Annotated in this window: 75 protein-coding genes (1 of these 75 only partly in view); 37 read left to right on the top strand and 38 right to left on the bottom strand. The window is 72.9% G+C overall.

Annotated features, from left to right (window positions below):
- The 19 genes from ACVJO7_RS30270 to ACVJO7_RS30180 form a co-directional block, all read left to right on the top strand.
- Nucleotides 1–4,429 carry the 3' portion of a family 16 glycosylhydrolase gene (locus ACVJO7_RS30270; RefSeq protein WP_491675790.1) on the top strand. 680 nt of this gene lie to the left of the window's left edge, so the window shows 4,429 of its 5,109 coding nt (coding positions 681–5,109); its start codon lies beyond the left edge, outside the window; the stop codon is at nt 4,427–4,429.
- The gene (locus ACVJO7_RS30265) at nt 4,426–5,154 is read left to right on the top strand and encodes a hypothetical protein (protein ID WP_491675789.1); all 729 of its coding nucleotides are present in this window, start codon (nt 4,426–4,428) and stop codon (nt 5,152–5,154) included. The genes ACVJO7_RS30270 and ACVJO7_RS30265 overlap by 4 nt, the downstream gene beginning before the upstream one ends.
- Nucleotides 5,151–5,477: a hypothetical protein gene (locus tag ACVJO7_RS30260; RefSeq protein ID WP_491675788.1), complete on the top strand. Its 327-nt coding sequence runs from the start codon at nt 5,151–5,153 to the stop codon at nt 5,475–5,477. The genes ACVJO7_RS30265 and ACVJO7_RS30260 overlap by 4 nt, the downstream gene beginning before the upstream one ends.
- A gap of 10 nt (nt 5,478–5,487) precedes the next feature.
- On the top strand, nt 5,488–5,877 hold the full coding sequence (locus ACVJO7_RS30255) for a hypothetical protein (RefSeq protein WP_491675787.1): 390 nt from the start codon (nt 5,488–5,490) through the stop codon (nt 5,875–5,877).
- Entirely contained in the window at nt 5,874–6,311 is a 438-nt protein-coding gene (locus tag ACVJO7_RS30250) for a minor capsid protein (protein WP_491675786.1), read from the top strand. Before ACVJO7_RS30255 ends, ACVJO7_RS30250 begins: the two co-directional genes overlap by 4 nt.
- A gap of 89 nt (nt 6,312–6,400) precedes the next feature.
- A complete protein-coding gene (locus tag ACVJO7_RS30245) occupies nt 6,401–6,898 on the top strand; it encodes a phage tail tube protein (protein ID WP_491675785.1) in 498 nt (165 codons plus the stop codon).
- Nucleotides 6,817–7,401, top strand: a complete 585-nt coding sequence (locus ACVJO7_RS30240; RefSeq protein WP_491675784.1) for a hypothetical protein — start codon at nt 6,817–6,819, stop codon at nt 7,399–7,401. The genes ACVJO7_RS30245 and ACVJO7_RS30240 overlap by 82 nt, the downstream gene beginning before the upstream one ends.
- Nucleotides 7,402–7,560: 159 nt before the next feature.
- Nucleotides 7,561–10,059: a phage tail tape measure protein gene (locus ACVJO7_RS30235; RefSeq protein WP_491675783.1), complete on the top strand. Its 2,499-nt coding sequence runs from the start codon at nt 7,561–7,563 to the stop codon at nt 10,057–10,059.
- Between the two features lie 91 nt (nt 10,060–10,150).
- Nucleotides 10,151–10,999: a phage tail family protein gene (locus ACVJO7_RS30230; protein WP_491675782.1), complete on the top strand. Its 849-nt coding sequence runs from the start codon at nt 10,151–10,153 to the stop codon at nt 10,997–10,999.
- Nucleotides 10,996–14,079, top strand: coding sequence for a hypothetical protein (locus tag ACVJO7_RS30225; protein ID WP_491675781.1), 3,084 nt, complete (start codon nt 10,996–10,998; stop codon nt 14,077–14,079). The genes ACVJO7_RS30230 and ACVJO7_RS30225 overlap by 4 nt, the downstream gene beginning before the upstream one ends.
- 60 nt (nt 14,080–14,139) lie before the next feature.
- Nucleotides 14,140–14,418 carry a hypothetical protein gene (locus ACVJO7_RS30220; protein WP_491675780.1) on the top strand — a complete coding sequence of 93 codons (279 nt, stop codon included), beginning with the start codon at nt 14,140–14,142 and terminating at the stop codon, nt 14,416–14,418.
- Nucleotides 14,415–15,203, top strand: a complete 789-nt coding sequence (locus ACVJO7_RS30215) for a hypothetical protein (protein WP_491675779.1) — start codon at nt 14,415–14,417, stop codon at nt 15,201–15,203. Before ACVJO7_RS30220 ends, ACVJO7_RS30215 begins: the two co-directional genes overlap by 4 nt.
- A 4-nt stretch (nt 15,204–15,207) precedes the next feature.
- Nucleotides 15,208–16,146: a glycoside hydrolase family 19 protein gene (locus ACVJO7_RS30210; RefSeq protein ID WP_491675778.1), complete on the top strand. Its 939-nt coding sequence runs from the start codon at nt 15,208–15,210 to the stop codon at nt 16,144–16,146.
- 33 nt (nt 16,147–16,179) lie between these two features.
- Nucleotides 16,180–16,539, top strand: a complete 360-nt coding sequence (locus ACVJO7_RS30205; protein ID WP_491675777.1) for a hypothetical protein — start codon at nt 16,180–16,182, stop codon at nt 16,537–16,539.
- Between the two features lie 179 nt (nt 16,540–16,718).
- Nucleotides 16,719–16,997, top strand: coding sequence for a type II toxin-antitoxin system prevent-host-death family antitoxin (locus ACVJO7_RS30200; protein WP_491675776.1), 279 nt, complete (start codon nt 16,719–16,721; stop codon nt 16,995–16,997).
- Nucleotides 16,998–17,000: 3 nt separating this feature from the next.
- Nucleotides 17,001–17,276: a type II toxin-antitoxin system RelE family toxin gene (locus ACVJO7_RS30195; RefSeq protein WP_491675775.1), complete on the top strand. Its 276-nt coding sequence runs from the start codon at nt 17,001–17,003 to the stop codon at nt 17,274–17,276.
- Between the two features lie 83 nt (nt 17,277–17,359).
- Nucleotides 17,360–18,034 carry a nucleotide-binding protein gene (locus ACVJO7_RS30190; protein ID WP_491675774.1) on the top strand — a complete coding sequence of 225 codons (675 nt, stop codon included), beginning with the start codon at nt 17,360–17,362 and terminating at the stop codon, nt 18,032–18,034.
- The gene (locus ACVJO7_RS30185; RefSeq protein WP_491675773.1) at nt 18,031–18,348 is read left to right on the top strand and encodes a hypothetical protein; all 318 of its coding nucleotides are present in this window, start codon (nt 18,031–18,033) and stop codon (nt 18,346–18,348) included. The genes ACVJO7_RS30190 and ACVJO7_RS30185 overlap by 4 nt, the downstream gene beginning before the upstream one ends.
- A complete protein-coding gene (locus ACVJO7_RS30180; protein ID WP_491675772.1) occupies nt 18,345–18,497 on the top strand; it encodes a hypothetical protein in 153 nt (50 codons plus the stop codon). Before ACVJO7_RS30185 ends, ACVJO7_RS30180 begins: the two co-directional genes overlap by 4 nt.
- A gap of 24 nt (nt 18,498–18,521) precedes the next feature.
- On the opposite strand, the gene ACVJO7_RS30175 is transcribed toward ACVJO7_RS30180, so the two are convergent.
- From ACVJO7_RS30175 to ACVJO7_RS29995, 37 genes are all read right to left on the bottom strand, one after another.
- On the bottom strand, nt 18,522–20,039 hold the full coding sequence (locus ACVJO7_RS30175) for a hypothetical protein (protein WP_491675771.1): 1,518 nt from the start codon (nt 20,037–20,039) through the stop codon (nt 18,522–18,524).
- A gap of 300 nt (nt 20,040–20,339) precedes the next feature.
- Nucleotides 20,340–20,546, bottom strand: coding sequence for a hypothetical protein (locus ACVJO7_RS30170; RefSeq protein ID WP_491675770.1), 207 nt, complete (start codon nt 20,544–20,546; stop codon nt 20,340–20,342).
- Nucleotides 20,543–21,034 carry a hypothetical protein gene (locus ACVJO7_RS30165; RefSeq protein WP_491675769.1) on the bottom strand — a complete coding sequence of 164 codons (492 nt, stop codon included), beginning with the start codon at nt 21,032–21,034 and terminating at the stop codon, nt 20,543–20,545. The genes ACVJO7_RS30170 and ACVJO7_RS30165 overlap by 4 nt, the downstream gene beginning before the upstream one ends.
- Nucleotides 21,031–21,606 (bottom strand): hypothetical protein, encoded by a 576-nt coding sequence (locus ACVJO7_RS30160; protein WP_491675768.1) that lies wholly within the window; start codon nt 21,604–21,606, stop codon nt 21,031–21,033. Before ACVJO7_RS30160 ends, ACVJO7_RS30165 begins: the two co-directional genes overlap by 4 nt.
- A gap of 477 nt (nt 21,607–22,083) precedes the next feature.
- Nucleotides 22,084–22,587: a hypothetical protein gene (locus ACVJO7_RS30155; RefSeq protein WP_491675767.1), complete on the bottom strand. Its 504-nt coding sequence runs from the start codon at nt 22,585–22,587 to the stop codon at nt 22,084–22,086.
- A 59-nt stretch (nt 22,588–22,646) separates the two neighbouring features.
- Nucleotides 22,647–22,982 carry a hypothetical protein gene (locus ACVJO7_RS30150; protein ID WP_491675766.1) on the bottom strand — a complete coding sequence of 112 codons (336 nt, stop codon included), beginning with the start codon at nt 22,980–22,982 and terminating at the stop codon, nt 22,647–22,649.
- Between the two features lie 70 nt (nt 22,983–23,052).
- Nucleotides 23,053–23,286 carry a hypothetical protein gene (locus ACVJO7_RS30145; protein ID WP_491675765.1) on the bottom strand — a complete coding sequence of 78 codons (234 nt, stop codon included), beginning with the start codon at nt 23,284–23,286 and terminating at the stop codon, nt 23,053–23,055.
- Nucleotides 23,287–23,414: 128 nt separating this feature from the next.
- Nucleotides 23,415–23,951, bottom strand: coding sequence for a hypothetical protein (locus tag ACVJO7_RS30140; RefSeq protein ID WP_491675764.1), 537 nt, complete (start codon nt 23,949–23,951; stop codon nt 23,415–23,417).
- A gap of 88 nt (nt 23,952–24,039) precedes the next feature.
- Nucleotides 24,040–24,621 carry an endonuclease domain-containing protein gene (locus tag ACVJO7_RS30135; protein ID WP_491675763.1) on the bottom strand — a complete coding sequence of 194 codons (582 nt, stop codon included), beginning with the start codon at nt 24,619–24,621 and terminating at the stop codon, nt 24,040–24,042.
- A 28-nt stretch (nt 24,622–24,649) separates the two neighbouring features.
- Nucleotides 24,650–25,915: a hypothetical protein gene (locus ACVJO7_RS30130; protein ID WP_491675762.1), complete on the bottom strand. Its 1,266-nt coding sequence runs from the start codon at nt 25,913–25,915 to the stop codon at nt 24,650–24,652.
- Nucleotides 25,912–26,103, bottom strand: a complete 192-nt coding sequence (locus ACVJO7_RS30125; RefSeq protein WP_491675761.1) for a hypothetical protein — start codon at nt 26,101–26,103, stop codon at nt 25,912–25,914. Before ACVJO7_RS30125 ends, ACVJO7_RS30130 begins: the two co-directional genes overlap by 4 nt.
- On the bottom strand, nt 26,100–26,522 hold the full coding sequence (locus tag ACVJO7_RS30120) for a hypothetical protein (RefSeq protein ID WP_491675760.1): 423 nt from the start codon (nt 26,520–26,522) through the stop codon (nt 26,100–26,102). Before ACVJO7_RS30120 ends, ACVJO7_RS30125 begins: the two co-directional genes overlap by 4 nt.
- A complete protein-coding gene (locus ACVJO7_RS30115; RefSeq protein ID WP_491675759.1) occupies nt 26,519–27,334 on the bottom strand; it encodes a hypothetical protein in 816 nt (271 codons plus the stop codon). The genes ACVJO7_RS30120 and ACVJO7_RS30115 overlap by 4 nt, the downstream gene beginning before the upstream one ends.
- Nucleotides 27,331–27,516 (bottom strand): hypothetical protein, encoded by a 186-nt coding sequence (locus tag ACVJO7_RS30110; RefSeq protein ID WP_491675758.1) that lies wholly within the window; start codon nt 27,514–27,516, stop codon nt 27,331–27,333. Before ACVJO7_RS30110 ends, ACVJO7_RS30115 begins: the two co-directional genes overlap by 4 nt.
- The gene (locus ACVJO7_RS30105; RefSeq protein ID WP_491675757.1) at nt 27,513–27,656 is read right to left on the bottom strand and encodes a hypothetical protein; all 144 of its coding nucleotides are present in this window, start codon (nt 27,654–27,656) and stop codon (nt 27,513–27,515) included. The genes ACVJO7_RS30110 and ACVJO7_RS30105 overlap by 4 nt, the downstream gene beginning before the upstream one ends.
- Nucleotides 27,653–27,778 carry a hypothetical protein gene (locus ACVJO7_RS30100; RefSeq protein ID WP_491675756.1) on the bottom strand — a complete coding sequence of 42 codons (126 nt, stop codon included), beginning with the start codon at nt 27,776–27,778 and terminating at the stop codon, nt 27,653–27,655. Before ACVJO7_RS30100 ends, ACVJO7_RS30105 begins: the two co-directional genes overlap by 4 nt.
- Before the next feature lie 107 nt (nt 27,779–27,885).
- Nucleotides 27,886–28,113 (bottom strand): hypothetical protein, encoded by a 228-nt coding sequence (locus ACVJO7_RS30095; protein WP_491675755.1) that lies wholly within the window; start codon nt 28,111–28,113, stop codon nt 27,886–27,888.
- A gap of 28 nt (nt 28,114–28,141) precedes the next feature.
- Complete coding sequence (locus tag ACVJO7_RS30090) at nt 28,142–28,546, bottom strand: hypothetical protein (RefSeq protein ID WP_491675754.1); 405 nt, start codon at nt 28,544–28,546, stop codon at nt 28,142–28,144.
- A gap of 137 nt (nt 28,547–28,683) precedes the next feature.
- A complete protein-coding gene (locus ACVJO7_RS30085) occupies nt 28,684–28,902 on the bottom strand; it encodes a hypothetical protein (protein ID WP_491675753.1) in 219 nt (72 codons plus the stop codon).
- 135 nt (nt 28,903–29,037) lie between these two features.
- The gene (locus tag ACVJO7_RS30080; protein ID WP_491675752.1) at nt 29,038–30,819 is read right to left on the bottom strand and encodes a DEAD/DEAH box helicase; all 1,782 of its coding nucleotides are present in this window, start codon (nt 30,817–30,819) and stop codon (nt 29,038–29,040) included.
- On the bottom strand, nt 30,816–31,808 hold the full coding sequence (locus ACVJO7_RS30075) for a DNA cytosine methyltransferase (protein WP_491675751.1): 993 nt from the start codon (nt 31,806–31,808) through the stop codon (nt 30,816–30,818). Before ACVJO7_RS30075 ends, ACVJO7_RS30080 begins: the two co-directional genes overlap by 4 nt.
- Nucleotides 31,805–31,939, bottom strand: coding sequence for a hypothetical protein (locus tag ACVJO7_RS30070; RefSeq protein WP_491675750.1), 135 nt, complete (start codon nt 31,937–31,939; stop codon nt 31,805–31,807). The genes ACVJO7_RS30075 and ACVJO7_RS30070 overlap by 4 nt, the downstream gene beginning before the upstream one ends.
- A gap of 159 nt (nt 31,940–32,098) precedes the next feature.
- Nucleotides 32,099–32,383, bottom strand: a complete 285-nt coding sequence (locus ACVJO7_RS30065) for a hypothetical protein (RefSeq protein ID WP_491675749.1) — start codon at nt 32,381–32,383, stop codon at nt 32,099–32,101.
- Nucleotides 32,384–32,461: 78 nt separating this feature from the next.
- Entirely contained in the window at nt 32,462–32,656 is a 195-nt protein-coding gene (locus ACVJO7_RS30060; RefSeq protein WP_491675748.1) for a hypothetical protein, read from the bottom strand.
- Between the two features lie 29 nt (nt 32,657–32,685).
- Nucleotides 32,686–33,567, bottom strand: coding sequence for a hypothetical protein (locus ACVJO7_RS30055; RefSeq protein WP_491675747.1), 882 nt, complete (start codon nt 33,565–33,567; stop codon nt 32,686–32,688).
- Between the two features lie 103 nt (nt 33,568–33,670).
- Nucleotides 33,671–34,267, bottom strand: a complete 597-nt coding sequence (locus ACVJO7_RS30050) for a hypothetical protein (protein ID WP_491675746.1) — start codon at nt 34,265–34,267, stop codon at nt 33,671–33,673.
- A gap of 73 nt (nt 34,268–34,340) precedes the next feature.
- Complete coding sequence (locus ACVJO7_RS30045) at nt 34,341–34,502, bottom strand: hypothetical protein (protein ID WP_491675745.1); 162 nt, start codon at nt 34,500–34,502, stop codon at nt 34,341–34,343.
- Between the two features lie 11 nt (nt 34,503–34,513).
- Nucleotides 34,514–34,738 (bottom strand): hypothetical protein, encoded by a 225-nt coding sequence (locus ACVJO7_RS30040; protein WP_491675744.1) that lies wholly within the window; start codon nt 34,736–34,738, stop codon nt 34,514–34,516.
- Nucleotides 34,735–34,920, bottom strand: a complete 186-nt coding sequence (locus ACVJO7_RS30035) for a hypothetical protein (protein ID WP_491675743.1) — start codon at nt 34,918–34,920, stop codon at nt 34,735–34,737. Before ACVJO7_RS30035 ends, ACVJO7_RS30040 begins: the two co-directional genes overlap by 4 nt.
- A 34-nt stretch (nt 34,921–34,954) precedes the next feature.
- A complete protein-coding gene (locus ACVJO7_RS30030) occupies nt 34,955–35,182 on the bottom strand; it encodes a hypothetical protein (RefSeq protein WP_491675742.1) in 228 nt (75 codons plus the stop codon).
- Between the two features lie 92 nt (nt 35,183–35,274).
- Nucleotides 35,275–35,541, bottom strand: a complete 267-nt coding sequence (locus ACVJO7_RS30025; protein WP_491675741.1) for a hypothetical protein — start codon at nt 35,539–35,541, stop codon at nt 35,275–35,277.
- The gene (locus ACVJO7_RS30020; protein ID WP_491675740.1) at nt 35,538–36,047 is read right to left on the bottom strand and encodes a WhiB family transcriptional regulator; all 510 of its coding nucleotides are present in this window, start codon (nt 36,045–36,047) and stop codon (nt 35,538–35,540) included. The genes ACVJO7_RS30025 and ACVJO7_RS30020 overlap by 4 nt, the downstream gene beginning before the upstream one ends.
- The gene (locus tag ACVJO7_RS30015; RefSeq protein WP_491675739.1) at nt 36,044–36,487 is read right to left on the bottom strand and encodes a DUF3310 domain-containing protein; all 444 of its coding nucleotides are present in this window, start codon (nt 36,485–36,487) and stop codon (nt 36,044–36,046) included. The genes ACVJO7_RS30020 and ACVJO7_RS30015 overlap by 4 nt, the downstream gene beginning before the upstream one ends.
- Nucleotides 36,484–37,707, bottom strand: a complete 1,224-nt coding sequence (locus ACVJO7_RS30010) for a hypothetical protein (RefSeq protein WP_491675738.1) — start codon at nt 37,705–37,707, stop codon at nt 36,484–36,486. Before ACVJO7_RS30010 ends, ACVJO7_RS30015 begins: the two co-directional genes overlap by 4 nt.
- 1 nt (nt 37,708) lies before the next feature.
- The gene (locus tag ACVJO7_RS30005; RefSeq protein ID WP_491675737.1) at nt 37,709–38,053 is read right to left on the bottom strand and encodes a hypothetical protein; all 345 of its coding nucleotides are present in this window, start codon (nt 38,051–38,053) and stop codon (nt 37,709–37,711) included.
- 200 nt (nt 38,054–38,253) lie between these two features.
- Nucleotides 38,254–38,430 (bottom strand): hypothetical protein, encoded by a 177-nt coding sequence (locus ACVJO7_RS30000; protein ID WP_491675736.1) that lies wholly within the window; start codon nt 38,428–38,430, stop codon nt 38,254–38,256.
- Nucleotides 38,427–38,909 carry a hypothetical protein gene (locus ACVJO7_RS29995; protein WP_491675735.1) on the bottom strand — a complete coding sequence of 161 codons (483 nt, stop codon included), beginning with the start codon at nt 38,907–38,909 and terminating at the stop codon, nt 38,427–38,429. Before ACVJO7_RS29995 ends, ACVJO7_RS30000 begins: the two co-directional genes overlap by 4 nt.
- Nucleotides 38,910–39,161: 252 nt before the next feature.
- Between ACVJO7_RS29995 and ACVJO7_RS29990 the strand changes: the two genes are divergently transcribed.
- The 18 genes from ACVJO7_RS29990 (at nt 39,162) to ACVJO7_RS29905 (ending at nt 53,530) form a co-directional block, all read left to right on the top strand.
- Nucleotides 39,162–39,374: a helix-turn-helix domain-containing protein gene (locus ACVJO7_RS29990; protein WP_491675734.1), complete on the top strand. Its 213-nt coding sequence runs from the start codon at nt 39,162–39,164 to the stop codon at nt 39,372–39,374.
- A 115-nt stretch (nt 39,375–39,489) separates the two neighbouring features.
- Nucleotides 39,490–40,062: a hypothetical protein gene (locus ACVJO7_RS29985; protein ID WP_491675733.1), complete on the top strand. Its 573-nt coding sequence runs from the start codon at nt 39,490–39,492 to the stop codon at nt 40,060–40,062.
- The gene (locus tag ACVJO7_RS29980; protein WP_491675732.1) at nt 40,059–40,466 is read left to right on the top strand and encodes a hypothetical protein; all 408 of its coding nucleotides are present in this window, start codon (nt 40,059–40,061) and stop codon (nt 40,464–40,466) included. The genes ACVJO7_RS29985 and ACVJO7_RS29980 overlap by 4 nt, the downstream gene beginning before the upstream one ends.
- 127 nt (nt 40,467–40,593) lie before the next feature.
- The gene (locus ACVJO7_RS29975; RefSeq protein WP_491675731.1) at nt 40,594–41,220 is read left to right on the top strand and encodes a PDDEXK family nuclease; all 627 of its coding nucleotides are present in this window, start codon (nt 40,594–40,596) and stop codon (nt 41,218–41,220) included.
- Complete coding sequence (locus ACVJO7_RS29970; protein ID WP_491675730.1) at nt 41,217–43,595, top strand: AAA family ATPase; 2,379 nt, start codon at nt 41,217–41,219, stop codon at nt 43,593–43,595. Before ACVJO7_RS29975 ends, ACVJO7_RS29970 begins: the two co-directional genes overlap by 4 nt.
- 542 nt (nt 43,596–44,137) lie before the next feature.
- Entirely contained in the window at nt 44,138–44,404 is a 267-nt protein-coding gene (locus ACVJO7_RS29965; protein WP_491675729.1) for a hypothetical protein, read from the top strand.
- 285 nt (nt 44,405–44,689) lie between these two features.
- Nucleotides 44,690–45,760: a hypothetical protein gene (locus tag ACVJO7_RS29960; protein WP_491675728.1), complete on the top strand. Its 1,071-nt coding sequence runs from the start codon at nt 44,690–44,692 to the stop codon at nt 45,758–45,760.
- Between the two features lie 141 nt (nt 45,761–45,901).
- A complete protein-coding gene (locus ACVJO7_RS29955; protein ID WP_491675727.1) occupies nt 45,902–46,132 on the top strand; it encodes a hypothetical protein in 231 nt (76 codons plus the stop codon).
- Between the two features lie 108 nt (nt 46,133–46,240).
- The gene (locus ACVJO7_RS29950; protein ID WP_491675726.1) at nt 46,241–46,753 is read left to right on the top strand and encodes a helix-turn-helix transcriptional regulator; all 513 of its coding nucleotides are present in this window, start codon (nt 46,241–46,243) and stop codon (nt 46,751–46,753) included.
- Between the two features lie 38 nt (nt 46,754–46,791).
- Nucleotides 46,792–46,920, top strand: a complete 129-nt coding sequence (locus ACVJO7_RS29945; RefSeq protein WP_491675725.1) for a hypothetical protein — start codon at nt 46,792–46,794, stop codon at nt 46,918–46,920.
- 385 nt (nt 46,921–47,305) lie between these two features.
- Complete coding sequence (locus ACVJO7_RS29940) at nt 47,306–47,893, top strand: hypothetical protein (protein WP_491675724.1); 588 nt, start codon at nt 47,306–47,308, stop codon at nt 47,891–47,893.
- Nucleotides 47,890–48,288 (top strand): hypothetical protein, encoded by a 399-nt coding sequence (locus ACVJO7_RS29935; protein WP_491675723.1) that lies wholly within the window; start codon nt 47,890–47,892, stop codon nt 48,286–48,288. Before ACVJO7_RS29940 ends, ACVJO7_RS29935 begins: the two co-directional genes overlap by 4 nt.
- Nucleotides 48,272–49,597 (top strand): PBSX family phage terminase large subunit, encoded by a 1,326-nt coding sequence (locus tag ACVJO7_RS29930; RefSeq protein WP_491675722.1) that lies wholly within the window; start codon nt 48,272–48,274, stop codon nt 49,595–49,597. Before ACVJO7_RS29935 ends, ACVJO7_RS29930 begins: the two co-directional genes overlap by 17 nt.
- A gap of 13 nt (nt 49,598–49,610) precedes the next feature.
- Nucleotides 49,611–49,841, top strand: a complete 231-nt coding sequence (locus tag ACVJO7_RS29925; protein ID WP_491675721.1) for a hypothetical protein — start codon at nt 49,611–49,613, stop codon at nt 49,839–49,841.
- Nucleotides 49,842–50,009: 168 nt separating this feature from the next.
- Nucleotides 50,010–50,234, top strand: coding sequence for a hypothetical protein (locus ACVJO7_RS29920; RefSeq protein ID WP_491675720.1), 225 nt, complete (start codon nt 50,010–50,012; stop codon nt 50,232–50,234).
- Between the two features lie 268 nt (nt 50,235–50,502).
- The gene (locus ACVJO7_RS29915; RefSeq protein ID WP_491675719.1) at nt 50,503–50,787 is read left to right on the top strand and encodes a hypothetical protein; all 285 of its coding nucleotides are present in this window, start codon (nt 50,503–50,505) and stop codon (nt 50,785–50,787) included.
- Nucleotides 50,771–52,366 carry a hypothetical protein gene (locus ACVJO7_RS29910; RefSeq protein WP_491675718.1) on the top strand — a complete coding sequence of 532 codons (1,596 nt, stop codon included), beginning with the start codon at nt 50,771–50,773 and terminating at the stop codon, nt 52,364–52,366. The genes ACVJO7_RS29915 and ACVJO7_RS29910 overlap by 17 nt, the downstream gene beginning before the upstream one ends.
- Nucleotides 52,367–52,372: 6 nt before the next feature.
- Nucleotides 52,373–53,530: a phage minor capsid protein gene (locus tag ACVJO7_RS29905; protein WP_491675717.1), complete on the top strand. Its 1,158-nt coding sequence runs from the start codon at nt 52,373–52,375 to the stop codon at nt 53,528–53,530.
- Here ACVJO7_RS29905 and ACVJO7_RS29900 read toward each other — a convergent pair whose 3' ends face one another.
- Nucleotides 53,531–53,905, bottom strand: coding sequence for a DUF732 domain-containing protein (locus ACVJO7_RS29900; RefSeq protein WP_491675716.1), 375 nt, complete (start codon nt 53,903–53,905; stop codon nt 53,531–53,533). It abuts the gene before it with no gap.
- Between the last annotated feature and the right edge of the window lie 65 nt (nt 53,906–53,970).

Genomic DNA, 53,970 nt, shown 5'->3' with positions numbered 1-53,970 from the left:
GCCCGCCGTGCAGGACGGCGACACACTTGTCGTGGTCGCCTCCCGGCACTACGGCGGATCGTCGAACGTCGACCAGCCCACCGCCGACGGTGCGGGCGCCTGGTCCGAGATCGGCGTCCCGATCGGCACGCAGTCCAACGGCAACCTGTACCTGCGAGCGTGGCGATTCCTCCCGGCTGCGTCGCGGACGTACCGGTTCACGTGGAGCAACACCGACCTCGGCGCACTGTCGGTGACGCACCTGCGCAACGCAGGCGAGGACGTCACGTTCTCTGACCACTGGGCAGCCCAGCTTGAGGGCGACGCATCCGCGGCGCAAGCCGTCGGACCGGTCACCGCGCCGGAAGGCTCCGCCCTGTTCGGCGTGTGGGGACACGTCACCTTCTCCACCCCACCCGCGCCCGGCTGGACGATCCCGGCCAGCATGGATCCGGCGTCCGAGACGCTGTACGCCTCCGGTTTCGGCGTGCACACCGTCGCCACCGAGATCGTCGCGGCCACCGGCCCGACCGGGACGCGCACCGCCACCGCGGCGCCGCCACCGACACACGGATTCGCCGGAAAGCTGTTCGCGATCGCCCCCGGCGAGGGCGCCCCCGGCCCGGACCTCGACGTCAACCTGTCGACCAACCCGGCGGCCGGGGCGAACCTGGACGGCTGGAACGACGGCGCCTACGCGGCCTCGACTCTGGCCCGGGTGACCGGGCTGACCGGGTTCTCCCGCGACACCGGCGCCGAGGTCACCGCGGCCGGGTACACCGAGACGCCCACCGTCGCCGTCGAGGAGGGCGTCGAGTACACGTTCCGGTGTGAGGTGCGCCGCCCGAGCGCGGGCACGGTCACGACGTGGATCGACTGGTTCGACGTCCCGTCCGGGATGACGAACGGGGACCTCGTGCGCGCCGACCAGCGCGCCGACTCCTACTCGGCCGACACGGTCACGATCATCGAGTGGGCCGAGACCGCGCCCGCCGGGGCCGTGTCGGCGTACCTGGCGTTCAACTCCATGCCCGCCGGGACCGTCTACACCGCGGTCCGGGTGTCGCCGACCGGCGGGCCGTACCGGGACGGCGACTCGCCGGGCTGGTCCTGGGACGGCGCACAGCACAACTCGACGTCGTCCGGGGTCGACACCGAGCCGGACTCCGACGAGGCCGCCGTCCGCTACGGGTGGGGTACACCGCTGCCCGCCTCCGACGAGTTCGACACCCCGGGTCTGCCGGACCCGGACCGGTGGGCGGTCTACGGCTACGACTACAGCGCCGACGCTCACGGCACGTGGGACAACCCGCACGGCAACGGGCTGCGCAACTCGCAGAACACCGAGGTCATCACCTCCGGCGGGGAAACGTTCCTGCGGCTGCGCGGTGACGCCAACGGCGACCAGGGTGCACTGGCGTCTCGGTTCGACCAGCAGCACGGCCGGTGGGAGATCCGCGCCCGGTTCGACCGCGACGCCGGGACCGGGACGCGCCCGATGAACGCGCTCGGCATCATCTGGCCCGAGAGTGAAATCTGGCCCGAGGACGGCGAATACGACTTCCTCGAAACCCCGTCCGGGGCGTCCGCGGCGCAGGCGTGGATCCACTACCCGCACCAGGTGTTCCCGGCCAACGCGCAGGAACAGGCGATCCACCCGGGCGGCCTGGACCTGACCGACTGGCACAACTACGCGTTCGAATGGGACGCCGACGGGGTCCGCTGCTGGATCGACGGCGAGCCGTGGTTCGACTTCGCCGGGCAGGGCCCGGGGGCCGTCCCGGGCGGGGCCCCCGAGGGGTTCCGGGTCGCCGACATTCAGGCGATGCCGTCCGGGCACCTGACGTTGCAGTACGACAACTTCGCCACAGGCACCGGCGGCGACACCCCGCAGGCCGGCACCTACGACATCGCGTGGTCGCGGGTCTATCCGCCCGCGGTGCGCCAGGCCGGTCCCGGCGCCTACGCCGGCGGGGACACCTCGACCACCGTCGGGGAAACGGTCACCCTCACCGGGGCGGCCGGGCCCGGCGCGACCGGGCACGCCTGGTCGGTCGCATCCGGCCCGGAGCGCTACGGCACACAGCTCACCGCCACGCAGGCCGTGGAGTTCACCCCGGACCTGCCGGGGCTCTACGTGTTGCAGTACACCGCGACCGGCGGCGGCACCAGTACCGACCGGGTTAAGGTCGCCGTCGCCCCGGCACCGGCCGAGCCGGACACCCGGGTCAACCTCGCGCTCAACCCGCAGTTCGGGAACGTCCCCGGCGGCGGCCCCGGCATGTGGTGGGGCGGCGACCAGGTCCCCGTCACCGGCGTCGCCGGTGTCACCACGGGCCTGTACGCCGACGAGGGTGACTGTGTGTCCGGCCGGTTCCTGGTCGGTGACTCGAACTGGCACAACCTCGACGACCGGCTCGCGGTCGCGGTGACCGTCATCCCGGACGAGGCGACGACGATCACGTGCGGGGTGGACTTCTACACCGCGATCGACGGCGGCTCGTTCATCCCGGACGGCGCGCGGGTGTCCAACTCCACCACCGTGGAGTGCCCGGCCGGGGTGCCGACCCGGATCGTGATCCGCGACCAGCCGCGCAACCCCGACAGCAACACCGAGACACGCCCGATGGTCGTCCCGTCGAACGCGGTCGCCGGGCTGGTCACGGCTGCCTCGGCGGGTGATGTGCCGTTCACGATCACCGCGCTCATGGCCGAGCGCGGCACCACCGCGGGTCCGTACTTCGACGGCACCACCGCCGAGGCGGAGTGGACCGGCACCGCGCACGGCTCGACGAGCTACAGCGGCGCCGTCGCGCCCGACGAGTTCACCGGCGAGGGCATCACCGGCGCCGCGCTCGACCAGGCAGGCACCGGCACTCGGACCGCCGACGGCGCCGCCGGGCAGGTGGGCGCGCTCGACGTGGCCGCCGGGCCCGGCACTGCGACCCGCACCGGTGACGGTCTCGCCCCCGCGGCGCTGGTCACCACCGGCGCCGGGCAGGCAGTGCGCACGGGCCGCGGTGCCGCCGGTGCCGCCCTCGCCGTCACGGGTGAGGGTGAACGGGCCTCGACCGGCTCCGGTACCGCCACGGCGGCACTGGACGCCGTGGGCGAGGCCACGGCGGAGCGCATCGGCGCGGGGGCAGCAGAGCTGACCCTCGGCACCGGCGCGGCGACCGGCGCCCGGACCGCGCTCGGCGACGGCACGACGGCACTGGCCACCACCGGCACCGGTGGCGGCCCGGGCGCGCGCACCGGCACCGGCACGGCGCCGGTGCACCTGGGCGGCACCGGCCGCGGCCGCGGACTGCCCACCGGCATGGGCGGCGGCGAGATCCGGCTGCCCCTCGCCGCGACCGGCGCCGGGCCCACCGTGCGCACCGGCACCGGCACGGCCCCGGCCGCGATCGGCACCGGCGGCACCGGCACGAGCGAGGCCACCGGCACCGGCAGCGCCGGGGCCGCCCTCGACGCCGCAGGCGACGGGCGCCGCACCGGTACCGGTGCGGGCGCGGCCGGGGTCACGCTCGACCGGTCCGGCGCCGGGCAGCTCACCTACCACGGCTCGGCCGGGGCGGTGCTCGACGCCAGCTCGACGCCGGGCCCGGTGACCCGCAGCGGGCGCGGCACCACCGCCGCCCGTCTCGCCACCGGCGCCACCGGCACCGGCGCCCGCGCGGGCGCCGGTGCGGCCGGGGTTGCCCTCGACACCGCAGGCGACGGGTTCTCTGGCGTCGGCGGTCGAGGCCGCACCGGCGCCGCCCTGGGTGCCGCCGCGGTGGCTGGGCGGCGCACCGCGACCGGCACCGGCCGCGCCGGGGTCGGTGCCGGTCGCGACTCCGGCACTGACACGGTCACCCGCACCGGTGCCGGCACGGCGACAGCACGGCTCGACGCCTACGGCTACGGCACCGAACGTGACGGGGCCGCCACGCTCGACGTGGCTCTCGACGCCACCGGTGTCGGGCAGCGCGTCACCGTCGGCACCGGCCGGGCCGGGCTGCGCGTCCTGACCGACGGCACCGGACACCGGGACGCCACCGGTGCCGGCCGGGCCGGGCTCGACCTGCGCGCCGACGGCGCCGGGCGACGCACCGGCCGCGGCACCGGCACCACGGCCCACCGGCACGCCACCGGCGCCACCGGGCAGGGCGAGCGCACGAGCACCGGCCGTGCCGGGCTCGGCCTCGACCGTGCCGCCACCGGTACCGGGCGCCGCCCCGGCGCCGGGCAGGCACCGGCGCGGCTCGCCGTCACCGGCGGGCCCTCGACGACCGTCCGGCCCGGCTCCGGACGGTCCGCCCTCGCCCTGGCCACGGCCGGGCGCACCGGGCGCGTCGTGTCCGGGCGCGGCACGGCCACGCTCGGGCTGCGCGCCCGGCCACGGCGGCGCGTCTCGGGCCGATTCGGGGCGTCGGTCACCGTCTCTCGACTCAGGAGTAGCCCATGACCGACGACGTGTGCGCGGCGCTGTCCGGGCCACCTGACCGCTACGACGAGGGCGACCTCGCCACGCTGCGGCTCACGGTGTGCCCGGACGGCGCCGAGCCCGACCACACCACCGTCGCCACCGTCGAGGTCACCTCGCCGTCGGGGGTGCGCGTCACCGTCGCGGCCAACCACGACAACGGGCGCCGGGACTGGACCGGCACCGTCGTACTCGACGAGCCCGGCGAGTGGTCGGGCCGGTGGGTCGTCACCGGCACCGGTGCCGGGGTGCAGCCGTTCTCGATCGCCGTCGCCCCGGTCGGGGCCGACGATCGGCGCAGCTACGCCACCACCGCCGACCTCGCCCGCCGCCTCGGCAAGGCGCCCCTGCCCGGCTCGGCGCGGCTGCTCGCGCAGGCCACGGAGTGGGTGGACGGGCTGATCGTCACTGCGGTCTATCCGGTCGCCGGGCCCGACGACATGCCGGCCGACCCGCGGGTCGCGGCCGGGCTGCGCGACGCCGTGTGCGCATGGGTGGCCTGGTGGGACGAGACCGGCGACGACACCGGCTCCGGCGCCGCGGACCTGTGGGACGACGTCGCGATCGGCACGGTGCGCCTCGGCGGACGGGCCCGAGCGTCCGGCCCGTCCGGGTCGCCGACGTCGCCGCCGCACGGCGTGCGGCGGGCCCTGGCCCGTGCCGGGGTCGCCAACCACGGCCCACTGATCCCGGGGCGGCTCGGGTGAGGGTCCCGGGGCGGCTACTGCGGCACCGGTTCACGTTCGAGCCCTACCTGGGCGCGGGCGGCGCCGGCCCGGTGCACGGCCCGCCGCTGACTGTGGCGGCGCTGGTCGATCACCAGCGGGTGACCCGCCAGACCCAGGGTTCGGCCGGATCCAAGCGGACCGTCGACACGTCGGTGGTCTACGTCAACCACTCCCCGGTCGTCGATCAGCTCACCACGCAGGCGCGGGCGTGGCTCGACGGCCGCCCGGTCGAGGTGGTGCGGGTCCGCCGCCATGACGGCCGGGTCGGCACCCCTGACCACGTCGAGATCCAGGTGCAGTGAGGAGGTCACCGTGAGCGTCACCTACACGTTCAAGTGGGAGGGCGACAAGGCGGTCCGGGCTTCCGAGTCCGGTGCCCGCACCGGGCTACAGATGGCTGGAGAGCATCTGCTCGGTAAGGCTCGCGCCATCGTCCCTATCGACACCGGCGCCTTGTCCCGCTCGGGGCGCGTCGAGGTCGGCGACATGGGCGGCGGGCGCGGCGCCGGCGGGCGGTTCACCGCGGCAGGGCTGGCCGCGTCGGTGTCGTTCGATACTCCGTACGCGGTGCGTCAGCACGAGAACCTGCACTATCGGCACAAGCCCGGCCGTCAGGCCAAGTACCTGGAAACGCCGTTGAACGCCGAGGCGACGGCCATTCAGAACATCATCGGGACGCAGATGCGGCGGTGGTTCCGGTGACCTCGGTCATCGACGACCTGTGCGGGCTGGTCCACGATCTCGGTCTCGGCGAGTACCGCGACGGCGTCGGCGGCGACATCTTCCTCGGCGCGCTACCGGCCGACGAGCCGCACGCCTGCCTGACCGTCGCCGTCTACGGCGGCGACGCCGCCTCGGTACTGCACGGCGACGACCCCGTGTCCTGGCAGGTCCGGATCCGCGGCGAGATCGGCGACGGCGCCGGTGCCGCGGACCGGGCACAGCACGTCTACGACACCCTGCACGGCCTCGGCGAGACGGTGTTCCGCTCCGGCGCGACGACCACGCTCACCGTCTGCCAGCAGGGCGGCCCGATCTACTCCGGGCTCGATTCCCGCGGCTGCCACGAGTGGACGGTCAACGCCGCCACCGAGATCCGCCGCCGCCCCCGCCGTCGCCCGCTCGGGCGCGGCTGACCCACTACCCCTTACCTCGACCGGCCCCGCGCTGCTCCCCGGCGCGGGGCCGGTCGTCGTGCCCTTCACCCCCGTTGGGAGATCACCACATGGGCAAGATCAACGCCCGGGACTGGCTGTTCGAGATCGCCGAGGCCGACGACGAGGGCCTGCTCTGGTCCGAGATCGACGGAATCAACACGTTCGAGCTCAACCCCGGCGAGAACACCGAGACCGTCGACACCACCACGTTCAAGAGCGGTGGCCACTACGAGGGCGAGGCCATGCAGCGCGGCGGCGCCCTGTCGATGGAGGGGTTCTTTTCCGAGCTGGGCCCCGACGATCCCGACGGCGACGAGGGCGACCGCGACCCCGGGCAGGCGCTCGTCGATGCCGTCGGTGACGAGGTCGCCGGCGCCTCGCACGCCCGGATCCGGTTCCGGCACAAGGACAAGGCCGAGTGGATCAACTGGACGGTGTACAACACGCCCGGTTCCCGCGGCGGCGGCAACAACGACAAGACGTCGTGGTCGGCGGCGCTGACCCGTTCCGGGCGGCCGACCACCACCGAGGTCGAGCCGGGCGACAACGGGAACGGCGAGGGCTGATCGTGTCGCGTGGACGAGGACGCCGCCCCGAGCCGGGGGCGGAGCAGAACGAGCACCAGAGCTGGGACGAGTTCTGGGGTGAGGTCGCCCGCGACGAGGGCGACCTCACCGAGTACGAGATGATCCGCGGCGTCCGGACCCCGGTCCCGCGCGATCTGCCGATGCATCTGGTGCACCGCGCCGAGGGGTTGTCCAGCGACAACGCCGAGGACGTCGGCGCGATCCGGGACGTCGTCGCCGAGATCTTCGGCCCGGAGCTGTTCGACCAGTGGGTCGATGCCGGGATGACGATGACCGAGTTCCAGGTCGTCCTCGCCTGGGGCATGGCCTCGGGCACCGGCACTCCGATCACGTTCCGCCGAGCCTACGAAGTGGTGCGTGACCAGGGAAAAGCGACGGGCCCGAATCGGAGTTCCAGGCGAGCGTCCGCGCGCTCTGGTGGGCGGTCGAGGCCGACTTCGCACGCGAATACCACCTCGACCGGCGCGGGATCGGGCAGCTGACCTACCGGGCGTTCCACGTCCGGCTGGCCGGGCTGTCCGAGGAGTCGGTGTTCCGGCGCGAGTACCGCAACCGCGGTCAGACCGCGACCGGGCACCAGGTCGACGACCTGACCGCGCAGGCCATGCGCTAACCCCTCCCCCACGAATCGAGGTGCGCCGGTGAGGATCGGCGAACTGGTCGCGCTGCTGCGCGTCGACAAGTCACAGTTCGACTCCGCGATGGGCGACGCGCGCAATCAGTTCCAGCGCACCGGCGACTCGGTGTCGCAGGTCGGGTCCACGATGACCCGCAACGTCACGGTGCCCCTGGTCGGGCTCGGCACCCTCGCCGTCAAGACCGGCATGGACTTTCAGACCTCGATGCTGCGGGTCAAGGCCGTGTCGGGGGCGACGGGTGCCGAGTTCGAGCAGCTCTCCGCGCTGGCCAAGGAGATGGGTAGCACCACTCGGTTCTCGGCGACCGAGTCCGCGGACGCGATGAACTTCCTGGCGATGGCCGGGTTCGACACCAACCAGATCATGGGCGCCCTGCCCGGGGTGCTGGACCTGGCCGCGGCGTCGGGCATGGACCTGGCCACCACCGCCGACATCGCCTCCAACGTGCTGTCCGGCCTCGGTTTCGAGACCGACCAGCTCACCCGGGTGAACGACGTCATGGCCCGCACCATGACCAACTCCAACACGAGCATGGAGCAGATGGGGCAGGCGATGAAGTACGCCGCCCCGCTGGTCAACGCCGCCGGCATGGAGTTCGAAGAAGCTGCGGCAATGATCGGTCTGATGGGCAACGCCGGTATCCAGGCCGACATGGCCGGTACCTCGCTGCGGGGCGCGATCTCCCGGCTGATCAACCCGACCGCGCAGGTCAGTGACCGGTTGCAGCAGTTGGGCGTCAACATCTTCGACGCCAACGGGCAGATGCTCCCGATGGTCGACATCATGCGCCAGCTAGAAGCCGGCGGCGCCGACGCCGCCGACATGATGGAGATCTTCGGGCAGCGGGCCGGGCCCGCGATGATGGCCGTGCTCGAACAGGGCACCGACACCCTGGCGGAGTTCACGCAGGGCAACCGGGATGCGGCCGGCACCACGCAAGAGCTGGTCGACGTCATGGAGTCCGGCGCCGAGGGCGCCATGACCCGGATGAAGTCGGCGGCCGAGGGGCTGTTGATCGCGATCGCCGAGGCGGGCCTGCTCGATGCGGTCGCGACCCTGTCGAACTTCCTGGCCGGACTGTTCGCCAAGGCCGCGGAGGCCGACCAGGGGTTGTTGCGGTTCGCGATCGGGCTGGGCACGGTGCTGGCCGCGATCGGCCCGGTCCTGTTCGTCACCGGCAAGTTGATCTCGATGTACGGGACCGTGTTCGTGACGGCGATGAAGATCGCCCGATCGCAGATGGTGCTCACCATGATCCGGCTGACCCTGATGGCCGCGTTGTGGGTCCTCAAGCTGACCGTCATGGCCGCGGTCGCCATGGCCAAGGCGTTGATCATGGCCGCGGCGTGGCTCATCGCCCTCGGGCCGATCGGGCTGCTGATCGCGGCGGTCGCTATCGCGGCCGCGCTGATCATCTACTACTGGGACGAGATCGTTGCCGGGATCGGCGTCGTGATCGACTGGTTCAAGGAGCTACCCGAGCACGCCGAGACGGCGATGAACTGGCTCCACGAGACCGTGAGCAATGCTATCGACGCCGTGATCGAGTGGTTCCAGAACCTCCCGTTCATGATCGCCGAGGCGCTCGGCTACCTCGCCGGCGTCGTCGCCCTCGGTGCGCTGGCCGCCTGGGAATGGCTGACCACCGACCTGCCCCGCATCCTCGGCGAGGCGGTCGACTGGGTCGCCGGGCTCCCCGCCCGGATCGCGGCATGGCTGATCGAGCTGGGCGTCCGGATCGCCGTACTGGCCTCGGACGCCTACCAGTGGTTGTGGGACAAGGCCGTCGAGTGGACGGGCAAGACCCTCGATTTCATCTCGGAGCTGCCCGGCCGGGTCGGCTCGTTCCTGGCCAGCCTGCCCGGCATCGTCATGACCGCCGCGACCAACGCCTGGCAGTCCTTCCGGGACCGCACCGTCGAGCGCGCCAACGCCACGCTCGACTTCATCCGCGACCTGCCCGGCCGCATCACGCGGTTCTTCGCCAACGCCGGGCAGTGGCTCTACACCGCCGGTCGCAACATCGTGCAGGGCCTCATCGACGGCATCGCCGGGATGGCGCAGTCCGCCCTCGACTACGTCTCCCGCCTCGGTGGGTCGCTGGTCGGCGGGTTCAAGCGCGCCATGGGCATCGCCTCGCCATCCAAGGTGTTCGCCGGGCTCGGCATCGACGTCGGCCGCGGCCTGCTCGTCGGCATGGACCGGATCGCACCGCAGGTCATCGCCAACACCGTCGGCATGGCCGAGGACGCCACCCGCGCCGCCGCCCGCGAGGCCGCCACCGCAGCCGGACGCCTGGCCGCCGACGCCGCCCGCAACGGGATGCGCCCGGTCCTCGACGCCGCACCGTCCGGGCTGCCCGGCAACGGATGGCTCTCCCGGGACCGCGACCGCGACGACCGCCCCAGCGTCAGCGTCACGGTCAACAACCCGCTGCCCGAGCGCGCCTCCGACGTGCTCAACCGCAAGGCCCGGACCCTCGCCGCCCTGGGCCCGTTCTAGGCGCCACAGCGACCACACAGGGCCCCGCTCCGGCGGGACCCTGTGTTGCGCGCGTGCGCCCCCTCCGCTGCCTGACCCGAGAGGCTCGCCCGTGACCGCACCCGTCATCGACGTCGAGGGCCTGCACTGGGGCGGTATCGACGTCGCCACGTTCACCCTCCACGCCGTGGACCTGTCCGGGCTGCTCTCCCTGCCCGCCAAGATCGGCGACAACGTCACCGTCCCCGGCCGAGACGGCGCGATCCACGTCGCCCGCAAGACCTTCGGGCCCCGCGAGTTCCCCGTCGAGTTCCTGATCCGCGGCGTCGACCACGACGGCCGAGTGCCGCCCGGCGACGCGGGGCAGCAGTTCTACGCCAACCTGTCGACCCTGGTCGCGCTGTGCGGGCAGGGCGGGCTCGTCGACCTGACCCACACCCTGCCCGACGGCACCGAGCGCGTCCTGCCCGTCGAGGTCGTCGCCGGCGTCGACCCGACCCGCTACCTCGCCGGGACCTCCGGCCGGGTCACCGTCGCGTTCGCCTCGCCGTCGGCGTTCTGGCGCGGCACCACCGAGCGCGTCGTCGAGCTGTCGCTGGCCGACGGCGAGGAGGTCGAACTGACCGCGTTCGCCGACTGTGACGCCCGGATCACCGACGGCCGGGTCCGGTTCAACGCCGGAACCAACCCGGTCCTGACCGACCCGCGCACCGGCACGTTCACCGCCTACGACGAGTCGATCGGCGCCTCGCAGTCGATCACCATCGGCGACTACCGCGCGCCCACCACCGGCGGGCTCGTGTTCGACCGCCGCAAGCTGCGCCGCGACCACCGCCAGGGCGCGTGGTTCGTCATCGACCCCGCCCCCGGCGCCGACGGGCCCACGGTGCGCCTCGATCACAACGGATCCGGAGCCATGGACATCACCATCGCTGCTCGGCCCGCCTGGGGCATCGGATGAGCGCCCCAGGCGTCGCCGCAGACACCCCCGGGCGGCTCTCGGTCGACTTCTGGGCGCTGCCGCAGGACGGCGAGCCGCTGCCGCTGCCCGACGTGCGCACCTGGGCGATCTCCCCCACTGAGGGCGACTGGGGCTCGATCGACCTCACCTACCCGCCCGGCGGCCACAACGCCGACGTCCTCGACATCGTCACCGAGGACGACCGGGACCTCGAAATCGAGGTCGTCGTCACCGACGGCGAACGGACCAAGCTGCTGTCGGGGTTCCTGTTCACCTACGAACAGGACGACATCGAGACCGCCGGAATGCTGCGCCTGACCGGGCACTTTCATGAGGTGCTGCTCGGCGAGGCGATCATCCCGTACCGGCCCGCGCCCTCCGACGCCCCGCCCGACGACAGCTACAACGGCGAGACGCACGTCTCGGGCACCGGCGGCCTGATCGCCCGCCAGTTCATGGAGGAAGCCCAGGGCCGCGGCGCCCTGACCGGGGTCCGCTACCAGGCCGGCGACGTCACCCCCGGAACCGCGTTCTCCGACTCGCACGACTCGACCGGCGCGCCGTGGATCAACACCGGCGCGATGTCTTTCTCCCCGGGCCAGACCTACCGGGCGATGCTCGGCACCCTCGACGGCTATCAGCTCTGCGAGTGGGAGCTGGCCTACGTCGACGCCGGGCACCGCGAGCTGCGCCTGTACAACCTCGACGGCAAGGGCGTCGACCGGAGCCTGATCGAAAACGGGCAGATCACCCTCGAATACGGCCGCGACCTTGAGGATGCCCCGCGCAAGCACACCGTTCGTGACGCCCTCACCGCGCTCTACACCTCCGGCAAGGACGGCGTGTACTCCCTCGCCGAGTCCGCGACCGCGCTGGCCCGCCGTGGCCGTCGCATCGAGGGCTACTTCTCGTTCGGCAACGCGAGCGGGCAGGGCACCCTCGATGCGCTCACGCAGGCCCGGCTCGGCACCTTCACCGACGGCACCCTCGAACTGTCGCACAAGCTGCCGCTCGGGCCGGGGTCCCCGCTGCCGCTGCTCGATTTCGAGGTCTCGGACTGGGTGCTCTCGGCGACCCGGCGCGGTGTGCATCGTCGCCGGGTCAAGCAGATCCGCATCGCCCGCGACGACTCCGGAGACCTCTCGGCCGCGGTCACGCTGAACGCGCTGATCGACGAGCTGGCCGTGCGCGAGCGCAACCGGCTCGACGCGCTCGAATCCGGTGCCGCGGTGGTGGGGACCTCGACGCCGCCGCCGGAGACCGACGACGGCTCGACGCCGGCCGTGCCGACCGGGCTGGTCGCCACGTCGCTGTGGTACTCGAACAACGAAGGCGCCGGGGCCTCGGCGGTTACCGCAGCATGGACGGCCGTCCCCGATTCGCGGGTGATCAACTACCCATTCCAGTGGCGCTACCCCGGCACGATGGACTGGTCCGACCTCGGCCCGTTCGAGGAGAACGTGGCCCGCTGGTCCGGAGTGCGCCCCGGGGCGACCGTCGAGGTTCGGGTAGCGGCGGCGAACCGGTGGCGCCGCTCGGACTGGTCGGCTCCCTACTCGTTCGTCACCGAGTCCGACGGCACCCCGCCGCCGGTCGCCTCGGCGCCCGAGCCGTACCCGGCACTGGGAATGATCTTCGTGCCGTGGGACGGGCGCGGCTCGGCCGGCGAACCGATGCCCGGGGACTTCCTGGTCGGCGAGGTGCACCGCTCGCCGGTGAACAACTTCACCCCTGACCGACCGCTGCTCGCCTCCGGGCACATCGACGCCGCCGCCTCGACGACCTACGTCGGCGAGCTGCGCGCTCGTGGCGAGTTCCCCGATGACGTCGGTCCGTCCAACTACGGCACGACGTTCTACTACCGGATCGTCACCCGCGACCGGACCGGCAACGCCGCGGATCCGTCGGCGGTCGGCTCGACCACGGCACAGCCGGTGCAGGACGACGAGATCTACGAGCTCAACGTCGGGAAGCTGCGTACCGGAGTTCTGACTGCGCTGGTCGGGATCGCCGGGCGGCTCTACGCCGGCACCGAGGACGCCGAAGGCTGGGAAGCCGACGGAGCCGGCATGCGGTTCTACGGCATGGTCGGCGGAGTCCGCCGGACCCTGCTCGAATTCATCGCCTCCACCGCCACCCTGATCATCCGGGGACGCCTGCTCGCCGAGGGGTCCGGGCAGGCAGCGATCGATATCCAGCCGGGCTCGCAGCCCACGATGTACCTGTCGTCGTCCGCTGGCGCGCACGGTCCGGCCTTCCTTAACGCGATCAACTACGGCCCCCCGGGCGGCACCGCGCTCGGTATCAACTCCGGGCGCTCGGCGTCCGGGACCGCCAACACCGTCCGCTACAGCCGCGTCCTGCTCGGCCCCGAGGACGCGCTCACTCAGCTCGTCAACCCCGACCAGAGCCCCCGAGGCGGGAGCCTCGAACTGCGACGGAGCAGGGTCGACCTGGTCCGTTACAACGACTCCCCGGCACTGATCGACCGACAGGCGATCCGCATGTGGGACAACACGCTCGAACTGAGCGTGTACGACACCAGCGCGGGAACCGGCGGGCGGCAGTCGATCATTCGGCAGGTCGGCGATCAGGTCCAACTCGTCGGCAACGTCTACGTCAACAACCAACTACTGCAATCGAATCCGAGCGGCAAGACATTCGTCATCCCGCACCCGCTCGACGACCCCGAGCAGCCCGAGCGGTGGCTGGTGCATGCCTGCACCGAGTCGCCGACCGCGCTCGTCGAGTACCACGGCGTGGCCGAGGTCGACGGGCGCGCGGTGGTGTACCTGCCCGACTACTTCGACGCGCTCACCCTCGCCGAGGGCCGCACGGCGCAGCTCACCGTCGATGCCGACGAGCACCGCCGGATCCCGGTGGCCGCGCTCGACGGGCCGATCGTCGGCAACCGGTTCGCCATCCGCACCGACGCCGACGGGCCGGTCCGCGTGCACTGGCACGTGTGGGCGACCCGCCGCGGCACCGAGTTCGAGGTCGAGCCGGACCGGGACGACTACATCCCGCACGGCGACGGGCCGTACCGCTACCTCACGCCTCGGGCGGTGAGGGCGGCGTGACCACCGACCATCCGGGCCCGGCGGAGAGGGGCACCATGCACGACCCCGAGGAGTACCCCGGTGGATCCCGACCTGCTCTCCCTGATCGGCCGGGCATTCCCGGAGGCGGCCGCCACCGCGGGACTGCTGGTGATGGCGACGATGCTGATCGGCTGGCAGGTGAAGTCATCGGCGCGGCACCGCGCGGAGATGGCGGCGCAGCGGGCGGAGAACGATCGGATACGAGCACAGCGCGACGCCGCCGAGGAGAGGCTGCGCGAGATCTACGGGCTCCCGTCCCCGCCGGGCCGGGACGACCCGGACACCGGCCCGATCCGGCGCCGGCGGCGGGCCCGGTGAGCCGTTACGGGCACTGGGTCCTCGGTGCCCTCGCCGTGGGCATGGCCGCGGTCGCACTGACCGGGAACCTGGGCACCGCGCAGTCGGCGAGCGAGGCCGAGGACACCGCGCAGCGCGTCGCGATGCCCCTGGCCACGCTGTGCACGACCGACCGGGTCCGCGCCGAGCAGGTGGGCGCGGACTGCCCCCTCGCCGAGCAGGTCGCCCGGGGCGAGCGCCGCGGGCCACGCGGCCCCGGCGGCACCGACGGCGCGTCAGGAGCGGACGGGGTGGACGGGCGCGGCATCCTGACGACGACGATCGAGGGCGAACAGCTCGTCGTGCTCTACTCCGACGGCGCCCGCGACGTGGTCGGCCGGGTCGTCGGCGAGGACGGCGACCCCGGCGCCGACGGCCGCTCGATCACCTCGACCCGCCTCGACGACCGCGGCCGGTTGGTCGTCGAGTTCTCCGACGACGTGACCCGTGTGCTCGGCACGGTCGTCGGACCCCGCGGCGTCGGCGTGGAGTCGGTCGCCTCGGTCGACGGGCGCCTGGTCGTCCGGCTCACCGACGGCGACGTGATCGACGCCGGCCCGCTGCCGCCCGGCCCGCGCGGTGAGCGCGGCCAGGACGGCGCCGACGGCCGAGACGGCATCAACGCCGCCGCCCCGGCGGTGCAGACGTTCGTGTTCCCCGACGGCTCGCAGCGGGTCTGCGAGCGCTCCGGCGGCTCGGACGCCGCCCCGGTGCTGACCTGCGGCGAGCGCACCGGCCCGGCCCCGCCGCCCGACGACGAGGAGTAGCGCCGTGGACGTCGACACGATGATGGCCGCGTTCGGCTGCACCCGGGGCCGGGCCGAGCGCTACCACGCGGCGATGAACGAGGCGATGCGCGCGGCGCAGTGCACGACGCCGCGGCGCGCCGCGGCGTGGTGCGGCGAGGTTGGGCACGAGACCAGGTCGCTGATCCACCAGGAGGAGATCGCCGACGGCCGCGCCTATGAGGGCCGCCGGGACCTGGGCAACACCGTCGCCGGGGACGGGCCGCGGTTCAAGGGCCGCGGCTGGATCCAGCTCACGGGCCGCAACAACTACGGCGCGTTCTCCCGCTGGGCCCACGGCCGCGGCCTGGTCGCGGCCGCCGACCACTTCGTGCGCAACCCGGGGCTGGTCGCGACGCCACCGTGGTCGGGCCTGGCCGCGTCCTGGTATTGGACGGTGGCCCGACCGCGGATCAACGGCTACGCCGACGCCGGGGACCTGCTCGCCGTGTCCCGGTCGGTGAACGGGTGGTTCGAGGACCGGATGCCCAACGGGTGGGCCGACCGCCAGCGCCGGTACAACGCCGCGCTGCGGCTCGGTGACCGGCTCTTGCCCAACGGCGCCCCCGCGGGCGCCCCTACCCCGGAAGGGGACTGGTTCGACATGGCCACCGAGGACGACCTGCGCCGCATCGTCCGCGAGGAGGCGCCGCGCGCGATCTGGCACCACCCGATCCCCGACTGGTACCGCGACGACCTCCCACCACAAGAGGCGTTCGCGATGCTGGCCTGGTCGACGGCGCACGGCGCGCACGCCCGGGACAACTCGGCCGCGGTGCGCGGCGAGATCGCGACGTTGCGCTCGGCGCTGGCCGCGGCCGGCTCTCGGGCCGACGGCTCGCCGATGACCGCCGACGACGTCCGCGCGCTGCTCGTCGAGGCCCTGGCCGAGGTGGGCCCGCTGTACCTGACCACCGGTCAGTAAACCGTTCCTCGCCACAACCCCCTAGGGAGACCCATGTTCAAGATCGATTCCACGGAGAACCCGCTGCGCGACATCGCGGCGAGGGTCGCCACCGGGTGGGGCGCGATCGCCGCCACCGTCGGCGCGCTCGGCACCTACGGCGTGCTGTCCTCGGCGCAGGTCGACGCGGTGACCGCGGCCGGCGAGGCGCTGGAACCGACGACCATCGCCGTCGGTACGATCGTCGGCGGCGTGCTGCCGCTGGTCTCGGCCATCGTGGCCGCATTCTCGACCTCGGAGACCGGCCGGGCGAAGGTCACCCCGGCCGCGGCGCCGCGCGACCTCGACGGCGAGCCGCTGGTGCGGTCGGACGGCGCCCCGCCCAGGGGCGCGCTGCCGGTCCGCGAGAGCTGACGCCGCGGCCCGGGGTGCGCTACGCTCCCCGGGCCGCCCCGGTCGGGCGCGTTCCCCCACCTTGAACCCTGCGGGGTCCCCGCGTGACCTGTCATAACAGATATTATCGGCCCGTATCTACGGGGTCACGGACTCACTGACTCTTGGCGTACAGAGCGCGCAGAATGTACACTCTGCGCATGAGCATCACCTCGGACGGCATCGCGGAGTACAGCGCCACCGACGCGCGCCGCGACATCTCCCGGATCCTCGGCCAGGCCGAGCACGCCCACGCCGTCACCGCGATCACCCGCAACGGCCGCCGGGTCGCCGCCGTGGTCCCGGCCGAGTACCTCGAACTGCTCGACGAGCTGGAGGACCGGGCGCTGTCGCGCATGGCCACCGACGCCCTCGCCGAGGACGACGGCACGCGCTACAGCCTCGACCAGGTCCGCACCGAGATCCTCGGCGACGACTGACCCGTGCCGAACGCTCCCCGCTGGCACGTCGAGCTGACCCCCACCGCCCGCCGGCAACTGCGCAAGCTCGATCGCCCGATGGCGAAACGACTCCTCGACGCGCTCGACGTCCTCGCAGCAGGACCATCGAGCAGCGGCGGCGTACCGATGCGCCACCAGCCCGGACGCTGGAAACTGCGAGTCGGTGACTACCGCATCGTCTACACCCTCGACGGCGGCATTCTGACCGTCTCCGTAGTGGCGCTCGGGCACCGGCGCGAGATCTACGACCGACTCTGAGGTCAGTATCCCCGTGGATCCGTGAACACGGAGGTACGCGCACACGGGCTCACTGCGATACGGACCGCGCTACGCTGCCCGCCATGACGACGAACCCCCGAGGCCCAACGGTGCTCGCCGTGGCCAACGTCAAGGGCGGCACCGGCAAGACCACCACCGCGGCGCACGCCCTGCACGCCCTGCACGAGCGCGGCCTGGCCGTGCTCGGTGTCGACGCCGACCCCCAGGGCGGGCTCCTGCGCTGGCACGACGTCGCCGCGTTCCCGTTCCCCGTGGTCGGCCAGCCCTCGGGCAAGCTGCACCGCGAGGTCCCCGGCATCGCCGGGGACCGGTTCGACACCGTCGTGATCGACACCCCGCCCACCGAGAAGGGCCCCTCGATCGTGCTCTCGGCGATGCGGGCGTGCACCCACCTGCTCGTCCCGATCGCCCCGACCGGGCACGAGTACGACCGGCTGCCCGACCTCAACGCCGTACTGCAAGAGGCGACCGAGCTGCGGCCCGACGAGCGCCCGCCCCGGATCGGTGTGCAGCTCGGGCGCACCGTGCCGCAGGCCGCGAGCACCGAGGCGTACCGCGCCGCCATCGCCGCCGACGGCTGGCCCGTCCTGCGCGCCGTCGTCGCCCGCCGGGAGCGCTACGCGCAGAGCTTCGGCCAGCCCATCACCGGGGCCGCACAGACCGGCTACGGTGACGCCGTCGCCGAGCTGCTCGCCCTCGACCACTCCACCGCCGACCTGACCGGGAGCACCTCGTGAGCACCGCCGCCGAACGCGCCGCCGAGCAGGCCGCCCGACTCAAGGCCAGCCGCGACCGTGCCGCCGCGCCGGTACACGGCGAGGACGACGAGGGTGCCGCCCCACCCAAGGCGCTGGCCCGGCCGGTGCGGATCACCTACGACATGTCCCCGGCCCGCTACCGCGCGTTCGACGAGTGGCGCCGAGACGCCGCGTTCAACCTCGGCCAGGCCCGGGTCACGCAACAGGAGGCGCTCGATGCCCTGGTGGCGCGCCTGGTCACCGATGAGACCCTCGCGCGCAAGATCCTCGGTGACCTGCGGGTCCCGAAGTGAGCACCGGCCGCGACCTCGACGACCTGCGCGCGACGCTCGCCGAGGTCGCGGCCGCCTTGTCGCCCGAGCACGAGGTGCTGCGCCGCCGGGCATGGGCGCTGATCGAGCGCACCGACCCCGGCCACGACGAGGGCCCCGTACCTCAGTAGGTACAGGGCCCCGTAGTCACTGATCTACTGGCCGCGCCCGAGCAGGTGCCGCACCCCGTTGCCGACCGCATCGAGCAGGTCGTCCTTGGTCGCGGCCGGCGTCCACGCCAACGCCTGATCCTCTAGGGCCTGCATCGGCTCCCGGTGCTCGACCGCGCGGCGTTGGTAGTGCCCGAGCAGCTCCTCACCGATCCGGGCCGCCTTGTGCCGCCCGGACACGCCCTTGGCGTGCACGAACCGCACCCCGGGCGGGCGCGGCGCGAGGATGTCGGTCTCCCACCGGTCCCCGCCGTGCTGCGTCTCGATCACCCACTCGCGCAGCGTCTCCGGGTACGCCTCGGTCCACGAGCACAACAGATTCAGCAGCTCGACGCCGTGATACTGCCCGGCCAGCACCCGCTCGACGACCACAACCCGCCCGGTCACGTCGAGGCCGAGCAACGCCAGCGCGGTCCGGTCGTTGCCCTTGCCGTTCGACATCGCCGGATCCACCGACAGCACGCGGCGCACGATCTCGCGGCGCGGGTTGTACCGGATCAACTCCGGGCGCCAGTACCCGCGCGCCCCCGCCGAGGCGGGCCGATTCGCGTAGTTGAGCGCGTAGTCCTGCGGCGAGGTCTCCCGGCGGTGGCGCAGCTCGTCGAGCGTCCAGCGCTGCGGCCATAGGCTGCGCTCGTGCTCGGTGCCCTCGTCGAGGATCGCCGGCCAGTGCCTCGGCACGAACCCGTGTGCCGCGATCCACGACGCCACCCGGTGGTCGCGGTCGTCCTCGGGCAGGGCGGCGCGCACGACGTCGTCCATGAGCGAGCCGGCCATCGTGGTCGTCCCGGCGAGATGGACGACCGTGGTTGAGCCGCCCATCGGCAGGATGGAGCTGGTCAGCCGGGCCTCAAGGTCGGCCTTGCGCTCCGGGGTGTGCCTGTCCGAGTCCGGCTCGATGTCGTCGCCGATGATCAGGTCCGGGCGGGTCTGCCGGTTCCGCACGCCAAGGGCGGTGCCGGTCATGCCGCGAGCGCGCATCGCACCGCCGCCGACGAGCCGGACGTGGCCGCGCCGGTTCTGTCCGCGCACCGGCGCCATCTCGGGGAAGTCGGCGAGCAGCAGCTCGTTGCGGTCCGGGCCGTCGATCTCGGCACGTAGGTTGTCGAGGTGCGCCTCTGCCTGGCCCGCAGTCAGGGCGAACGAGAGCAGGAACTTGCGGTGCCCGTGGGCGAGCGCCCATGCCGGGCCGATCCCGAACAGCCATGTTGTTTTCGCCCCGCCGCGCGGGATGGCCCAGCCGACGTTTTGCGCGCGCTGGTCGGCCCACTGCGAGATCGCCCCGACCAGGTCGAGATGTGCCTCCGAGAACGAGACCCGACCGGTGACCGGGTGCCGGAGCAGGTGCGGCATGTACGTCAACCCGAACCGCAGCGGCGAGTCGCGGGTGACGTGACGCCGGTAGGCCGCGGACACGGCGACGCCCGAGTGCGCGAGTCCGCGCAGGAAAGGACGGCCGTCGACCCCTGCGGGGAACTCGATGGTGCTCTCCGCCGTGGTCAACGCGCCGCCCTCCGTGTAGCCCTTGCCCTGCCGGGCCTTGCCGTGCCCCGCACGGCCTAGCCTGGCCCCGCGTGGACGTCGAGGGCTCGAACCTCGATGCCTGCCGGTCGTCCGGGTATTGCCCTTGCCTTGCCCCGCCGAGCCCGGCCCTGCCCCGCTGTGCTGTGCCCGGCCTTGCGCGCACGGATCAGGAGTCGAACCTGATCTACGACCATCCGTGCTGGTGTTGCCCTTGCCCTGCCGCGCCCTGCCGAGCGCTGCCATGCCTGGCTCAGCCGGGCCAAGCCGCGCCATGCAGGTCTATCCGCCGAGTCGCTCCTCGACTTCGGCGAGCGTCATGCCCTCCCCCGGCCGGAACGCGCCCGAGGGGCGTCCGTGATCCGCAGGTAGTAGCGCGTACAGCCCGTAGTCCAGCGCCCGCGGGTCCCGGCGGCGGGACCGGACCAGCGCCAACCCCTGTCGCTCGGCCACCCGGCGGAGCCGGTTCTCGTGCACTTTGTCCGTCATGCGCCGATCTCCGCCGCGCCCTCCGGCGACCCTCCCACCGGCCGGAACTTCCGGATGCGGCGCAGCCGAGTGACCTCCTCCGCCTGTCGCATCCGGATCAGGTGGTCCCGGGTGTCGCGCTCGTCCCAGGTCAGCCGCTCCGAGTCGGTCGCCTCGGCGATGTGCACCGTCCGGACGACCTGGCGCCGGGCCTTCTCGGCGTGCCGTCGGGCCTGCCGGATGCCGCCCGGGTCGTCCAGTCGCTCCCATCCGCCGGAGTGCGCGACGACGCCGAGCAGGCCGCGGGCGGCGAGGTTCTCCGACGCAAGCCGCATCGACTGCTGCACGTACTCGCGGGTGTGCCGGTGCTCGCAGATGGTCTCGACGTCGTCCACGGCCTGCGCGACCGTGATGCCGTCCTTCGGCTCGATGCGCAGGATGATCTCTTCGCAGGCCGCGACCGCCGACACCACGCCGTGCGGCGTGTACGGCTCCCGCTCGGTGCTCACTCCGTGACCTCGACCGCGTAGGCGCCGAAGAACCGGCGGTAGTCTCCGATGTGGATCATCCGGCCGGCCTTCTCCGCGATGAACTCGAAATCGTCCATGCTCATCACGTCCTCGTCGAGGGTGAACCGGAACGTCGCCGACCACTGGTCGAACCGCGGCCGGACCGCCACCACGGGGGCCCGGTTGACCCGCGCCATCCGCCGGTCGACGTACCGAGACTTGCCCTCGCCCCACATCGAATCCGGGTCCCGCGGGCCGTCGTAGTCGAGGGCGGCGTGCTCGTCGAGGATGACCAGCCCGCGCTCGATGTCCTTGCCGTTGCGGGTCAGCGACGCCGCCTGTTGGAGCGACCGGAACACGTTCGCCGCGGGGAGCACGGGGCCGAGGTCGTCGTCGTAGTAGAACCCGCCGCGCCACTTGAGGTAGTCGCGCTCGGCACGCTGGTCGTCGGTGATCTTGCCCTTGAGCGCGTTGAGCCGTCCGATCTCGCGAACGTAGTGGTTCTCCGGGTCGCCGAGCTGCACGTTGTGCATGAGCATCGGCTGCGTCGCCGTGAGGGTCATGGTTGCCATCGGGGAGCGTTCTCCTGTCCGAGCGTCTCGCGGGATGCCGTGTCGCGACCTGGTGTCGCTGTGGCGTGATGCGTTGCTCGTGGTGGGCGTCGAGGACTCGAACCTCGATGTGTGCCGCTCGCCCTGGTGTAGCCCTTGCCTTGCCTGGCCTGGCCCAGCCGCGCCGAGCACGGCGCTGCCCAGCCCGGCCTCGCGGCCTTGCGTGCTCGCCGGTGGAGTCGAACCACCGGTGCGACCATCCGAGCTACCGTCCTCGCCATGCCCGGCCTCGCCATGCCGCGCCTCGCCGCGCCTAGCCTGGCCACGCCGCGCCTTGCGTGCTCGCCGGTGGAGTCGAACCACCGGTGCGACCATCCGAGCTACCGTCCTCGCCATGCCGGGCCCAGCCGAGCCGAGCACTGCCGCGCCATGCCGCGCTTCGCTATGCCCAGCCGCGCAAGGCCAACTGTAGCGTGCCCGCACCACGCTACGCAAGTCCTACCCCTCGTCCCCGTCCATCGGGTCGCCCCCGGCGTCGAACGTCCGGATCGCCCCCGCGATCCACGGCGCCGGAGCTGCCGGGGGGCCGTTCGTGTCGTTGTGGTTGCGGATGGCGACCTGCCGCGGCGGGTCCGACCCGGTCGCCGCGGCACGGCGTTCCAGGGCCTTGAGCACGACCGTGGCGGCCTTGTCCTCGTCGCCGCCGCGCTCGACGAACGACCCCATCCACGAAATGATCATGTCGGTGGTGGCGAGCTGCCGCGCCTGCTCGGCGGCGAGGTCGATGCGCCGGATCGGGTCGGCGACCTTCTCCTCGTACTCGACGACCTCGGCCAGCTCCCGGCCGCGCTTGATCCACCGCTTGATCGTCGAGACCGACACCGAGTGGTACTCGGCGATGAACGCCGGACTACGGCCCTGCACACGCAGCTCCCAAGCCTTGAGGCAGGTCTCGTCCTCGGGCCCGTCGGGGCCCGGCTTGACGCCATCGGACACGCCCACGTCAGACCCCCTTTCGTTACGCTACGTGACAGAAACCCGGCCCATTTCGATCCGCAACGTCAGCGCGTCCAGCCCGCCCGCGGTGCCCCACCCGACGGCGGGTCCTCGCGCGCCACCGGCGACACCTCCGGCAGAGCGCCCGACTCCCGCGCCCGCCGAGCCCTCTCCTCGGCCGCGGCCCGCCGGTCCCGCTCGTCGAACCACCGACGCATCAGCCACGCCGCAGCCGAGGCGGCGACCAGGAACAGGAACCCCCACCCCCACAACGGGTGCAGCTCCGCGCCGAGCGCCAGGGCGAAACCGCCCGTGGCCACCGCGGCGACGAACAGCGTCACCCACCGGGCGACGATCTCCGGATCGGCCAGGGCGGCGCCGAGGTCGCGCCATGTCGTCATGCCGGCCACACCCCCGACAGGATCAGGACGACGAGCAGCGGCGCGACGAGCGCGAACTCGCGCAGCCCGATCACTGCTCGTCCCCGTGCTCGGTGCTCGCGCCGAGGCGAGCGAACTGCCCGGCGTGCCGGCGCAGCGCCTTGACCCGGGCCTCGGTGATGCGGCTCTTGCCCTGCTCGGCGGCGTCCTGCGCGACGCGGTCGGCGTGCTCCTCGATCTCGGCGGCGAGCAGCTCTGCCGCGATCGGGGAGGCGAACACGTCGAGCCCGGCCGCAGTGGCGGAGGCGGGGGTGCGGGGTGCCATGTCGGGGGGCCCTCTCGTTGGCGGGGTGCGGGCCTGTCCCGTACTCCCGTGAATACTGATCTACGGATATCCGTGAATACTGATCTCCGACCCGAACCTGACCCCGGGCGATCCGGGGCCGGGGCGAGCTACTCGCCGTCGAGCAGGGCCGGGCCGGTGCCGCGGTTGCGCTCGGACCACCGGTACCGGTTCACGACGCCCTGCAACGTCCTGGGCGACAGGTCGAGCACGTCTGCCTGCTCGGTGGGGCCGACCTGCTCGCGGGTGGCGAGCCGGACCACGGTCTGGTCGCGCTCCTGTACGGCCGCGGACAACCGGGCCGCGGCCCGGTCGACGATGACCTGTGCGGCGGCGAGGTCGCGGCGAGCCTTGCGCAGGTCATCGGGCAGGCTGGGTGCGTCCTCGCCGAATGCCCGTCCGAGGCGCCGGTCGAGCGCCTCCTCGCCGAGTCCGGCTTCCCAGAACATGCGGGCGACGGTCACTCGATTTACACCATGTGCACGACCCTCGGACAGTACGCGCACCAGAGGGGTGGCGCCGATGCCGCGACGGCGCAGGGCGAGCAGCAGTTCGTTACGGGCCGTGAGCGCCTCGTCATAGGCGCGGGTTGCCTGGTCAACGGCTTGTCGATGCCGAATGAGTGCGTCCCGCTGGGCGTCGTCCACGGCCGAACCGTAGCAGCCTGTGGTCATGCCACAGCCCTTGTCCGGGTGAAAGTGTGACCAGACGGGGGGCGATATCGTGCGGCGCCGGTCATGCTGCGATCCGTTCGTGTTCGGCTCGCTCGGCGAGCAGGGCGGGCAGTGGGGGTCGAGCGAGGAACTCGGCGAGACGGGCGACGGACTCGGCCACGGCGGCGCGGCTCTTGCGCTGTCCGGTGAGCCGGCCGATCAGGTCGCGGTTGCACGAGGCGCACAGAAATCCGAGCACGCAGTCGGGGCAGCCCTTGTCGGCGGCGTGGTCGCAGTGCTCCCGGGCGTAGTCGTGGTCATGGTCGGTGTGTACGCCGGAGGGGATCTCGCCGGGGGAGTGCTTCGCCCCGCACGGGCACGCCGAGCCCTGGAACGTCCACAGGGCGAGTTGCAGTTCGGCGTCGAGGCCGAACCCGCGGGCCTTGTTCGTGGTGCGCTGCACGAGTCGGCGTTCGTCGCGCTGTTCGCGGACGTGCTCGCCGCAGAGCTGCGAGCGCGGCCCGCCGGTGGTCGGGCGCGGCTTGGGCGGCCGGAACCCGGCGCGCACGTAGCTCTTGGGTTTCGGCGCGCCAGGCGGCAGCTCGGGCAGGACGGCGCACCGCCGGCAGGGGTGCGCGGCAGCAGCCGGGGCGGGTGCGGTCATACATTGACTGTAGCACGACCGCACCTCGCTACGGGCTGTGTTCACCGCCGTCCGTGCTCGCGTCCCGGGATTCCGCCGGTGCGGCGGTGTCGTCGGCCGGGGCCGCGAACGGGAGCGCGTCGAGGCGGCGTAGCACCTCCCGGGGCGGCAAGTGGTCGGCAGCGGTGCCATCGCGGGCGATGTCGGCGACCAGCTCGCGCCGCAACGGGCCGACGTCACGCAGGTGCACGACCGGACCGGTGCGGTCGGGCGCGGTCCGAACTTGCTCGGCGAGCGAGCGTGCCTCCTCCAGCTTGACGCGCAGCTCGTCCCGCTCGGCCCGCGCGACTCGTGTCTCCTCCTCGGCCTGATCGATCGCTCGCCCCAGTGCCTCAGCGTTGCGCTGTGCGTAATCCGACAGGACCGGCGCGGACGGCTCGTCGGCCGGGGGCTTCCCGTCCGCCGCGCGGGCGGTGTCGTCGGCCGGGCGAGGGCCAGTCCCCGCTCGCTCAACCACGATCTTGCCCAGCTCCACGGCCGCCCGATTCCGCAGCAGCGCCAGGTCCCCGACGTCCCGGATGACCTTCGAGATCAGGTCGTCGAGGACACCAGTGAACAGCTCCCCCCACTCGATCGGTGCGGGTCCGAGGCGGGCGGTGTCGTCGGCCGGGGCCGCGGACTCGTCCCGACGCAGTGCCGCAACCCCGAACCACTCGGCCGACTCGTGCACGTCGTCGGTGAACCGCACCTTGTGCGTTGCCGCGTAGACGCTGCTGTCGTCCTCGTCGACCTGCTCCACCACACCGGGCACGAGCACGCGGTCGCCGACGGCCGGGGGCTGCCCGTCCGTGCGTGCGACAGCCGGGGCCGCGCGTACGAACTGGCGGGCCTCCCACAGCGCGCCCAGCGCCTCGGTGCCCGGATCGGTCTCGGCGCTGACCCGCTCGGCGAGGTTGCCGATCAGGCGCCGGATGATCGCGTGCCCGCGCTCGCCGGCCTCGGCCAGCTCGGCGCGCAGACGGTCCACCCATCGCAGCAGGGCGACGATGCGCGGCCCCGAGTCGGCGGCATCGTCCATCGGGTCGGCGCGGAAGATGTCGACGGGCCAGTGCTCGTCGAGCAGGGACATCAGTCCCTCCCACGAGTGCAGGCGGTCAACCTCGGCGCGCAGACGCCGGATCGTCGCCTGCGACTCGTCGAGCGCGGCCCGCACATCGCGCGGGTCGTCGATCCGATCCTCGTTGACCATCCGGTCGAGCTTCGCCAGGAAGTGGTCCAGGCGGGTCTCGGCGGCCCGCTGGTCGTCGGCGGTCATCGCTCGGCCCCCTCGGTGACGACCGCCCAGGCGACAGCGCCGTCCGGCTTCGCGATCTGCACCCCGGTCAGCCACATCCGGTCGCTGTGCTTGTCCACGGTGCCGTCGACCGGGACGTTCATGCGCCACTTCGCGCCGAGGTGCGTGAACAGCGCTGCGTAATAGCGAGCGCGCTCGGTGGGGCTCACGGGGTCTCTGCCTTCCAGTCGGTGGTGCGGGTAGTCGTCGACACCGTGCGGTGCTCCACGCGATCCCACGCCGCGACCGCGACCCCGTCCCGACCTCCGCACACGTTGCACGGGTCGGACTGGGACATGCCCCGCCGGAACCGAACTTCGCCGGTGCACGGGCTCTCGATGTCCTCGCGGAAGTTCTCGCAGCGGGCGACCAGCTCGGTCACCGCGGGGGTCTCGGTGGCGGTGTGTGCGTCGTCCGGGGACCCGGCGGCTTCCAGCTCCGCCACCCGAGCACGCAGCGCGTCGACCTCGTCGTGATCGGCGAGCATCTGTTGCACGTCCACGAACTGCGGTGTCGGCAGGGACTCCGCCCACTCCGCGACCCGGGTACGACGTCGCCGACGCCCTTCATCCCGTCCGATGAAACTCATGACCCGTCCTCCACCCGCTCGGCACCGGCAGCGGCGAGAGCGGCAGGCGTCGCGTCGACCTGACCCCAGGTGTGCGACAGGTGAACCTCTCCGTCGCGGACACGCTTGACGAACACCAGCGACCGGGCGCAGACGATGTTTCCGTCCACTACCAGGTCCCGGGCGAGCCGGTAGAACCCGCGCGAGAACGTGGGCGGCTCGGCAGCCTGCGGCTCCGGGGCGGGAAGCGGTGACCACATGGCGTCCCCGAACCACGCGTCGCCGCGGTGGTCCCCGCTGTGCCCCGTCGGGAGCACGGTCGACTTCACCCGCACCCGGTCGCCGACCGCGAACACCGGCGCGTCACCCTGCGGAGCAGCGTCCTCCTCGCACCCGCAGGACATGTCTCGCACCCGGGTCCCCACGAACCCGTCACCCTGCGGGGCGGCGTCCAGCGTCAGCACCCACCGCACGATCGTCGCCGCGTGCCCCAGCGTCTCGTCACTCGCGTGCCCCAGGCGCAGGATGTACCTCAGTCCGGGGTAGCGGTCGAAGTAGCCCAGCGCCTCGGTCACCTCCGGGGGAGGGACAGGCAGCGACCACGAACGCGGGGACCGGTCGGCAGGCGCGAACCGATCCACCATGTCCTGAGCGAACTTCACCGCGTCGTCGTAGCTCTCCGCGAACTCGATGTCGGCCAGCACGCTGTCCGGGTCGAACGTCTGGTGCGCTGCCTGCCAGATCAGTTCGTAGCGCTCGTCCTGCTCGCCGGTACCTGACACCGGCGCGGCGTCACCCTCTGTGTCCCGGTCGCCGATCTTGTAGCCGGTCATCGCCTCGCCTTTCTCTTGTCCGATCGAGTCTTGCGCGGAGTACCCGGCACCGGCCGCCCGGCCGCCCGCAGCGCCTCGTGCAGCGCCACATCGAGCGCCTCGACCTCGGTTGCGCCGGCGGTCCGCTCGTGGGCGTACGCGGCCTCACCAGCGACGAGCGGGGCCGGGCGGGCGGTGCTCACCGGAACACCACCCGGTCCACGGCGGCCATGGCGAGCACGACGACCGCCACCACGGCGATGAACTGGTACTCGGTCCAGCCGAGCGCCAGGCCGGCCACCCACAGGGCGACGGCGAGCAGAGCGAACAGGGCGGCGATCATCGGCCGTACACCGCCTCGGCGTAGCGGGACTCGGCGCGGCCGCCGTCGTCGCCGTGGTCGCGGACGTCCTCGGCGTGGTCGATCCGCGGGTCGTCCTCGTCGTCGTGCCAGTGCCGGGACATGGTCAGTACCTCCGTGAATCAGTGAATCAGTGAGTCGGTAGGTCAGTAAGTCGGTAGGTCGGTGCTCCGCCGGGCCCCGGGTCGCGGTCACGGGGCCCGGCGGGCGGTCAGTCGGCCCGGCAGGCGGCGCCGGACGGCTCGTGCGTGACGACTCGGCCCCGGACCCGAGTGACCTCGGCGGCGAACACACCCGCCGAGGGCCGATCGGCGTACCGGTTGTCGGTCAGGAACAGGGCCGCCAGGCCGCGGGCGCGAGCCGGAGTCAGACCCGGTACTGGCACACCTTCGCGGCCGTCGGGGTGGATTCGAGTGAGCGTGAACCGCTTCGTCGTCATGCCCTAACTGTAGCACGCCCCCGTCGAGCTACACAATAGGCGGCCAGTAGTCGACCCGGATCCCGTGCTCGTCGGCCAGCCGCGCCCGCACCTCGCCGTCGTACTCGACCGCGTTGAGTCGGTTCTGCTCCTCGGCCAGCTCGTCCGCCTCGGCCCGCGGCAGGCCGGCGTCCAGCACCCCGTCGGTCCACTCGTCGAGCACCACGCCGCGGCCGCGGAGGTCCTGGCCGACGTGGTAGCGCTGCGCGGCCAGCGCGAACAGCACGCCCCGCTGCGCGTAGAGCGCGACGTCGAGATCGGAGATCAGCCGCACCGACTCGGCGAGGAGGCGCCGGCGTGCCGTCTCGGTGATGGCGGCCTCGACGATCGCGAGGTGCGCGGGCCGGACGACGATCTCGTCGAGCACCTGGTCGACGGTCAGGCGGGCGCTCATCGGCCCGGCTCCGTTGGTGTCCATGATCAGGTCTTTCCCTTCGGAGGGGGGCCCGGCCGGGGCGGACCGTGATGGCGAGGAGAGGCGCCCCGGCCGGAGATCAGGGCCCGGCCCCCGCGAGGGCCGGGCGGGGCGGATCAGAGCCCGTACGCCTTGCGGCACTTGGTGCAGGTGACCTCGGCGTCGATCTTGCGGTACCGCGCGATGCGGGCGCCGCGGACGCGGACCGCGCCACACTCGACGGCGTAGGTGTTGCCCTCGGCCAGTGCGGCCGAGTCGGCGGCGTGAACCTGGGTGCCGTCGTTGACCAGAACGGCGGTGAAGGTGGCGGGGGCGGTGTTCGTGTTCGTCGTCATGGGATGACTGTAGCATGCCCCCGCCGAGCTACACAACAGGGGACTGTCAGAACGGCCAGCGCTGCGCCCGCGACCCCCGCACCCACCGGACCAGCCGCGCCCACCACGACCCCCGGCGCCGGTGCCGCCCCGCGCTCACGACTCGGCCCGATCGAGCTGGCGCGACGCCCGCACCACGTCCATCGCGTCCGAGATCCCGCCCTTGGTGTAGCCCTCCGGATCCTCCACGCCGAGCTTGCGCGCCATCTCGACCTGCGCGTCCGAGGCGCGCTGCCGCGCGACCCGCCACGACGCCGAGCGCCGGAACGCGCCGTTGGACTCCGCCCACCGCTCGACCACTGCCACCGCCTCGGCGCGCGGCGCGAACTGCACGAGCAGCTTGGGCACCCGCGCCCCGCGGGCCCGCACTGTCGCCGCCGTCCAGGTCCCGTCCTGCTCCTGGTGCAGGCAGGCGAACCGGGGATCCTTGCGGCCCTGCTCGTCGACCTCGGTCGCCGCCAGGAACGGGTGCCCGTCGCCGGTGGTGAGCCAGTTCCAGTCCGAGCCCTCCTCGCCGCGCCCGAGTCCGAGCAGGTCCAGCGACTCGTACGACGCCGGGCCCTGCAACCGGCGCCGGCCGCCGTCCGGATCCCGGCCCGCCCCCTCCGGCGGGCAGTGGCAGCGGCCCGCACCGTCGAACTCCTCGCCGCACACCGAGCACGGGCACAAGCACGGATGCATGCCCAGGCCCTCGGCCGCCTCGATCACCGCGGGCTTGCGCCCGACGTAGCCGAGGCACTCCGGGCACGGGATCAGGTCGACCTCCGTCGTGTCGACCTTGGCGTCCGGGATCAGGTCCACCAGGCTCGCCAGGGTCTGCGTGCGCGACGCCCCGACCACGTCGAGGACCAGGCAGTCCGTCTTGCCGGTCTCCGGCGACAGGCGCAGCCCGCGCCCGACGATCTGCTGGTACAGCCCCTTGAGCTTCGTCGGCCGAGCCATCAGCACGCACGAGACCGGCGGGCAGTCCCAGCCCTCGGTCATCACCATGACCCCGACGAGGACCCGTATCCGGCCCGCCGCGAGGTCGCGATAGATCCGCTGCCGGTCGGTGCGGTTCGTCGAGCCGTACACCTCACCGACCGGGATGCCCTGCGCCCGGAACGCCGCGGCCAGCGCCGCCGCGGAGTCGACGTTCGGGGTGAACGCCACGGTCGTCCGGTCGTCCGCGTGGTTGCACCACGCCTTGACGATCTCCTCGACGTCCTGGGCGACCATCTCGCCCAGCTCGCCGTCCTGGTAGTCGCCGCGCGACACCTTCGCCTGGTCCAGGTTCATGTGCGAGGTGGTGACCACCTTGCCGTGCGGGCGCACCAGGTAGCCCTCGTCGATGCCGAACACGATGTCGCGCGTGAACGGCACGCTCGTGAAGACCGACCCGAGCCCGTACTTGTCGTCGCGGGTGAAGGTCGCCGTCACCCCGAGCAGCGGCGTGCGCCGGACCGGATCGAAGCACCCCGCCCACTCAAGGATGGACCGGTAGGACGGGGCGGCGGCGTGGTGGCACTCGTCGACGATCACGACGTCCGGGACGATGCAGCGGGCCCGGCGCTTGGCGGTGCGCATCGTCGGCGCCATCGCCACCGTGATCGGGCGGCGCGGCTCGTGCCGGGCCGCCTGCACCCGGCCCACCGACACCGTCGGGTCGTGCATCCGGCAGCGCTCGGTGATCTGGTCGAGCAGCTCCTCACGGTGGGCGAGGATCAGCACCCGCTTGCCGGCCGCGACGCAGCGCTGCGCGGTCGCCGCAATGACGTCGGTCTTGCCGAGCCCGGTGGCCATGACGACCGCCGGGCGGGTGTCGTCGGGGTCGGACCAGGACTCGGACACCGTCTCGACGGCCTGCGCCTGGTAGTCGCGCAGGACCCGGCCGGTCATGCCGCCGCCGTCGTCGCGGCCCGCCCGTGCAGAGCGGCGGCGACGCGCGCGCCGAACCACCGGGCGATGCCGACCGGGACGGCGTTGCCGATCTGGCGCTTGACCTCGGCGGGCTTGCCGGCGAACTCGAACCGGTCGGGGAAGCCCTGCGCGCGGGCGCACTCGCGGTTGGTGAGCATCCGGTGGTGCGGCACGCCGTCGACAAGGGTGGCGAGAGCGTGGTGGTTGCCGCCCGCGGTGACGGTGGCCAGGGCGTGCGAGTCCGCGCGGCGGGCGTGGCCGTGGTTGCGGTAGATCACCAGATGCGGCACGCCGTCGAGCCCGGCGGGGATCTCTTCGATCTGTGGGGTGACGTAGCGACGCTTGGTCATCGGCTCGCCGATCCCGAGGGCGGGATCGAGGATCGCGGCGGCGTGCACCGGGGCGATCGCGGGCGGGGTGAGGTCCAGCTCGACGCCCGGCTGCGTCGCGACGACGAACAGGCGCTTGCGTCGCTGCGCGTGGCCGTAGTCGGCGGCGTCGAGGATCAGCTCTCGGGTCCGGTAGCCGAGGGCGTGCAGCCCGTCGAGCCACCACCGGTACAGCGACCACGACCGGAACTCGGGGACGTTCTCGACGATGACGACCTGCTGCCGGTGCAGCTCGGCGCACGCGATGACGGCGAACGCGGTAGCCCGGTCGATCGCGGCGGCGTCGGCGCGCAGCCGCTCCACCTCCGCCGGTGGGCGCTTGCGACCACCGGCCGGTGCGTGCCCGACGCACGACGGCGACCACCAGGCGGCCGGAGTGGTGGGGAAGGTGCGGTAGTCGGTTTCGGACAGGTTCGCCAGACGGTGCACGACGTCAGGGTGGTTCGCCTGGTGAGTGGCGAGGGCGACCGGCCAGTGGTTCGCGGCGAGCAGGACGCGCCCACCGGCCTGGGTGATGCCCTCAGTGGCGCCGCCGCCCCCGGCGAACCCGTCGATCCACTCGACGGCCGGGGCGCTCACTGGGCACCGCCGGAGTGGTGACGCTCGTCGGCGGCGGCGGAGCGGGCGGACCAGGCGCCGAGCAGGGCGACCGCGCCGAGGGCGACCAGGACACCGAGCAGGGCTGCGAACAAGCGGGGGATCTCGGTCATGGCGAGGAGGTCTCCGTGAATCAGTATGTACAGGAATCAGTGGATACGGGGATCAAGTGCAGGCCGCGCAGCCCGAGCAGGCGGACAGCTCGCGCTCGCCGCCGACCTGGACGACGACCAGGCCGGTGCCGTCGCACAGCCGCAGCGCCGAGGCCGGCATCACGCGCCCCGCAGGTCGCGGAACCGACTGGTGTCGAGCACGGCGTCGTCGTCGATCCGGAACCCGCCCGCCTCGGTGGACTGCTCGGCGACGACGACCGAGGTGCCCGGGGCGGTGTCGGTGACGAACACCGCGGGCCGGTCGAGGGCGGGCAGTACGACCTCGAACACGATCGCGGCGACGAGCAGGACCAGGGCGCCGCCGAGGACGACGAGCAGCAGGTCGTCGAGGGCGGTGCGGTTCCAGTGGCGCGGCAGGGGCAGGGCGGGGGCGGCGGTGTGCACGGTGGTCCTTCCGGGGTCATGGCGAGGAGAGAGGGGAACGAGCGGGGCCCGGTGGCTGGCCGGGCCCCGCGGGGGCGATCAGAGGTCGAGGGCGAGCCGGTGCGCCGCGATGAGGCCGGACCACGCCCCTCGCTCTCCGGGTCCGCGGGACAGCATGTCGTCCAGCTCGGCGCGGATGTCCTCGCTGTAGAACCTGGCGAGGAGGTACTCCGCGTGGACGCGCACGTCCTCGTCGGACCAGATGCGGGCGGCGGGGGTGGTGTTCGTCGTCATGTCCATGACTGTAGCACGACTGATCTGAGCTACGCAACACCGGTCGAGAGAGCCATCCGGATCCCGCGCTTACCGTTGCCCCGCTCGATCGCCCGACGCGCCCGCTCCACTTCGACCGGGTCACGCACCTCGCCGTGGCGCAGCGCCGGATCCCGCCACGCACCCGGGCGCCACGGCTGCGCCGGCGCCCGGTCGCCGAACACCGAGAGCCCCTCCCGGGCCTGCACCTCGGCAAGGCGCTTCGCCTCGCGCTCCGCCGCTCGCTTGCGAGCCCGAGCCGCGTTCCCGGCCCGGGACAGCGCCGCCGGGTCCGCCGCCCGGGCCCCGTGCACGCAGTCCCTAGAGCAGTACTTGCGGACCAGGAACCGGGCCCGGGTCTCGTTGCTCCGACGCGCCAGGACGACCTCGCAGCCCTCGGCCTCGCAGGTGCGCTCCGGGCCGTCCGGGAGCCGGTTGCGGGCCGCCGCCTCGCGGGCCCGGCACGCCGGGTCGCAGTAGGACCGGCGCCCGAACCGCGACAGCAACTCCTGCTCGCCCTGCACCAGCACCGCGCCGCAGTCGCGGTACCCGCACCGGCGCTCGGTGCTCACCGCGGTACGGGTCGCCTCGCCGAGGCGGAAGTCCCGCCGCGCGGCGTACACGTGCTCATCGGAGCAGTACCGGCGCTTGCGGAAGTTCGCGAGCTGCTCGCCGTCGCGACGGACCAGGGTCACGTCGCAGTCGGGGCGCTGGCAGGTTCGGGCCGCGGCCAGGGCGGCGCGGTTGGCCTCGTCGCGGCGCAGGCCGAACCGACAGCGGTCCGAGCAGGTGCGGCGGTGCGCCCACCGGGCGGGCGACTCGGTCGTGCGGCGGAACACCTCGCCGCAGTGCTCGCAGGCCTTGTCGGGAGTCGGGATCCTAGAAGGGGGCATGGCGAGGAGAACTCCGTGAGTCAGTGGATACAGGGATCAGTGGATACGGGGACACGGGGGCACGGGGCCCGGTGGCGGCCGGGCCCCGTGCTGGCCGGGGAGATCAGCCGGTCCAGACCAGCTCGTGGACGATGCCGAACCCGGGGGAGTAAACGACCGCCGAGGCGCCCGGGGAGCGCTCGTCGGCACAGACCTGGCCAGAGACGGTGCCGCCGGGGGCGAGGTCACCGGAGCCGAGGGCCTTGCCGTGGTCCCAGGCGATGCCGGGGCCCGACTGCACCCCGGCCGGGGTGCGGAACTCCCAGTCGAACATGTTGAACGTCGCCGAGGCCGAACCGACGTTGCGGTAGGTCACCACGGAGCAGAGCTGTGTGCCCATGTACTGGGTGGAGACCTGCTCCGGCGCCTCGACGACCAGCGCCAGTGAGCCGGCGGTCAGCTCCTCGCCGTAGCCGCCGGTGGCACCGCGCTCGGCGAACTGCGGGCCGTCCGGCTCCGGCTCGACGACCGGCTCGACCGAGGCGGGGGCGGGGACGGGCGCCGACGAGGCGGACTGCCCACTGGTCGAGGTCTGCGCCTCCGGCGCCGCGGTGTCGGCGCCGGAGTTGAGGCACGAGCCGAGCAGCGCCACGGCCAGGACGCCGGTCGCAGCGATCCAGGGCCAGCGCCGGGGGGAGCGGGCGGGGGCGGGAATGGTCACGATGGTCCTTCCGATTGATCTTGCAAGGGTCTGGCGAGGAGAGACTCGGACCGGGCGGCCCGAGCGTGAGGGGTCAGAGCAGGTGCGCCGGGAGGTCGGCCCACTCGATCGCGTGCACCTCGATCCGGTCCTCGTACGGGCCGAGGACCTCGGCGGCCTCGGCGTAGGTGGTGAACGGGCCGGCGACCGGCACCCCCTCGCCGTAGTCGTTGACGTGGACGTAGACCTTGGGCATGGAGGCTCCGATCAGTCGAGGTGCTCGCCGCGGGCGCGGACGATCGAAGAGAGGCGGTGGCGCAGCTCGGCGTGCACCCGCACGTGGCGGCGCATCGCCTCGCGACGCTCCCGGCTGTGCGGCACGGCCGCGGCGCGCTCGGCGCCGGCCCGGCGGAACTCGCGGCCCAGCTCGGTCACGGTGAGCCGGTGCAGCGGGAGGTGCTGGACGTACCAGTCGTTGACCGGCGCGCTCATCGGGTCGCCCTCCGGACCCGCAGGACGTGCGCGACGACCGCGGCGAGGGTGCACAGGACCGCGATCGCCGCGAGGACGGTCGACAGAACCGGCTCGTCGACCACGAGCGCCAGCACCACGCGCACAGTTCCGGCGAGGGTCAGCGAGGTCGCGATGATGAGGTACGCGGTGTTCGTCGTCATGTCCATGACTGTAGCATGACGGGGGCACGCTACGTCAAGCGGCGTGCTGCACGAGCCACTCCCGGAACGTCACCGGCCGGGTGTCCTCGTCGCGCCCGGCCACCTCGATCCGGCGCACGTCGGCATCCCGGGCCAGCCGGTAGCCCTCGACCAGATCCCGGTGCGCGTTGTCCGGCCGCCGAGCCCGGTGCCCGGCCCGCCGCGCGCACGCCGTCGAGCACGTCCGGGCCCGCGACCACGGGGCGGCCTGCCGGTCGAGCACGAACGCCGCACCGCACCGGCAGAGCCCGGCGGCGAACCGAACCCCGCGGGCCGGACGGTGACCCGGAGCCGGGGCGGTCGGTCGCCACCGGGTCACGGCCGGCACCGGCCCTCGTGCACGCCCCGCCCGCAGCCCAGCCCCCTCGGGTTCCAGCCCGGCCGGAACGGCTGCTCGACGAGCAGCGCCCACACCGTGCCCGCGCACGGCGGCTCGTCGGTCGACCACGGCGTGAACGCCAGACCGCGCCCCATCACCGCCCACGACGGCCGGAACTCCCGCGGCCCCGACGGCGAGGTCGACAGGACCGACCCCGGCACGAGGCCGCCCGAGAGCACCGGCTCGGCCACCGGGGCGCTCACGACGCGCTCCGCGCGGCCTCGTGCCGGGCGGCCTCGGTCTGGCCGTGCTCCCGCTCGCAACCCGCGCAGCGCCACGCGCCGCGCCCGGACCGGTACCGCTCCCGCGGCGAGTGCCCGCACCGCACCCGCGCACCGTGCGGCAGGTGCCGGGTCCGGTCGGTGCGCACCCCGAGCAGCTCCCGCATGCGGTGGATCTCGCGGGCCGAGTAGCCGCCCCACCGCCCGAACTCCGGGCCCCACGACAGGGCGTCGGCCAGGCAGCGGCGCCGGAACGGGCACGCCTGGCACGTCGCCTGCGCAGCTACCGGCACCCCCGGCCCGTCCGAGAACCACGCATCCGGGTCGGCCGAGCGGCACGGCGCGTACTGCGCCCACTCCGCGACCGGGCCGGCCAGGTGCCACGCCGGCATCACCGTCTCGCCCTCGACGCGCGGCGGGGCCTGCCGGATGTCCACCTCGCCGATGCCGGGCGCCGAGATCGTGGCGACCGCCTCGCCCGCGCTCACGGCTGCCACTCCTCGGCCGCCTTGCCCGACGGCGCAAGGAACGCATCCCCCTCGGCCTCGCGGCGGGCGATCTCCCGCTCCACGTACCACGCGGCCTTGCGGAGATCCTCGACTACCGAGCCCTTGAGGTCGGCCCGCCAGATGTACTTGAGCGCGTTGCCGAGGTTGAATCCCATATGCTCGGTGATCGTGATGCACTCGACGCCGGACGGGTGCGAGGTGTAGTGCGGCGGGTGCGCGACCATGTCCGCTCCGTCGGCCGCCACCTTCTCGTATCCGCGCAGGACGATGGTCGACACCTTGCCGTTGTCGTCCCAACGGACGGAGGCGTCCGCGATCGCCGGGTCGTGCGCGTCGTGAATCTCGCCCACGATCACGCCGAACCGGCCGCTGAACAGACTGCGGATCCTGTCGCCCTTGGCGAACTCCGCGGCGCTCATGCCGCCGCACCCGTCAGCTCGCCGATGCGCGTCTTCACCGCGGCGGTCAGCTCCGGCGTCCACACGTCCGCGTTCTGGTCGTAGAGCGGACCGAACGCGGACGTGTCCTCGGCGTTCTCGATCAGGTCGAGCAGGGTGCCGCGCAGCTCCTCGGCCGCCGGCGGGGACAGCGGCGTCGCCGCCACCTGTTCGGCGTGCGCGACCTCCTCGTCGAGCGAGGTGGCCGGCAACGTGCACTCCGCGAACAGGTCCTTGTACCCCTGCGCGGCCTTCACCGCGGCCGTCAGCTCCAACAGCTCCCGGCCGCGGGTCAGGTTCACCCACATCAGGCCGGCGTCCTGCGGGGACTCGATCGGAATGTGCGGGATCAGCGCCCATCCCTGGTGAGGCCGAATCCCGTCCGACCACCCCCGGCGCCCGTCGTCACCCGCGGCGGCAGCCTCGTCCGAGACGTGCACGTAGGGCGTGCCGCCCGCGTAGACGGCCTGCTGCACGCAGTACCCGGCACCGAAGTACTTGCTGGTCGCAGAGGTCTTCAAGTCGATGATCACCCGGTCGTCCGGGCCGATCTCGGTGCCGTCCGGCGCGACCAGCACGGTCCGCGGCGAGGCGAGGCGGTCGTAGGTCCCGGCCACCGCGTACTCATCGTCCACGACGAACTGCTCGGTGCCGTGGATCGTGAACAGGCCCATGATGCGCCGCCACGCGTCGAGCACCGCGGCCGTGTGGTCGTCGAGGTAGGACAGGTCGTCGCCGCGATCCTTGCGCTCGGACAGGGTGTGCAGCGCCGTGCCGCGGATCGCCCGGTCCTTGGTGCGGGCGACGTCGAGGGCGTCCTCGACGATCGCATCCCACTCCTCGCGCAGCCGCTTGTGCCGCTCCTCGTGGCCCTCGGTCTTGTCCTCGAACGCGTCGAGGGCCTGGCCGCGGTTGAGCAGCGTCTTGTCGTGGGTCATCGCGAACGCGACCGCGCGGCGCTTCCACGCGTCGAGCCCGTAGGTGTCCTCGATCGCCTTGCCGAACGAGGAGGCGCGCCGGTAGTAGCGGAACTTCGCCGACGACCCGATCCGGATCTTGGGGGTGCCGTGGCGGCCGTGGCGCGGGATGTCGTCGGGCACCTCGGGGATCTCGTTGACCTCGACCACCTGCCCGCCGGGCAGCGTCTCGGTCGCCGGACCGGGCGCGGCCTTGGCGGGGGCGCCGCCCATCTTGAGCGCCATGTCAGAACCCCAGGTTGGCGCGGACGGTGCGCCTCGTGAACCGTTCGGCGGCCTTGCGCGCCTCACGCTCGGCGGCGTGCGCGGCGAACAGGTCCCGCAGGTCCCCGGTGATCTTGTCGACCAGGTCGCGGGACTCGTCGATCGTGCGGGCCTGCTCGGCGACCGTGCGCCGCAGCCGCAGCACCTCGGCGGCGAGGGCGCGCTCGTCGGGGGTGCGGAACTCGACGGTGTCGCGGACGTAGGCCAGGGCCTCGTCGACGCTGCGCCGAGCCGAGGGCGGCGGGGAGTGGGCGGGCCGGTCACCGCGGCGCGGCTCCGGCAGGTCAAGGCGAGGAGAGTCGTTCATGTCGGTCCTGTTCGTCGTCGTCTACCGACCGCAGCGCCCGGATCCCCTGCGCCCCACCCGGCCCGGGGCCGTCCCGGACGTTGACGACGAACCGGTAGGGGGTGGCCCAGGGAACGGGCCGGGTGGAGCGCGGGAGGCCCGGGCGCCCCGGTCGGCGCCCGGCCCCGCGGGGAGCGCGGGGCCGGGCGGAACGGATCAGGTCACGCCCAGGTAGGGCGGCCCATCGGGGACGGCGGGCGGTGCGGCTTGCGCTTGCCTCGCCCGAAGTGGTGCGACGGGGTGTCCTGCGCTACAACGTCGCGGGACTGGTCCCGGCCGCCGTAGCTCTTGGTCGTCGCCTTGCGCAGGGCGTCGCGGACCTTGCCCACGACGATCACTGCTCCCAGGGGCGGCCGCCGCCCGCGCCGCCGGCCGGGGCGCCCGCGCCGACCGGCTCCTTGGCGTCGAACCCGGCACCGTCGCGGTAGTACATGTCCGCGGCCTCGGCGTCGGCGTCCGACGGCTCGTTGCCGACCGCACCGGCGTTGGGCTTGCCCGGGTTGAGCACCTTGATCCGGACGAGGATGTCGTCGCCGACCTCGAACGTCGGGGCCGGAATCGGCTCGCCCTTCTTCGGGTTCTTCGCGCCGCGAAGGGCGGAGGTGATGCCGCCGATGAACTTCTCGTCGCGGGCGACAACCTGACCGGCACGGGGGCCGGAGCACACGAGGACGTCGGCGCGGACCGGCAGGATCGGGCCGAAGTCGCCGGGCTCGGCGTCCTCGAACGACAGGATCCGGAAGACGAGCGTCTCGCCGTCGAACTCCTTGAGGTCGAGGAAGTCGCCGCCGGTCTTGATGGTGCGCTTGAGGGCCACGGGGGGTCTCACATTCTGTCTGGCGCTGCGCTGCTCGGCTGGTCTGCTCTGCGGTGCGATGCGCTGCTCTGGCGAGGAGATGTCCAGCGCCGGAAGTCCCGGCGCTGACTGTTGCTTGCACTAGCCACGCTACACAATCGGTCGGAGGGCGTCAACGGCGGGGTCCGGGTTTCTCCCGGGTCGGGCGGCGACACGCCGTCCGGGCAGGCAATGTCGGTGCCTGTCTGCTCTTGTCTGCTAGCGTCACGCCCCGTGAGCGCACCGACCATGAACCGACCAGACCTGACCAGCGGTAACACCCTGACCCGCCGCGAGGCCGCCGAGCTGCTCGGCGTCAGCGAGCGCACCGTCGACCGCTACGGCGAGCGAGGACACCTCACCCCCCGGAGCAACCCGATCACCGGCCGGACTACGTTCGACCGGACCGAAGTAGAGCGGGTCCATGCTACGCGCAACGATCGTTGAACGAGCAACCGTAAGCCGATCGCAAGCCCGTCGCGCCAACCGGACGCACTAGCCACGCGTCCCCCGAACAGGCGAACACACCGCTCTCCTCGCCAGCCACCGGAAGGACCACCCCGTGCCCATCACCCGCGACTTCACACCCGTCACCCCCGGCACCGTCGACGACATTCCCGCCGCCGCCCGGTCCCTCGTGAAGGCCCTCGCCCCCGGCTGGACCGCCAGCACCCGGCTCGCGCTCGGCCCGATGGAACGCGGACGCCTCTCCGAGGAGACCGACGGCGAGGGCAGGCGGCACCGCATCGTCGAAACCATCGACGTGCACTCCGTACTCCTGCGCGCCGTCCACGACGACGGCCGCGGCCTCGTCGTCCTGTGGATCCAGCCCCCCGGCCAGACCCCGACCGGCAAGCCGAAGGGCTACTCGTTCGACCTCGCCTACCGCGGCCGGCACGACGACGAGCCCGTGCCGCACCCGCTCAACGCCACCGAGGCCAAGGCGTACGTCGCCGCTCTCGACCCCGCCACCGCCCTCGCCGCCATCGAGACCGTCCGCGACGAGCAGGCCGCCGCCACCGAGTCCCGCCGCAGCGCGCGCAGGGCCGCACAGAACGCCGAGCCGTCCGACGCCGCCGCCATCGACCTGCCCGCACAGCGCGGCGCCCGCGAGGGATCCGAGGTCGCGGCATGACCGCCCTCGACGACCGCCCCACCGACCTCTGGGACGGCCCCGGCGACGAGCACCAGGCCGCCTACGACGACGGCTACACCCGCGGCCGGAACGCCGGACTCGCCGAGCGCCCCCCGGCCGACTGCTACGCCCTCCACCTGATCCGGTGGCGCCACGCCACGCCCGGCGACACGTTCCTCGGCAAGGGCGGCACCCTCTGGCACCTCACCAGCGCCACCCACCGCGGCGGCGCCGTGCACGTCGTCGCCCGCCACGCCGACCGCGAATTCCCCGCCACCGTCGACCCCGACGAACAGATCCACGTCCTGGCCTCGGTGTCCGAGGTCGACGCGATCACCCTCACCGCCGAGATCCTCGGCGCCCGGCTCGTCGAGCGGAGGGCCGAGGCACATGGGCCCGGATAGGATCAGCGCTCCGCCCGCGCTCCCCCGCCGAACAGGGCCGAACAGCAAGAGAGGCACCCGGCCCGGGTTGCCGTCCCGGAAGGGTGCCTCTCTCGAAAGTCCTCTCCTCGCCAAAGGAAAGACCGCCATGAGCATAACGCATCCCCACGTCGGCACACAGCACCTCGCCGCGATCGAGACCCGATACGCCGGATGCCACTTCCGGTCCCGCCTCGAAGCGCGCTGGGCAGTGCTCTTCGACCACCTCGGCATCGGATGGGAGTACGAGCCCGAAGGATTCGAGACCTCGGCCGGGCGCTACCTGCCCGACTTCCGGCTCCGCCTCCCACAGGCCAAGGACGCCCCCGACCACTACCAGTGGTTCGAGGTGAAGCCGCCCGGCGCCCGCATCGACCGCAGGCACGCCGCACTCGCCATCGGCATCGGCGCCCCCGTCATCATCGCCCGCGGCCTGCCCCGCAGCTACTCCGACCAGATGCGCGGCGCCCGCTCCGCGCTCACCATGATCCTGCCCGGCGGGGAGGACGTCCCCGTCGGGCTCCACGGCGGCGACCACCACGGCTCCGACGCCGCCCGCTACTACTGCGGACTCGGCGACAACCGGCACTGGTGCCAGGAGGTGTACGCGCACTCCCTGCCCGGCGAGGCGCACCTCGCCGTCTACGACCCGCCGCACTACGCCCCGTTCGTCAGCCCGCGCGTCGACGCCGCCTACGCCGCTGCCCGCTCCGCCCGATTCGAGACCTGCCGGTGAGCGCCGCCATCGACGACGACCAGGCCCTCAACCTCACCGAGGCCCGCGTCACCCTCGACCTGTACCGAGGCGTCCCCGGGCGGATCAGCGTCATGTACCTGCAAGAGCAGGGCGCCACCCCGACCTACACCACCTACGCCACCACCGACGAGGAGATCGAGCGCGCCCTGCGCGACATCGTCAAGGCCGACCTGGTCGACGAACCGCTCGGCGTCTACGTCCGCGGCACCACCATCACCGACGAAGCCACCGGCCGCGGCAAGGCCACCGACTCCGTCGTCTGGACCGCCCTACGCTGCGACCTCGACCTCGGCAAGCCCGGCGGCCCCGCCACCCACGAAGACATGTTCGAGCTGTTCTCCCAGTCCGGGCTGCCCGACCCCACCTACTGGCAGCACTCCGGCGGCGGGTTCTACCCGACCTGGGTCCTCGCCGAGCCCGTCCCGCACGACGACGCCGTCGTCGCCCTCGCCGAGGACATCGAGCACCAGCTCCGCCGCACCTGGAACGACTCCGGCTACACCGCCGGCGTCGACTCCTGCGCCGACGCTGCCCGCGTCTGGCGCCTCGCCGGATCCGTGCACCGCAAGAACCGGGACAACCCCATCACCTCTCGGACCGGCAAGCGCACCGGCGCCGTCTACACCCTCACCGACCTGCGCGCCGCCGTCGCCCCCCGCCCCCCAGCCCAGACCTGGGACGGCGACCGCTGTGCCCCCCGACTCGCCACCGCCGCCGAGTTCGAGCTGACCTATCGGCGCAGCCTTGAGGCTGTCCTGGCGCGCGGCCGCGACGACTTCCGACACACCTACTTTCTCGCCGCCCGCAACGGGCACCGCATGGTCGCCCTTGGCCTGCGCACCGCCGACGAGTTCGAGCGCGAGATGGCAGCCCTAGTGAACAAGTTCTGGCCCGAGATGGGACTCAACACCGACGACCGGCGCCACCTGCACGACGCCCTGCACAACCCGCTGTCCCGCGGCGACAACGCCGGCGCACTGGCCTCCCCGTGGGAGATCGCCGACCGCCCTACGGGGGCCGACTCCTCGCCCGGAACGGACGAGCAGTCGGCCAAGACTGCCGATGACCGCGACGACGAGCGCACCGCGTCCGAGCACGCCGAGGAAGCCGAACGGCTCATGCGCGAGGCCCTCGGCGACCAGGTCTACGAGGACATCCAGGCGCGCCTCGGTGCCGAGGCCGACGCCGAGGCCGTCCGCAAGTTCGAGAACGACGTCGTCGAGCAGATCCGCCGGGCCGACGTCGCCGAAGCCGCCCGGCAGCGCCGCACCGCCCGCGACCAGCCCCCGCTCACCGTCCTGTCCTGGGCAGACTTCCTCGACGCCCCACAGCCCGACTACCTCGTGCCCAACGTGCTGTACCGAAACTCCACGGCGAAGGTGTACGGCGCCCCCGGCTCGACCAAGTCCTATCTGCTGCTCGACCTCGCCCTCGCGCTCTCGCACGGCGTCGAGTGGTTCGGGATGGCCCTGCCCCGCACGCGGGTGCACTACGTCGCCGCCGAGGGTCAGGCCGTCAATGTCGCCCGCGCCCTCGGGTGGCTCCACGCGCACGGCGTCGACCCGGCCGAGGGCACGGGATGGTTCGACATGATCCCGCAGGGGATCCTGCTCACCGACGCCGGCGTCGCCGCCTACCTCGAACGAGTCCTCGCCGATGAACCGGGCCTGGTCATCCTCGACACGAAGAACGCCATGATGGACGGCGACGAGAACCACGCGTCCGACGTCGCGGTCATGGTGCGCGCCATGCGAGCGATCCGAGACTCCGCCTCGGGTGCCTGCGTGGTACTCGTCGATCACACCGGCCTGGCCGACAGCGGGCGCGGGCGCGGCTCGAACGCCGTCACCGCGGCGATGGACACTGAGATCCTCGTCGAGTCCGACCGCGAGACCGGATTCGTCACCGCCGAGGTCACCCGCGACAAGGCCGACGAGCCCGGGTTCCGGCTCGACTACCGACTGCGCCGGTGCGAGGGCGCGGTTCGGGGACTGCGCCCGGGGGCGAAGGCGCCGGCCTACGTCGCACCGGTGCAGGACGCGGACCGCAGCGCCGGGCCGCTCTCGACCACGCCGCAGTGGTGGGACGCCGACCAGCCCGCACTGCCCGAACCGATCGCCGCGCTCGCCGGGCGGGGCGCCGCCGCCGCCCGGGACGTGTACCGGGTGGTCCGGTTCGTCAACGACGCCGACGGGATGACGCCGGCTCAGGTCAAGACCGCACTCGGCGAGGGGGCACGGAAACACGGCGGGTCCACGGTGCTGGCCGCCCTCGCTCGCCTGGTCGACGAGGGGCACCTCAACAAGCCCTCACCGTCCCGCTACGCACTCCCGGCCGGGGAGGGCACCGACTGACCCGTCCGCGCCCGGAACGGGCCCTGTGCGACCTCTCAGGGGGTCGGGCGGGGCCCGTTCGGCGTTCGAGGGCCCTACGCGCGGGCGCGCGCGTCGCGAGGAAGCACGCCGAAAACTCGAAGTTAGGCAAGCTTGCCTAAGCTCTACGTGCGTGGTGAAATCCTATACGCCAGGGGGTGTCTCAAACTAAAACCGCAGGTCAGGGGCACCTCTACGGTAGAGCCCTAAATGATCTCCGTAGAGCCTCAAATTGTGCACAACCGTATAGCCCCGTAGAGCTTCGTAGAGGGTGTCTGACCTGCGGGTATAGCTTGGTAGAAGGTCGGTAGAGGACGCCTCGGGCACCCCGCGTAGAGGGTGCGCCCCCCCTTACGGAGTAGGGGGGGGCGCCCTCTCGGAGCCCCGCCAGCTCTACGGGAGAGAAGAACTGTTGAGTCGAGCAACGATCAGGATGCGACACGGCCAGTGCCTAGTCGTGTTGCATGACTGCTCTGCGCTACAGTTAGCCCGGAACGAAACCCCGACCCCGAGGAGAACCCGAGATGGCTCACGAACCGCACTACGCCCCGCAGTCGCCCCCGCTGCTCGCCGAGGACCCCGACGGCGAACAGGTGCTCGTGATCGGGTGGGCCGTCCGAACCGACCCCCTCGCCGAGGCCGCCACCGAGGCAGGGCGGTGCCGGGTCGGCATGGCACCGGTCGTCGTCGGACTCGACGGGCCCGCGCTGCCCCGAGCTGAGACTCGCCCGCTGCGCTACTCGGTGCCCGCCGCGACCGACCCGGGCACGATCCGGCACCGGCCCGCGTAGCGGCGCTGAGCCACTACCCCGCCCGAACCTGTGATCACAACGTGACGACCGGTGCACTCGCCGTCGACCATGCGGGGTAACGCGACCGCCCCCACCGGACGATGCACCGGGCGTGAACCGCACGAACCCGCCCGGATCGGATGCCGAGGACGAACCGGACTCGCCGAGCCTCTCAGGGGTCCGCCGGTAGCGACGATGATCTCCGCTACAGTGCCCGCACCCTGACCCCGCCGGAACTTCGCCCGCCTCCCCACGGGCTCCGGCACCCCGGCTGATCGGACCCCCGTGCCGCACCTCCTCGCCGAATACCCCGCCCCCGCCGCCGACCCCGACCTCGGGCCGGCCCGCTGCACCGCCTGCAACCACGACCGCACCGTGCCGGGTGCCCTGGTCTGCGCCCGGTGCCGCCGCCAAGCCGCCGAGGACCTCGCCACGATCGCCGACGGCTACGGCCGGCTCGACCACGGGCCCGGCCAGCAGCGCGGCGACGACGGGCGCTCCGGCGGATTCGGCTCCCGCCCGCCGCTGCGGGTGCCGGTGCTCTCGCTCGACGTCGCCCCGCAGGCCGTGCGCCGCGGCGCGCACATCGCCGTCCGGGACGTCGCCTCGGCGCTCCCCGCCGTCTCCTCGCCTGCCCGGCGCGGCGCCCCGGACAGCCGCCCCTACGCGCACCCGAGCTGTACCCCGAGGTCGGGAGATGCGCTGGTCATGACGGTCGGGCGGGTCGCCGATCAGCTCCGAGCCGAGGGCCTGGCACCACCTCGCCGTCGGCATGCTCGGCGGCACCTGCTCGATGAGGTCGTGGTGGTTGCGGACCGGCTCGATGTGCTCGTGGGCCGCTGGTGGGCGTCGGAGGCGCTGCGTGGTCTGGCGCTGGCCGCGCAGGACGTGCGCCGGGCGCTGGGCGAGCAGGTGCCCACGGTGGTGCTGGGCGGGTGCCCGCGGCCGCGGTGCGCCGAGGTGGTGCGGGCGCGCCGGGACCGGTCCGAGGCGTCGTGCCGCGGCGGGCACGCCTGGTCGGGGCCGGAGGCGCTGCGCGGGCTGGGGGTGGCGCTGGCCGCGGATGCGGTGCTTGACGACGCCGCGCTCGCCGAGCACCTGTCGGCGTTCCGGCCGGGGGCGGGTCCGGTGCGGCCGGCGACGGTGCGCAAGTGGGCCGAGCGGGACGGCTGGTCGCGGCGCCGGGCCGGGGGCCGGACGCTGTACCGGGTCGCGGATGCGATCGAGGGCGCGTATCGCCGCTGGGATCGTGCGCACCCGATCGCGGGGCCCGTCGTGCCGCCTGTGTGGCTCGCTGAGACGGTCGTAATGGCTCCCGTGGGTTCGGAGCTGGCCCCCGCCTCTCGCGCGGCTTAGAGGCGATCTGAGGGCGTTTCCGAGATCGTCCGGAACGGCCCTAGCTGTAGTTGGTGAAAGTTTCTCGCCTCTGCTCTTGCATGAACTACTCTTAGCCGCTAGAGTAGTCCATGTAAGGAACAACTACAGAGAGGGGACACCATGCAGTCCGGTCCGGAAGTGCTCGGAGCCCTGCAACGGCAGGGATTCGGGGTCTACCCCCGAGGGCGGATCACCGAGATCATCTCGCCGGACGGGAGGCGGACCTACCCGCTCCCGAGCAGCGCGTTCGACGGTCACGACGAGGCCAGCAAGGCAGCGTTGAGACGCCTGGTCGCCGGGCTGGAGGTCATCGAGGGGTTCACCGCTCCTCGCGACTTCTGGCAGGAGTGACGGACCGGGCCCGGGGTGCCAACATCACCCCGGGTCCGGCCCCGCTCACCCTACCCGGACCCTCGTCCCCTCTTGTATCCATGAAAGGATCAGAGCACAATGGGCGCCATGGTGACCTACATCGTGTCCCTCGCCGTCGGGCTCGCCCGCCCGGTCGCCGACGGCCAGGCCCGCGACATTGCCGCCCGCTGGGCCGCCGCCCTGGCCGCCGACCTCGGCATGACCGGCATCGCCCGTGACGAGCCATGGCTGCGCGTCTCCGCCACCGCCACCCGCTCGGCCGAGGACGGGCCCGGCATCCTGGCCGACGCCACCACCGTCCTGCGCGCCGAGACGGCCCGCGCCGGCCACCGGATCACCGCCTGGCACGCCGTCGAGCTGACCACCGAGGACGAGGAGGCCCGCCGAGGCGCCCACCGCGGCATCCCGCCCCTGCTCGACCCCCAAGAGATCGCCGACCTGTGCGGCGTCACCCGCCAGCGCGTCTACCAGTGGGAGTCCGACCGCGCCGCCGGCAAGCGCTCCGACTTCCCCGCGCCCATCCTCGCCGGATACTGGCTCAAGTCCGAGATCGAGCACTTCAACGCGACCCGGCCGAAGCGGGCATCCGCCAGCACGTGAGCCCTACCCTCCTCGCCACCGACCGAAGGGCCACGACCATGAGCACCGCCATCGAGATCCTGCCCTCGACCGACCCCGACGACTACTGCCTGGTCGCCCTGTTCGGTGTCGTCGTCGCGGTCGCCGCGCTCCGCCTGGTCCGCGACACGCCCAACGAACAGCAGTAACGTCCTGACCGTAGCGTGACTGCGCCACTGTCACGTAGCTTCGCCCATGATCGGCCCGCAGTGTCCCCGGACCTGCGGGCCGTTTTACGTTCCGGGCCGGATCGGCGCGCACCCACACACGCAGACGCCTCGACGGCGACGGGTCCGCAGCGACCGACCGAGCACCGGAACCCCGCCCTTCGGCCACAGGCCGACCGGGCACCGCCCGCGCCCCGGCTGCGAACCCCGGCGCGGCGCCATGCACGACGCCCCGGGACGACTCGTCCACCGACCCGGGGCGTCGTGCACCCACCAGCTCCCGTCCGGGACCGCGGCGCGGCGCGACCGCCCGCAGCCCCCGCGACCCGGACGGGGCCCACCCGCCACCCCGAGAGGAGGCCCGCCGATGGGCGCGAAGAACACCGTCCCCGACGCCGTGCGGGCCGCCATCGAGCACGAGCTGCTCAACCCCGCCGACCCGCCCCGCTCCCGCGCCGCGATCGCCGCCGAGCACAACGTCAGCCCGCGCACCGTGTCCCGCTGGGCCACCGCGCTCGGCGTCGAGGGCGACGTCTGGAAAACCGACACGATCCGGGCCGCCACCGAGGCCGCCACCGACCGACGGCAACGCCTGCGGTCCGAGCTGGCCGACCGCATCCTCAAGCACGAGGTCGACCGCATGCTGGCCCGGCTCGACGAGGCCCACGGCGGGCAGTGGCGCCAGGCCGTGATCGTGCCCGGCGAGTTCGGGCGCATCGAGCGGGTCGCCGCCGACGATTTCGACGTGTCCCGCGGCATCAACCAGCTCTGGACGGCGATCAAGAGCGCCGTCGCGGTCACCGTCGACATCGACAAGGCCCGCGCCGACACCGGCGACGACAAGGCCCGCGCCGCCCTCGACAACCTGTTCGGCGCGCTGCGCGACGCCGCCGAACGCGGCATCGACCCCGACGAGCCCGACGCCGAACCCGAGCAGCCCGAGGCGGGCCCGTGATCCGGTTCGGCGCCCTGTTCATCGGCATCGCCCTGTTCCTGCGCACCATCGACGCGCAGAGCTACCCGCTGCTACTCGCCTCCATCGCCTGCCTGGTCGTCGGCGTCGCCCTGCTCGCCGTCGCCCGCGAGCCGTTCCCGCGCTGCTGCCCGCACTGCCCGACCTACTCCCGGCGCCGCCAGCGCGCCGCCGAGCACCCCGGCATCGAGGCCACCGAGATCGTGCGCGCCGCCCGCGAGCGGGCCCCGGTCGACCACGCCGTCACCGACCTCCACGCCGCCGCGATCGAGCGCGCCGAACGCCGGACCCGGCACGAGGCCGCCCACGACGCCCGCCTGCGCGCCGCCGGGCCCGAGTCCACGGAGCTACTCACCCACGATGGCTACCGCACGTGACCTGACCGGAGGCCAGCTCTCCCGCCAGCAGATCGTGTCCCTCGCCGAGGCCAACGCCGGGATCAACGTCTGGGAGGGGGCTATCCGCAGCGGCAAGACCATCGCCTCGATCATCCGCTGGGGCCAGCACATCAACGAGATGTTCCACGCCCCCGGCGAGGTGTTCGCCATCGGCCGCACCCGCGACGCCGTCGCCCGCAACGTGTTCGCCCCGATGCGATCCGTGCCGCTGCTGCGGGCCCTGTTCCCCGGCACCACCTACACCTCCGGAGCACCCACCGCCCGCGTTCTCGGTCACGAGGTGCACGTGCTCGGCGCCAACGACCGCCAGGCCGAGGAGAAACTTCGTGGCCTGACCGGCAAGAGCGCCTACGCCGACGAGATCACCGTCCTGCCCGCGCCGATGTTCCGGCAGGCCACCGGCCGGCTCTCCGTGGACGGCGCCAAGCTGTTCGGGACCACGAACCCCGACAACCCCGGGCACTGGTTGCGCACCGACTACCTCGACCGGCCCATGACCCAAGGCCGCTACACCCCGGCCGACGACGACGACTCCGTACTCGACCTCGCCACCTGGCACTTCGAGCTGGACGACAACCCGTTCGTCAGCGCCAAGTACAAGCGCGACCGCAAGGCCGAGTACACCGGCCTGTGGTACGACCGCATGATCCGCGGCCTGTGGGTGCAGGCCGAAGGCGCCATCTACTCCGCATTCGACCCCGCCGTGCACGTCGTCGACACCCTGCCGCGCATCGAGCGCACCCTGGCAGTCGGCGTCGACCACGGCGTAACCAACCCGTTCGCCGCCGTTCTCCTCGCCATCACAGCGGACGGGCGCCTCGCGGTGACCCGCGAGTACCGGCACGACTCCAAGGCCGCCCGCAGGCAGCTCACGGACGCCGAGTACTCGCGGGCACTGCGAGACTGGATCAACGTCGACCCCGAACCCGAACGGCCCCGATGGGTGCTCGTCGACCCCGCGGCCGCGCACTTCTCCCAGCAGCTCCACCGCGACGGACTGCGCGGCGTGCAGGGCGCGAACAACGCGGTGAACGACGGGATCCAGCTCGTCGCGTCGCTGCTCGCCGCCGGCCGGCTGATCGTGCACAAGAGCTGCGCCGGGCTGGTCAAGGAGTTCCCCGGCTACGTGTGGGACGACAAGGCCGCCGCCAAGGGCGAGGACAAGCCCGTCAAGGCCGGGGATCATAGCCTCGACGCGCTCCGCTACGCCGTGATCTCCACCCGGGCCCAGTGGCGCCGCCACGTGCCCATCACCCGATTCGACCCGGCCCGCACCATCGCGGCCTGACCACGGAGGCACCATGTCCGACACTGCCACTCTGCTCGCCTCCCGGCACTCGTCGGTGTCCTCGGTCGCCCGGTACCTCGTCGAGGTCAACCCGAACCTGCCCCCGGCGCTGCACGAGATCGCCTGCCAGTTCCGCGACCTCACCGTGCGCCTGCTCGGCGACCTCGACGACTCCCCCGAGCTGACCGTCGCCCTGCGCAAGCTGCTCGAATCCAAGGACGCCGCGGTCCGCGCCGCCCTGTAGACCACCCGCCCCGTGCGGGGCCCGGCCAGGGCGTCAACGCCACCCCGCGCGTCACCTTCTGCGCGCGACCAGGGACCGACAGGACGGTCACGACCGGCGTTCCTTTCCGCCGATGAGCCGCACCTGCGCCCGGCCGGGCGATCCACCACCACACCCGGGAGGGCTGCCGTGCGCGCCAACCTGACCGTCTCCGGCGCCGACGCCGCCGCCCTACAGGCCGCCGCCGAACGCGCCGCCGCCGAGTTCGCCAACGGCGCCGGACACACCGTCACTGTCGACCACGTCTACCCCGAGTACGACCCCGCCGATTTCGACGAGGGCCCCATCGACCTCGCCTCCCGGCGGATCACCGGCTACACCGGCACCGCGATCGTGCACGTCAGGAACCCGTGATGGACGGAACCCTCATCACCGTCATCCTCGTCCTGGCCGTCGTGCTGCTCGCCCTCGCGATCGTCCGACGGCTATGACCTGCCGCTGCGGCCACGCCCGCGAGCACCACGAGCACTACCGGCGCGGCACCGACTGCGCCCTGTGCGACTGCCCCCGTCACCGGCGCCCGCCCCTGGCCCGCCTACGCAACGGCCCCTGGACCGTGCGGTTCCTCGCCGGCCTCGCCCGCGACATCGGACGCCGCCCCCGACTCTGACCGGAGAACCCCGTGGACGACATCGCCCCGCTGCTCGACGACCAGACCATGACGCTGCCGGTCGGGCTCGTCGTCGGCGGCGGCGAGGTCGAGCACATCGGCGTCATCGCCGTCGGAGACCTCGCCCTCGACGTGCAGTTCGACGCCGACGACGACGACCCCGACCTGATCCACGTGCGCAGCGACTCGCCGATTGCTGAACGACTGGCCGCGCTGCTCGACGCGACCGCCGCGCAGATCCGGGCCAGCGTCGCCGCCGACCAGAGCGAGGAGACGGCCGGTGCCGCTACCGACTGAGAACATCCCGTGGCCGCCCCCGGCGCTGCGCCCCGCCCTCGACAAGATGAGCGAGTGGCGCGCCTGGTGGGCCGGCGACGGCGACGAGCTACAGCGCATCTACCAGGCCGCACCGACCGGGCCCGTGGTCAAGCCGCAGCAGTACAACGGCGGTGTTCGTGGCGCCCTGGCCCGCATGTGGTGGGGGCGGCCGCCGTCGGCGCACGAGCCCCCGGCGAAACTGCACGTCCCGGTCGCCGCGGACCTGTGCGCTGCACAGGCCAACCTCCTGTTCTCCGAGCAGATCACCGCGACCCTGCCCGAGGGTGCCAGTGCCGCGGCCGTCAAGCGGCTACAGCACATCCTCGACGACGGCATGCACCCGCGGCTGTCCGCGTCGGCCGAACGGCTCGGCGCGCTCGGCGGCGGCTACCTGCGCCCCGTGTGGGATGACCAGATCGCTGACCACGCGTGGCTCGATCCGGTCGCCGCCGACCGGGCCGTCCCGGAGTGGTCCTGGGGTGTGCTGCGCGCCGTCACGTTCTGGCGCGTCGTGCACGTCGACAAGGACTGGACCTGGCGGCACCTCGAACGCCACGAACCCGGGTGGGTGCAGCACGGCCTCTACCGCGGTACCGCCTCGCACCTGGGCAAGCCGATGCCGTTCGAGGGCGCCCCCGCCACCGAGTACCTCGTGCCGCTGGTCAACGCCGACGGCGCGATCGAGACCGGCTACCGGATCAAGGGCCGCGAGCGGCTCGCCGCCTGGTACCTGCCGCGGCTGCGGCCGACCCCGCGCTGGGACGGCGACTCGTTCCTCGCGCCGTTCGGCCGGTCCATCCTCGACGGCGTCGAACCGCTCATGGACGCCCTCGACGAAACCTACAGCTCACTCATGCGCGACGTCCGGCTGGCCAAGGGCCGGATCTCCGTGCCCGCCGACATGCTCGACGACCACGGCCCCGGCCGCGGCGCCACGTTCGACCCGGACCGCGAGGTGTACTCGCCGCTGTCGGTGCTCGACACCGGGCAGGGCTCCGGGCCGGGGCTGACCGTGTCACAGTTCGCGATCCGCACCGACGAGCACATTGCCACCGCCGGGCACATCCTGCGCCAGATCTTGCGCCGGTCCGGGCTGGCCGCCTCCTCGCTCGGTGAGGACGACCAGGGGCAGCCGATCACCGCCCGCGAGGTCACCGCCCGCGGGCAGCGGTCCTACGTCACCCAAGGCCAGATGATCCAGTACCAGCGCCCCGAGCTTGAGGGGGCGCTGCACGGACTGCTCATGGTCGACGCGTTCCGGTTCGGGACCGGCATCGGCGAGATCGAGCGGCCCGGCGTCGAGTTCTCCGACAACATCGCCGACGACATGGAAACGATCTCCGAGACGCTCGAACGTCTCGAACGGTCCCGGTCCATGGCGCTGGAAACCCGGGTGCGGATGCTGCACAAGGACTGGGACGACCCGCAGGTCGCGGCCGAGGTCGCACTGATCCAGGCCGAGCAGGGCCCGATCCTGCCCGCCCCGTTCGACCACGACGCCGAACGCGACGAGTACGACCGCGAGCAGGGCGACCAGGACGACGACGGCGAGGAGTAGGGCCCCGTGGCGGACGACCTCACGCCCGCCGAGCGGGCCGTCCTGCGCGTCTACCGCGACGCCGAGCGCGCCCTGCTCGGTGAGGTCGTCGCCGGCACCCGCCGCGTCGTGGACGCCGACGGTGACGCCGGCGTGCGCGCCGCCGCGCTGCGGCAGGTCGAGCAGGCGTCCGCCGAGGTGGCCGCCGACCTCGACCGCGGCAACGACTCCCGGATCCGGGCCGTCCTCGACGACGGCGCGTCCCGCGGCGCCGAGGTCGCGGTGCGGGAGCTGCGCCAGCACGGCGCCGCCGGTGTCGACCAGTACGACGACCGCTACAACCGGGGTGCGCTGGACCGGCTCGCCGCCGCGACCGCCGACCGCACGTCGGCGGCGCACGCGAGCATCTTGCGCACCACCCCGGATGCGTTCCGGACCGTGGTCGCGCACAGCCTGCCCGGTGCGATCGTCGGCGCCGAGACGCGCCGCCAGGCCGCGCAGCGGGCCCTGTGGCGGCTCACTGACCGCGGCATCACCGGGTTCACCGACCGGGCCGGGCGGAACTGGCGTCTGTCGTCGTATGTGGAGATGGCGACCCGCACCGCGCACGCCCGCGCGATGACCGAAGGCCAGCTCGACCGGCTGTCCGGCGCCGGGCATGACCTGGTGTTCGTGCAGGGCATGAACGGGTGCCCGCGGTGCGCGCCCTACATCGGCGGCGTGCTGACGATCACCCACCAGGGCTCCATGCCGCTGGCAGGGCTACGCACCGGGCCGCAGCGCAGCCGTCTGTCGGTGCAGTCCATGACCGACGACTCGATGGTCAACGTCGACATCCTCGGGTCGGTCGAGTCCGCCCGCGCCGACGGGTGGGGGCACCCGCACTGCCGCTGCACCCTGTCGATGTTCGTGCCCGGCGCCACCGACCTGGCCGCGGACTCCGGGCAGGCCCACGACCCCGACACCGCCGCGCAGGCGTACCAGGACGAGCAGCGCCAGCGCGCCCTCGAACGCCGCATCCGCGGCTGGAAAGACCGACAGGCCGCCGCGCTCGACGGTGGCGCCCGCGACTACGCCCGCGCCGGGCTCGGCCGGGCACAGGACGACATGGGCGCCTTCCTTGACGCGCACCCCGACCACCTGCGTTACCCGCACCGCGAACGCGCCAACGCCGCGGCCCGGTAGCTACTCGCCCGAGCCGCGCTCGAACCCGCCGCGGAACGCGTCCCCGAGGCTCTCACCGTCGGGGCACAGGTGGATCTCGGCGGCGCCCACGATGCCGCCCGCGATCGGGGACACGCCGCGCATGTCCTGGCCCTGCCAGTCGCGGGCGACCTCGGCCGGCGCGGCGCCGTCGGCGATCCGGGCGCACGCCTCGTGGCCGAGTCGCAGTACCGCGTCGTCGCCGTACCCGGCCAGTCCCTCGCCCTCGTCGCGGGCGATCGCGTAGGCGCGGTCGAGGAACGCCTGCTCGTCGTCGGGCCCGCTGCTCCCGCCGCACCCGGCGGCGAGCGCGACCGCCACGACGAGCACGCCGATACGCCCGGTTCGTCTGATCACGAACCGTTCATCGGGCCCCGAGCGCGGCCCGTTACCGATCTCCCTCGCCCCGTGGGCGGGGTTGT

This window comes from Pseudonocardia sp. DxW, assembly GCF_058448985.1.
The sequence above is the reverse complement of the archived record's forward strand: the minus strand, read 5'-3'. Positions and strand labels throughout refer to the sequence as shown.

What these genes read in the sequence shown, in the direction of transcription:
- ACVJO7_RS30265 (WP_491675789.1), top strand. Translation starts at nt 4,426, where the DNA reads ATGACCGACGACGTGTGCGCGGCGCTGTCCGGGCCACCTGACCGCTAC.
- ACVJO7_RS30245 (WP_491675785.1), top strand. Translation starts at nt 6,401, where the DNA reads ATGGGCAAGATCAACGCCCGGGACTGGCTGTTCGAGATCGCCGAGGCC.
- ACVJO7_RS30225 (WP_491675781.1), top strand. Translation starts at nt 10,996, where the DNA reads ATGAGCGCCCCAGGCGTCGCCGCAGACACCCCCGGGCGGCTCTCGGTC.
- ACVJO7_RS30205 (WP_491675777.1), top strand. Translation starts at nt 16,180, where the DNA reads ATGTTCAAGATCGATTCCACGGAGAACCCGCTGCGCGACATCGCGGCG.
- ACVJO7_RS30200 (WP_491675776.1), top strand. Translation starts at nt 16,719, where the DNA reads ATGAGCATCACCTCGGACGGCATCGCGGAGTACAGCGCCACCGACGCG.
- ACVJO7_RS30190 (WP_491675774.1), top strand. Translation starts at nt 17,360, where the DNA reads ATGACGACGAACCCCCGAGGCCCAACGGTGCTCGCCGTGGCCAACGTC.
- ACVJO7_RS30170 (WP_491675770.1), bottom strand. Translation starts at nt 20,546, where the DNA reads ATGACGGACAAAGTGCACGAGAACCGGCTCCGCCGGGTGGCCGAGCGA.
- ACVJO7_RS30160 (WP_491675768.1), bottom strand. Translation starts at nt 21,606, where the DNA reads ATGGCAACCATGACCCTCACGGCGACGCAGCCGATGCTCATGCACAAC.
- ACVJO7_RS30150 (WP_491675766.1), bottom strand. Translation starts at nt 22,982, where the DNA reads ATGACGACATGGCGCGACCTCGGCGCCGCCCTGGCCGATCCGGAGATC.
- ACVJO7_RS30145 (WP_491675765.1), bottom strand. Translation starts at nt 23,286, where the DNA reads ATGGCACCCCGCACCCCCGCCTCCGCCACTGCGGCCGGGCTCGACGTG.
- ACVJO7_RS30135 (WP_491675763.1), bottom strand. Translation starts at nt 24,621, where the DNA reads ATGACCGCACCCGCCCCGGCTGCTGCCGCGCACCCCTGCCGGCGGTGC.
- ACVJO7_RS30130 (WP_491675762.1), bottom strand. Translation starts at nt 25,915, where the DNA reads ATGACCGCCGACGACCAGCGGGCCGCCGAGACCCGCCTGGACCACTTC.
- ACVJO7_RS30120 (WP_491675760.1), bottom strand. Translation starts at nt 26,522, where the DNA reads ATGAGTTTCATCGGACGGGATGAAGGGCGTCGGCGACGTCGTACCCGG.
- ACVJO7_RS30115 (WP_491675759.1), bottom strand. Translation starts at nt 27,334, where the DNA reads ATGACCGGCTACAAGATCGGCGACCGGGACACAGAGGGTGACGCCGCG.
- ACVJO7_RS30105 (WP_491675757.1), bottom strand. Translation starts at nt 27,656, where the DNA reads ATGATCGCCGCCCTGTTCGCTCTGCTCGCCGTCGCCCTGTGGGTGGCC.
- ACVJO7_RS30100 (WP_491675756.1), bottom strand. Translation starts at nt 27,778, where the DNA reads ATGTCCCGGCACTGGCACGACGACGAGGACGACCCGCGGATCGACCAC.
- ACVJO7_RS30095 (WP_491675755.1), bottom strand. Translation starts at nt 28,113, where the DNA reads ATGACGACGAAGCGGTTCACGCTCACTCGAATCCACCCCGACGGCCGC.
- ACVJO7_RS30090 (WP_491675754.1), bottom strand. Translation starts at nt 28,546, where the DNA reads ATGAGCGCCCGCCTGACCGTCGACCAGGTGCTCGACGAGATCGTCGTC.
- ACVJO7_RS30085 (WP_491675753.1), bottom strand. Translation starts at nt 28,902, where the DNA reads ATGACGACGAACACGAACACCGCCCCCGCCACCTTCACCGCCGTTCTG.
- ACVJO7_RS30080 (WP_491675752.1), bottom strand. Translation starts at nt 30,819, where the DNA reads ATGACCGGCCGGGTCCTGCGCGACTACCAGGCGCAGGCCGTCGAGACG.
- ACVJO7_RS30070 (WP_491675750.1), bottom strand. Translation starts at nt 31,939, where the DNA reads ATGACCGAGATCCCCCGCTTGTTCGCAGCCCTGCTCGGTGTCCTGGTC.
- ACVJO7_RS30060 (WP_491675748.1), bottom strand. Translation starts at nt 32,656, where the DNA reads ATGACGACGAACACCACCCCCGCCGCCCGCATCTGGTCCGACGAGGAC.
- ACVJO7_RS30055 (WP_491675747.1), bottom strand. Translation starts at nt 33,567, where the DNA reads ATGCCCCCTTCTAGGATCCCGACTCCCGACAAGGCCTGCGAGCACTGC.
- ACVJO7_RS30045 (WP_491675745.1), bottom strand. Translation starts at nt 34,502, where the DNA reads ATGCCCAAGGTCTACGTCCACGTCAACGACTACGGCGAGGGGGTGCCG.
- ACVJO7_RS30040 (WP_491675744.1), bottom strand. Translation starts at nt 34,738, where the DNA reads ATGAGCGCGCCGGTCAACGACTGGTACGTCCAGCACCTCCCGCTGCAC.
- ACVJO7_RS30035 (WP_491675743.1), bottom strand. Translation starts at nt 34,920, where the DNA reads ATGACGACGAACACCGCGTACCTCATCATCGCGACCTCGCTGACCCTC.
- ACVJO7_RS30015 (WP_491675739.1), bottom strand. Translation starts at nt 36,487, where the DNA reads ATGAGCGCCGCGGAGTTCGCCAAGGGCGACAGGATCCGCAGTCTGTTC.
- ACVJO7_RS30010 (WP_491675738.1), bottom strand. Translation starts at nt 37,707, where the DNA reads ATGGCGCTCAAGATGGGCGGCGCCCCCGCCAAGGCCGCGCCCGGTCCG.
- ACVJO7_RS30005 (WP_491675737.1), bottom strand. Translation starts at nt 38,053, where the DNA reads ATGAACGACTCTCCTCGCCTTGACCTGCCGGAGCCGCGCCGCGGTGAC.
- ACVJO7_RS29980 (WP_491675732.1), top strand. Translation starts at nt 40,059, where the DNA reads ATGACCGCCCTCGACGACCGCCCCACCGACCTCTGGGACGGCCCCGGC.
- ACVJO7_RS29975 (WP_491675731.1), top strand. Translation starts at nt 40,594, where the DNA reads ATGAGCATAACGCATCCCCACGTCGGCACACAGCACCTCGCCGCGATC.
- ACVJO7_RS29965 (WP_491675729.1), top strand. Translation starts at nt 44,138, where the DNA reads ATGGCTCACGAACCGCACTACGCCCCGCAGTCGCCCCCGCTGCTCGCC.
- ACVJO7_RS29955 (WP_491675727.1), top strand. Translation starts at nt 45,902, where the DNA reads ATGCAGTCCGGTCCGGAAGTGCTCGGAGCCCTGCAACGGCAGGGATTC.
- ACVJO7_RS29950 (WP_491675726.1), top strand. Translation starts at nt 46,241, where the DNA reads ATGGTGACCTACATCGTGTCCCTCGCCGTCGGGCTCGCCCGCCCGGTC.
- ACVJO7_RS29945 (WP_491675725.1), top strand. Translation starts at nt 46,792, where the DNA reads ATGAGCACCGCCATCGAGATCCTGCCCTCGACCGACCCCGACGACTAC.
- ACVJO7_RS29940 (WP_491675724.1), top strand. Translation starts at nt 47,306, where the DNA reads ATGGGCGCGAAGAACACCGTCCCCGACGCCGTGCGGGCCGCCATCGAG.
- ACVJO7_RS29930 (WP_491675722.1), top strand. Translation starts at nt 48,272, where the DNA reads ATGGCTACCGCACGTGACCTGACCGGAGGCCAGCTCTCCCGCCAGCAG.
- ACVJO7_RS29925 (WP_491675721.1), top strand. Translation starts at nt 49,611, where the DNA reads ATGTCCGACACTGCCACTCTGCTCGCCTCCCGGCACTCGTCGGTGTCC.